The organism is Pseudomonas sp. YNh (assembly GCF_037993085.1).
GTDB lineage: Bacteria > Pseudomonadota > Gammaproteobacteria > Pseudomonadales > Pseudomonadaceae > Aquipseudomonas > Aquipseudomonas putida.
The window spans coordinates 1-57,671 of record NZ_JBBMRJ010000028.1; the positions used below are offsets into that span (position 1 = coordinate 1).

The 57,671-nt window shown below is 63.0% G+C and carries 49 protein-coding genes and 4 pseudogenes (1 of these 53 running past the window's edge); 35 read left to right on the top strand and 18 right to left on the bottom strand.

What is annotated here, in order from left to right; all coding sequences use genetic code 11:
• The 4 genes from WF331_RS22965 to WF331_RS22980 all read left to right on the top strand — a co-directional run.
• Positions 1–949 (top strand): RHS repeat-associated core domain-containing protein (locus WF331_RS22965; RefSeq protein ID WP_340623322.1); only part of this gene is annotated, 949 nt, incomplete at its 5' end.
• 411 nt (positions 950–1,360) lie between these two features.
• Positions 1,361–2,059 carry a colicin E3/pyocin S6 family cytotoxin gene (locus WF331_RS22970; RefSeq protein WP_340623323.1) on the top strand — a complete coding sequence of 233 codons (699 nt, stop codon included), beginning with the start codon at positions 1,361–1,363 and terminating at the stop codon, positions 2,057–2,059.
• Positions 2,056–2,304: a DUF7683 domain-containing protein gene (locus WF331_RS22975; RefSeq protein WP_284397972.1), complete on the top strand. Its 249-nt coding sequence runs from the start codon at positions 2,056–2,058 to the stop codon at positions 2,302–2,304. Before WF331_RS22970 ends, WF331_RS22975 begins: the two co-directional genes overlap by 4 nt.
• Positions 2,305–2,780: 476 nt before the next feature.
• The gene (locus WF331_RS22980) at positions 2,781–3,386 is read left to right on the top strand and encodes an START domain-containing protein (RefSeq protein ID WP_340623334.1); all 606 of its coding nucleotides are present in this window, start codon (positions 2,781–2,783) and stop codon (positions 3,384–3,386) included.
• A gap of 111 nt (positions 3,387–3,497) precedes the next feature.
• Here WF331_RS22980 and WF331_RS22985 read toward each other — a convergent pair whose 3' ends face one another.
• Positions 3,498–4,916, bottom strand: coding sequence for an amino acid permease (locus WF331_RS22985; protein ID WP_041167696.1), 1,419 nt, complete (start codon positions 4,914–4,916; stop codon positions 3,498–3,500).
• A gap of 343 nt (positions 4,917–5,259) precedes the next feature.
• A complete protein-coding gene (locus WF331_RS22990) occupies positions 5,260–5,682 on the bottom strand; it encodes an Lrp/AsnC family transcriptional regulator (protein WP_016499380.1) in 423 nt (140 codons plus the stop codon).
• A gap of 191 nt (positions 5,683–5,873) precedes the next feature.
• Here WF331_RS22990 and WF331_RS22995 point away from each other — a divergent pair, with 191 nt between their 5' ends.
• Both WF331_RS22995 and ctlX read left to right on the top strand, forming a co-directional pair.
• Positions 5,874–6,926, top strand: a complete 1,053-nt coding sequence (locus WF331_RS22995; RefSeq protein ID WP_016499379.1) for an ornithine cyclodeaminase — start codon at positions 5,874–5,876, stop codon at positions 6,924–6,926.
• Positions 6,927–6,997: 71 nt separating this feature from the next.
• Positions 6,998–7,906 (top strand): citrulline utilization hydrolase CtlX, encoded by a 909-nt coding sequence (ctlX, locus tag WF331_RS23000; RefSeq protein WP_016499378.1) that lies wholly within the window; start codon positions 6,998–7,000, stop codon positions 7,904–7,906.
• Positions 7,907–7,994: 88 nt separating this feature from the next.
• Here the strand turns inward: ctlX and WF331_RS23005 are convergent, their stop codons facing one another.
• Both WF331_RS23005 and ggt read right to left on the bottom strand, forming a co-directional pair.
• On the bottom strand, positions 7,995–8,876 hold the full coding sequence (locus tag WF331_RS23005) for a LysR substrate-binding domain-containing protein (protein WP_016487399.1): 882 nt from the start codon (positions 8,874–8,876) through the stop codon (positions 7,995–7,997).
• 44 nt (positions 8,877–8,920) lie between these two features.
• On the bottom strand, positions 8,921–10,711 hold the full coding sequence (gene ggt, locus WF331_RS23010) for a gamma-glutamyltransferase (protein ID WP_016499376.1): 1,791 nt from the start codon (positions 10,709–10,711) through the stop codon (positions 8,921–8,923).
• Positions 10,712–10,826: 115 nt separating this feature from the next.
• Between ggt and WF331_RS23015 the strand changes: the two genes are divergently transcribed.
• From WF331_RS23015 to WF331_RS23035, 4 genes and pseudogenes are all read left to right on the top strand, one after another.
• Complete coding sequence (locus WF331_RS23015; protein ID WP_340623324.1) at positions 10,827–11,477, top strand: ankyrin repeat domain-containing protein; 651 nt, start codon at positions 10,827–10,829, stop codon at positions 11,475–11,477.
• Positions 11,478–11,651: 174 nt separating this feature from the next.
• Positions 11,652–11,726: pseudogene (locus tag WF331_RS23020) on the top strand (ankyrin repeat domain-containing protein); the annotation flags it as partial.
• Positions 11,727–11,900: 174 nt separating this feature from the next.
• Positions 11,901–11,975, top strand: a pseudogene (locus WF331_RS23025) (ankyrin repeat domain-containing protein); the annotation flags it as partial.
• A gap of 423 nt (positions 11,976–12,398) precedes the next feature.
• Positions 12,399–12,473: pseudogene (locus tag WF331_RS23035) on the top strand (ankyrin repeat domain-containing protein); the annotation flags it as partial.
• Positions 12,474–12,613: 140 nt separating this feature from the next.
• On the opposite strand, the gene pobA reads toward WF331_RS23035, so the two are convergent.
• Entirely contained in the window at positions 12,614–13,801 is a 1,188-nt protein-coding gene (gene pobA, locus WF331_RS23040) for a 4-hydroxybenzoate 3-monooxygenase (RefSeq protein WP_016499374.1), read from the bottom strand.
• A gap of 172 nt (positions 13,802–13,973) precedes the next feature.
• Here pobA and WF331_RS23045 point away from each other — a divergent pair, with 172 nt between their 5' ends.
• The 3 genes from WF331_RS23045 (at position 13,974) to WF331_RS23055 (ending at position 16,361) form a co-directional block, all read left to right on the top strand.
• Positions 13,974–14,852 (top strand): helix-turn-helix domain-containing protein, encoded by an 879-nt coding sequence (locus WF331_RS23045; RefSeq protein ID WP_016499373.1) that lies wholly within the window; start codon positions 13,974–13,976, stop codon positions 14,850–14,852.
• A gap of 191 nt (positions 14,853–15,043) precedes the next feature.
• Entirely contained in the window at positions 15,044–15,442 is a 399-nt protein-coding gene (locus tag WF331_RS23050; RefSeq protein WP_016487404.1) for a MerR family transcriptional regulator, read from the top strand.
• 19 nt (positions 15,443–15,461) lie between these two features.
• Complete coding sequence (locus WF331_RS23055; protein WP_016499372.1) at positions 15,462–16,361, top strand: hydroxymethylglutaryl-CoA lyase; 900 nt, start codon at positions 15,462–15,464, stop codon at positions 16,359–16,361.
• 553 nt (positions 16,362–16,914) lie between these two features.
• Here the strand turns inward: WF331_RS23055 and WF331_RS23060 are convergent.
• Positions 16,915–17,430, bottom strand: coding sequence for an MgtC/SapB family protein (locus WF331_RS23060; protein ID WP_016499371.1), 516 nt, complete (start codon positions 17,428–17,430; stop codon positions 16,915–16,917).
• 252 nt (positions 17,431–17,682) lie between these two features.
• Here WF331_RS23060 and WF331_RS23065 point away from each other — a divergent pair, with 252 nt between their 5' ends.
• The 5 genes from WF331_RS23065 to WF331_RS23085 all read left to right on the top strand — a co-directional run bounded on the left by WF331_RS23065 (position 17,683) and on the right by WF331_RS23085 (position 24,747).
• Complete coding sequence (locus WF331_RS23065; protein WP_016499370.1) at positions 17,683–17,922, top strand: DUF3203 family protein; 240 nt, start codon at positions 17,683–17,685, stop codon at positions 17,920–17,922.
• Positions 17,923–18,043: 121 nt separating this feature from the next.
• On the top strand, positions 18,044–19,447 hold the full coding sequence (gene ccoG, locus WF331_RS23070; protein ID WP_016499369.1) for a cytochrome c oxidase accessory protein CcoG: 1,404 nt from the start codon (positions 18,044–18,046) through the stop codon (positions 19,445–19,447).
• 50 nt (positions 19,448–19,497) lie between these two features.
• Positions 19,498–20,907 (top strand): GntR family transcriptional regulator MpaR, encoded by a 1,410-nt coding sequence (mapR, locus tag WF331_RS23075; protein ID WP_016499368.1) that lies wholly within the window; start codon positions 19,498–19,500, stop codon positions 20,905–20,907.
• Positions 20,908–20,964: 57 nt separating this feature from the next.
• Complete coding sequence (locus WF331_RS23080; protein ID WP_340623325.1) at positions 20,965–22,617, top strand: PAS domain-containing sensor histidine kinase; 1,653 nt, start codon at positions 20,965–20,967, stop codon at positions 22,615–22,617.
• Positions 22,618–22,680: 63 nt separating this feature from the next.
• On the top strand, positions 22,681–24,747 hold the full coding sequence (locus tag WF331_RS23085; RefSeq protein WP_284397960.1) for a hybrid sensor histidine kinase/response regulator: 2,067 nt from the start codon (positions 22,681–22,683) through the stop codon (positions 24,745–24,747).
• Positions 24,748–24,756: 9 nt separating this feature from the next.
• Here WF331_RS23085 and WF331_RS23090 read toward each other — a convergent pair whose 3' ends face one another.
• The 6 genes from WF331_RS23090 to WF331_RS23115 all read right to left on the bottom strand — a co-directional run bounded on the left by WF331_RS23090 (position 24,757) and on the right by WF331_RS23115 (position 31,058).
• Entirely contained in the window at positions 24,757–25,503 is a 747-nt protein-coding gene (locus tag WF331_RS23090; protein WP_016499365.1) for an SDR family oxidoreductase, read from the bottom strand.
• Positions 25,504–25,607: 104 nt separating this feature from the next.
• A complete protein-coding gene (locus tag WF331_RS23095; RefSeq protein WP_016499364.1) occupies positions 25,608–27,143 on the bottom strand; it encodes a DHA2 family efflux MFS transporter permease subunit in 1,536 nt (511 codons plus the stop codon).
• On the bottom strand, positions 27,140–28,333 hold the full coding sequence (locus WF331_RS23100) for an HlyD family secretion protein (protein WP_016499363.1): 1,194 nt from the start codon (positions 28,331–28,333) through the stop codon (positions 27,140–27,142). The genes WF331_RS23095 and WF331_RS23100 overlap by 4 nt, the downstream gene beginning before the upstream one ends.
• 30 nt (positions 28,334–28,363) lie before the next feature.
• Positions 28,364–28,837, bottom strand: coding sequence for a MarR family winged helix-turn-helix transcriptional regulator (locus WF331_RS23105; RefSeq protein WP_016499362.1), 474 nt, complete (start codon positions 28,835–28,837; stop codon positions 28,364–28,366).
• 173 nt (positions 28,838–29,010) lie between these two features.
• Positions 29,011–29,643, bottom strand: a complete 633-nt coding sequence (locus tag WF331_RS23110) for a response regulator transcription factor (RefSeq protein ID WP_041168009.1) — start codon at positions 29,641–29,643, stop codon at positions 29,011–29,013.
• Between the two features lie 8 nt (positions 29,644–29,651).
• A complete protein-coding gene (locus WF331_RS23115) occupies positions 29,652–31,058 on the bottom strand; it encodes a sensor histidine kinase (RefSeq protein ID WP_340623326.1) in 1,407 nt (468 codons plus the stop codon).
• 194 nt (positions 31,059–31,252) lie between these two features.
• On the opposite strand from WF331_RS23115, the gene WF331_RS23120 reads away from it, so the two are divergent.
• The 3 genes from WF331_RS23120 to WF331_RS23130 all read left to right on the top strand — a co-directional run bounded on the left by WF331_RS23120 (position 31,253) and on the right by WF331_RS23130 (position 36,158).
• Positions 31,253–32,875 (top strand): acyl-CoA synthetase, encoded by a 1,623-nt coding sequence (locus WF331_RS23120; RefSeq protein WP_016499359.1) that lies wholly within the window; start codon positions 31,253–31,255, stop codon positions 32,873–32,875.
• A gap of 137 nt (positions 32,876–33,012) precedes the next feature.
• Complete coding sequence (locus WF331_RS23125; RefSeq protein WP_284360916.1) at positions 33,013–34,782, top strand: acyl-CoA dehydrogenase C-terminal domain-containing protein; 1,770 nt, start codon at positions 33,013–33,015, stop codon at positions 34,780–34,782.
• A 368-nt stretch (positions 34,783–35,150) separates the two neighbouring features.
• Entirely contained in the window at positions 35,151–36,158 is a 1,008-nt protein-coding gene (locus WF331_RS23130; RefSeq protein WP_174370070.1) for a FecR family protein, read from the top strand.
• An 11-nt stretch (positions 36,159–36,169) separates the two neighbouring features.
• On the opposite strand, the gene WF331_RS23135 is transcribed toward WF331_RS23130, so the two are convergent.
• A complete protein-coding gene (locus tag WF331_RS23135) occupies positions 36,170–37,489 on the bottom strand; it encodes a Na+/H+ antiporter family protein (RefSeq protein ID WP_156859414.1) in 1,320 nt (439 codons plus the stop codon).
• Positions 37,490–38,030: 541 nt separating this feature from the next.
• Here WF331_RS23135 and WF331_RS29385 point away from each other — a divergent pair.
• The 8 genes and pseudogenes from WF331_RS29385 to WF331_RS23170 form a co-directional block, all read left to right on the top strand.
• Positions 38,031–38,996 (top strand): annotated as a pseudogene (locus tag WF331_RS29385) (PDC sensor domain-containing protein); the annotation flags it as partial.
• A gap of 102 nt (positions 38,997–39,098) precedes the next feature.
• Positions 39,099–39,854: a methyl-accepting chemotaxis protein gene (locus WF331_RS29390; RefSeq protein WP_370453613.1), complete on the top strand. Its 756-nt coding sequence runs from the start codon at positions 39,099–39,101 to the stop codon at positions 39,852–39,854.
• Between the two features lie 97 nt (positions 39,855–39,951).
• Positions 39,952–40,968: an ABC transporter substrate-binding protein gene (locus WF331_RS23145; RefSeq protein ID WP_174370069.1), complete on the top strand. Its 1,017-nt coding sequence runs from the start codon at positions 39,952–39,954 to the stop codon at positions 40,966–40,968.
• Positions 40,965–41,813: an ABC transporter permease gene (locus WF331_RS23150; protein ID WP_016499352.1), complete on the top strand. Its 849-nt coding sequence runs from the start codon at positions 40,965–40,967 to the stop codon at positions 41,811–41,813. The genes WF331_RS23145 and WF331_RS23150 overlap by 4 nt, the downstream gene beginning before the upstream one ends.
• A 158-nt stretch (positions 41,814–41,971) precedes the next feature.
• Entirely contained in the window at positions 41,972–42,835 is an 864-nt protein-coding gene (locus WF331_RS23155) for a LysR family transcriptional regulator (RefSeq protein WP_340623328.1), read from the top strand.
• Positions 42,836–42,988: 153 nt separating this feature from the next.
• Positions 42,989–43,906 carry an AEC family transporter gene (locus WF331_RS23160; RefSeq protein ID WP_016499350.1) on the top strand — a complete coding sequence of 306 codons (918 nt, stop codon included), beginning with the start codon at positions 42,989–42,991 and terminating at the stop codon, positions 43,904–43,906.
• 33 nt (positions 43,907–43,939) lie between these two features.
• Positions 43,940–44,551, top strand: a complete 612-nt coding sequence (locus WF331_RS23165; RefSeq protein ID WP_016499349.1) for a cell wall hydrolase — start codon at positions 43,940–43,942, stop codon at positions 44,549–44,551.
• A 206-nt stretch (positions 44,552–44,757) separates the two neighbouring features.
• Positions 44,758–45,609 (top strand): CAP domain-containing protein, encoded by an 852-nt coding sequence (locus WF331_RS23170; RefSeq protein ID WP_016499348.1) that lies wholly within the window; start codon positions 44,758–44,760, stop codon positions 45,607–45,609.
• 13 nt (positions 45,610–45,622) lie between these two features.
• Here WF331_RS23170 and WF331_RS23175 read toward each other — a convergent pair whose 3' ends face one another.
• Positions 45,623–46,597 carry a GlxA family transcriptional regulator gene (locus tag WF331_RS23175; RefSeq protein WP_049272821.1) on the bottom strand — a complete coding sequence of 325 codons (975 nt, stop codon included), beginning with the start codon at positions 46,595–46,597 and terminating at the stop codon, positions 45,623–45,625.
• Between the two features lie 103 nt (positions 46,598–46,700).
• Between WF331_RS23175 and WF331_RS23180 the strand changes: the two genes are divergently transcribed.
• Entirely contained in the window at positions 46,701–47,312 is a 612-nt protein-coding gene (locus tag WF331_RS23180; protein WP_284360892.1) for a LysE family translocator, read from the top strand.
• A gap of 43 nt (positions 47,313–47,355) precedes the next feature.
• On the opposite strand, the gene WF331_RS23185 is transcribed toward WF331_RS23180, so the two are convergent.
• Positions 47,356–48,555, bottom strand: coding sequence for an MFS transporter (locus WF331_RS23185; protein WP_340623329.1), 1,200 nt, complete (start codon positions 48,553–48,555; stop codon positions 47,356–47,358).
• A gap of 105 nt (positions 48,556–48,660) precedes the next feature.
• The gene (locus tag WF331_RS23190; protein WP_340623330.1) at positions 48,661–49,566 is read right to left on the bottom strand and encodes a LysR family transcriptional regulator; all 906 of its coding nucleotides are present in this window, start codon (positions 49,564–49,566) and stop codon (positions 48,661–48,663) included.
• 116 nt (positions 49,567–49,682) lie between these two features.
• On the opposite strand from WF331_RS23190, the gene WF331_RS23195 reads away from it, so the two are divergent.
• From WF331_RS23195 to WF331_RS23205, 3 genes are all read left to right on the top strand, one after another.
• A complete protein-coding gene (locus WF331_RS23195; protein ID WP_016499343.1) occupies positions 49,683–50,033 on the top strand; it encodes a hypothetical protein in 351 nt (116 codons plus the stop codon).
• Positions 50,034–50,252: 219 nt separating this feature from the next.
• Positions 50,253–52,670 carry a glucose/quinate/shikimate family membrane-bound PQQ-dependent dehydrogenase gene (locus WF331_RS23200; RefSeq protein WP_016499342.1) on the top strand — a complete coding sequence of 806 codons (2,418 nt, stop codon included), beginning with the start codon at positions 50,253–50,255 and terminating at the stop codon, positions 52,668–52,670.
• 109 nt (positions 52,671–52,779) lie between these two features.
• Entirely contained in the window at positions 52,780–54,048 is a 1,269-nt protein-coding gene (locus WF331_RS23205) for a carbohydrate porin (RefSeq protein ID WP_340623331.1), read from the top strand.
• Between the two features lie 66 nt (positions 54,049–54,114).
• Here WF331_RS23205 and argE read toward each other — a convergent pair whose 3' ends face one another.
• Together argE and WF331_RS23215 are read right to left on the bottom strand one after the other, a co-directional pair.
• On the bottom strand, positions 54,115–55,281 hold the full coding sequence (argE, locus tag WF331_RS23210; protein ID WP_284360882.1) for an acetylornithine deacetylase: 1,167 nt from the start codon (positions 55,279–55,281) through the stop codon (positions 54,115–54,117).
• Positions 55,274–55,951, bottom strand: a complete 678-nt coding sequence (locus tag WF331_RS23215; RefSeq protein ID WP_016499339.1) for a DUF1028 domain-containing protein — start codon at positions 55,949–55,951, stop codon at positions 55,274–55,276. The genes argE and WF331_RS23215 overlap by 8 nt, the downstream gene beginning before the upstream one ends.
• Before the next feature lie 317 nt (positions 55,952–56,268).
• Between WF331_RS23215 and WF331_RS23220 the strand changes: the two genes are divergently transcribed.
• On the top strand, positions 56,269–57,588 hold the full coding sequence (locus tag WF331_RS23220; protein WP_016499338.1) for a flavin-containing monooxygenase: 1,320 nt from the start codon (positions 56,269–56,271) through the stop codon (positions 57,586–57,588).
• Positions 57,588–57,671: the beginning of a RidA family protein gene (locus tag WF331_RS23225; protein ID WP_016499337.1), read on the top strand. 333 nt of this gene lie beyond the right edge of the window; the window shows 84 of its 417 coding nt (coding positions 1–84); its start codon is at positions 57,588–57,590; its stop codon lies off the right edge, out of view. Before WF331_RS23220 ends, WF331_RS23225 begins: the two co-directional genes overlap by 1 nt.

A 57,671-nucleotide genomic window follows, 5' to 3' on the forward strand; every position in this document is an offset into this window, starting at 1 on the left:
CTTTACCTGGTATGTGTGGGAAGGCGACACGCTGGCGTTCGAATGCCGGGACCGCGAGCGCCATGGGCGCAGCACGCACTATGTGTTCGAACCCGGCACCTTTGTGCCGGTGGCGCAGGCGGTGTCCAACCATGTGGTCGAGTTGATACCGCAGCCGGTGTATGTCTTCCCGTATGACATCGACAAGGATCCGGTGTGGCAGCACAAGCCGACACCCAAGCCGTTTGATGCGTTGGCCTGGTACCAGTGTGACCACCTGGGCACGCCCATGGAATTGACCGGCGAGGATGGCGAGATTGCCTGGCGCGGGACGTACAAGGCCTGGGGGTTGGCGGAGGAGACACGGAGCGACAAGGCGAAGTGGGGAGATATCCGGAATCCGCTACGCTTTCAGGGGCAGTATTGGGATGTTGAGACGGGGTTGCATTACAACCGATATCGTTACTATGACCCACAGATCGGACGGTTTATAGGAAAGGACCCGATTGGTTTCATAGGTGGGTTCAACAGTTATACTTATGCTTCGAACCCAATAGAATGGACTGACCCATATGGTCTAGCCGGAAACAGGGCAAATCGGCGAGCAGGAGCTATACTTCAAGATATTGATAGCAAAGGGGGTGGTCATGCTAACTCTCGACATGGCGCAGGTACCACGCTAGCTCAGCAAAAACACCGGGCCCTCACAGGAGTACCACCTGATTGCCCATGCATCAAAAATCCAAAGCCGACCGACTCAACGCGATTTTTAAATAATATCGACCAACTGGATGCAATCCAACGCGGCAATGCTCAAATAAACTCCAACGGCACTAACAGCGCAATGCTAAACATGAATCGTACAATTGGCGAAGGCTACCGTGCAGGCGGGGGCGCTCGCATTGAGACCTCAACTGCGATCATCGTTCGCAAAAACAACAACATTTTAACAGCCTACCCAAAGCTATAATGAAAACCGCAAACATAAACTACATCCATTTCTTATACTACCCCTTAATATCAATGACAGATGCAGAACTCAGCGAATTTGAAATAAACAACAAAGAACATAGATCCGAGCTCTTTCGCCTCATGAAAGAAACCTCTAATGGATTCGGCCCAAAAACAATGGAAAACATATCTAACTGCCTTGAGCATATAATATACACACAAAGCTATGAAAAGCATTGGCGCGACCTTGTACCGCACGAAATCCCCTTAGACGACGTGAAAAACAAAGATGAATTCATAAATCAACTCTTTCTCGCCCTCTTCCAGCGTACGCCATCACCAACCGATATTGACAACATATGCATCTCCCGGTTAGTCCCACTTCAAGGCTTGAACATTAAAGATTAAAAATTTGCCGATGGCGCAGGCGGTGTCCAACCAGGTGGTCGAGTTGATACCGCAGCCGGTGGTCTTCCCGTACGACATCGACAAGGATCCGGTATGGCAACACAAGCCGACACCCAAGCCGTTTGATGCGTTGGCGTGGTACCAGTGTGACCACCTGGGCACGCCGATGGAATTGACCGGCGAGGATGGCGAGATTGCTTGGCGCGGGACGTACAAGGCGTGGGGGTTGCCGGAGGAGACAGGGAGCGACAAGGCGAAGTGGGCGGATATCCGGAATCCGCTACGCTTTCAGGGGCAGTATTGGGACGTTGAGACGGGGTTGCACTATAACCGACATAGGTATTATGACTCCTTTACTGGCCGCTACGTCGGTAAAGACCCTATTGGCTTTGAGGGAGGTCTCACCCCCTATAAATACTGCCCCGCACCAACTCATTGGGTGGATCCGCTAGGACTAACCCAAAAATACATTCCCGCACCCAGTAGGCTTCCAGGATTTCCCGATGCAGTGCGAGCGAAGCCAACAATAGCGGTTCACGGTGGTGGGGGATTAAGGAAACGTTGGCACCTTCCTGATGGCTGCATATGCGAATGGGATTCACAACATGGTGAAATTGAAAAATATGATCGCAGAGGAAGACATCTTGGGGCATTTGACCCAGAGACAGGGGAACAGATACCAACCAAAAACCCTAAATCAGACCGGAGAGTTGAACCATGAATCCAAACGTAAAATATTCAATATCTGTATTTGACAAGCATAGTGAAAAATACATTGGAGAGCTTAACTTTATCAACCCCATCGAAATAGGCGAACTTCGCTTGCTACTAAAGATAGCCAACGATTCAGAGCAGCTTTATGATGACTACCCTATAGACTCCCTAGCAGCGGCTAAAATCGAAAAACTAACCGACAGCTCGCTTGATTTAAATAAATTGAGCACTTCCTCTCATGCGAAAGAATAGATTGATATTTAAGATTGACGACAAAAGGTCAGAACATGCAAAGTGAACGAGCGCGGGCTGATTTAGAGTGAAAATGCCAATCCCTTATTGGTTCGACCACGGATTGCAAGCAAGGCCATTTCACCTGGGACCTCCACAACCGCTTGCGCCGTTACGAAGATGACCGCCTGACCGTCAGCTTTGCCTACGACGCGCTGGGTCGTCGCCTGTACAAGAAATCCCACGCCAAGTACCGCGACCGGCGGCAAGCCGGCCCGGTATGGAACGAGAACCAGCGGCGCGAACTGGATGAACAGCTGGGGTGTGGCTTTACCTGGTATGTGTGGGAAGGCGACACGCTGGCGTTCGAATGCCGGGACCGCGAGCGCCACGGGCGCAGCACGCACTATGTGTTCGAACCCGGCACCTTTGTGCCGGTGGCGCAGGGGGTCGTTGTTACTCATACTGAAAAACCCATCCCCCACGCGGTACCGGCCATGAACCGCTGCCTGCTGCTCACTGCCCTGCTGCTGTGTGCCCCTGCCCCTGCCCCGGCCGCCGATGACTGGAACCTGGCCTACGACCGCGAAGGCATCCGCGTGTACCTCAGTGGCGCGGCTGACTCGTCCTACCAGCAATTTCGTGGTGTGAGCACCATGAAAGCCAGCGTGCGCACCCTCACCGACCTGCAAGAGAACCTGCGGGTAGCCTGCAAATGGCTATACGCCTGTGACCAGATGCGTTTGCTGGAAGTAGATGGCGCCAATACCTGGGTGTACCTGACCACCAACCTGCCGTGGCCGACGATGCCGCGGGACATTGTGCTGAAAGTGACCAGCGAACGCCTGGATGACGGCACCCTGCTGCGGCGCCTGAGTGCCGAGCCCGACAGGATCCCCGAGGTGGACGGCCTGATCCGGGTGCAGCATCTGAGCGGTGAATGGCGGATGAAACCACTGGGCGAGCGCGAGACGGAGGTGACCTACCAGTTGCAGGCCGACCCTGCCGGCGATGTGCCCGGCTGGCTGGCCAACAGGTTCGTGGTGGATGCACCGGTGGTGACGTTGCGGACGTTGCGGGCGGTTGCTGAACGCCAGCCTTGAGGTGTCTCGCCGGCAAGCCAGCGCCCACAGGTACAGCGCGAATCTTGCGACTCGCGCAGTCCAGGTGGGAGCTGGCTTGCCAACGATGGGCTGCACAGCAGTCCCATGGTGCTATGTAGCAGTCGCTGTCTGCGGTTGCGCAGAGGCCTTGGTCCTGCGTCGATAGGCGAGCAACAGGCCCGCATACCACAACGGCATCACGTACAACGCCGTGCGGGTGTCCGGCTCCAGGGCCAGCAGGCACAGCACGAAAATCAGGAACAGCTGCGCCAGCGCGGCGGTGACCTTGCCGCCGGGCAGCTTGAACCTGGACTGCTCATGCGCCTGCGGATTCTGTCGGCGGTAGGCGAAATAGGACAGCAGGATCAGCGACCAGGTAACGATGATCATCACCGCGGAAATGGTCGACACCAGGGTGAACACGGTCATCACTTCCGGGATCACGAACAGCAGCGTCAGCGCAATCGCCATGCACACCCCGGAAAACACCAGCGCCCGCACCGGCGTACCCGAGCCGGACAGACGCCCGAACGCCGTCGGCGCCTGTTGTTGGTGCGACAGGCCGTAGAGCATGCGCGAGCCCGAGTAGACGCCACTGTTGGCCGACGAGGCCGCAGAGGTCAGCACCACGAAGTTGATGATGCCAGCAGCAGCGGGCAACCCGCCAAGCAGGAACAATTCAACGAACGGGCTGCGGTTGGCCGGCACATTGGCCCAGGACACCACACTGATGATGCACACCAGCGAACAGATGTAGAAAAGCAGGATACGTACGGGGATGGTATTGATTGCCTTCGGCAGGGTCTTCTCGGGGTCTTTGGCCTCGGCCGCTGCGGTGCCGATAAGCTCGGTGCCGACGAAGGAGAAGATAGCGATCTGGAACCCGGCGAGGAAGCCAAGGATGCCATGCGGCATGACCACGCCAGGCGCCACAAGGTGGCTGAACGACGCCGTCACCCCGCCCGGCGAGGTATAGGAGGTGGCGACCATCACCAGGCCGGTTACCACCAGCAGCACGATGGCGACGATCTTGATCAGGCCGAACCAGAACTCCACTTCACCAAAGGCCTTCACCGCCAGCATGTTCAGGCCCAGCAACAGGAACATGGTGCCGAAAGCCGGTAGCCAGGTAGGCACATCGGGGTACCAGTACTGCACGAACCCTGCGACCACCACCACGTCGCCCACCGCCGCCACCACCCAGCTGAGCCAGTACGACCAGCTGAGAATGTAACCGGCCCGTGGCCCCAGGTAGTTGTGCACCAGGTCGGCGAACGATTCCATCTGCAGGTTGGCCAGCAGCATCTCGCCCATGGCGCGCATGATGCAGAACACAAAAAAACCGATGATGGCGTAGACGAGGATGATTGAAGTGCCAGACAGCGCAATGATCTTGCCCGAGCCCATGAACAAACCGGTACCAATGGCGCCACTGATCGAAATAAGCTGTATGTGTCGGTTTTCCAGCCGTCGCTTGAGCACTCGGCCCTCTTGCGGAGCTGCGCTTTGCGCATTGCACGTTTGATGCATAGTCGACCTCTTATTCTTTTTTGGTAAAACTTCAGCGCCCCGCGCCGCACCATTTAATTGGCACCAAGGTGCAAGTTCACTGTCATTGAAAATGATAAAAGCGCAGGTAATAACGAAAACGGACACTCACGCCCGACGCAACTTCGCTGCGGGCTTTTTTATTATTTGAAACGCACCTTGGGTGGTGCGCCTTGTACCGTTGCACGAAAACAGTTTCATTCTGCCAGTGGCCCGGGCCAAGCGGAACGCTACAGAATGCGCACAGCCCAAGGGATTTTTTGCACTGTGGAAAGCCTGGGTGACAGTTTGCGCAATGCGCCTGTCAAAAGGCCTGACCCAGCGGTCACATCTTGTAGGTGGAGAGCAGGATGCTGGTCTCGGTATTCTCGATGTGCGGGATGGAGCGAATGGTGTTAAGCGCCCGGTCGAACGCTTCAAGGGTGTCTGCGCGCAGCTCTGCCATCAGGTCCCAGCGGCCATTGGTGGTATGAATGGCCACCACGTTGGGGTGCCCACGCAGCGCGTGCTTGACCTCTGCGGCGTGGTGGCCGCTGATGCCGATGCTGGTGATCGCCCGCACGCCCTGGTCCAGCGCATCGGAGCGCAAGCGTACCGTGTAGCCGATGATCACGCCCTGCTCTTCGAGGCGGGTGATGCGGTTTTGCACCGTTGCCCTGGCCACCTTGAGTTTTTTTGCCAAGGTCAGCACGGGGGTACGTGCATTGTCCCGCAACAGCGCAATCAGTTCCCGATCGATAGTGTCCATATGCCTGCCAAATAATCAGATTGCTACTTTGGGGTGGCAGATTGTCTAGAAAGTTGGCGAAACTGGCAACCTGCATTCTTCCTGTTGACGCAACCTTTCATCAAAATGTTCGAGCCGGCGACACTTCGATAATCCTAAGCGCTCACCCTGCAATATCCAGAGGGCAGCGCACAATAACAAGGTGCAAGAGCATGACGTATTTCATTGATGTTCCAACCATGTCGGACTTGGTGCACGACATTGGCGTAGCGCCGTTCATAGGCGAGCTGGCTGCGGCCATTCGTGAAGACTTCAAACGCTGGCAGGAGTTTGATAAATCCGCACGGGTTGCCAGCCATTCGGAAGTGGGTGTGATCGAACTGATGCCGGTCGCCGACAACAGCCGCTACGCCTTCAAATACGTCAACGGCCACCCGGCCAACACCGCGCGTGACCTGCATACCGTGATGGCCTTCGGCGTATTGGCCGATGTCGAAACCGGCTACCCGGTGTTGCTGTCCGAACTGACCATTGCCACCGCCCTGCGCACTGCGGCTACCTCGCTGATGGCAGCCCAGGCACTGGCCCGACCGAACTCGCGCAAGATGGCGCTGATCGGCAACGGCGCGCAAAGCGAATTCCAGGCGCTGGCCTTCCACAAGCACCTGGGCATCGAAGAAATCATCGCCTACGACACCGACCCGCTGGCCACCGCCAAGCTGATTGCCAACCTCAAGGAATACAGCGGCCTCACCATTCGCCGGGCCGGCTCGGTGGCCGAGGCGGTGAAAGGCGTGGACATCATCACCACGGTCACTGCCGACAAGGCCTACGCCACCATCATCACCCCTGACATGCTCGAACCCGGCATGCACCTGAATGCCGTGGGGGGAGACTGCCCGGGCAAGACCGAACTGCACGCCGATGTGCTGCGCAACGCCCGGGTGTTCGTCGAGTACGAGCCGCAAACCCGTATCGAAGGGGACATCCAGCAGCTGCCCGCTGACTTCCCGGTGGTTGACCTGTGGCGTGTGCTGCGCGGCGAGACCGAGGGGCGCCAGAGCGACAGCCAGGTCACCGTATTCGACTCGGTGGGCTTCGCCCTGGAAGACTACACCGTACTACGTTACGTACTACAGCAGGCCGAAAAGCGCGGCATGGGCACGAAGATCGACCTGGTGCCATGGGTGGAAGACGACCCGAAAGACCTGTTCAGCCACACCCGCGGCCGCGCTGCCAAAAGCCGCATCCGACGCGTTGCCTAACCCCGCTTCCTACCCGGTACTTCCAGATGGCATTCCCGACGCGTTCGATTCAAGCACCTGCAGCAGTGGTCATGGTCAGGCCACATGCGTTCACCCCCAACCCGGAAACCGCAGCCGACAACTCATTCCAGCGCAGCAACCCCAGCCTCGCCGCACAGGCGCTCGCCGAGGTTGCCCGTGATGAAGTCACCCAGGCCGTCGGCCGCCTCGAGGCCGAAGGCGTACGCGTACACCTGTTCGACGATTTTGGCGAGCACAACACCCCGGACTCGGTGTTCCCCAACAACTGGTTCTCGACCCACCCCGGTGGGCATATCGCGATCTACTCGATGTACTCGCGCAACCGCCGCCGCGAGCGGCGCGCCGATGTGATCGAGATGCTCAAGAATGAGTACCGCGTGCAGGATGTAATCGATTATTCAGGGCTGGAGCAGGACGAGCTGTTCCTCGAAGGGACCGGCGCCATGGTATTCGACCACCTGTCGCGGGTGGCTTACACCGCACGCTCCAACCGTGCCGACCCGATTGCCCTGGAGCGCTTCAGCACGCACTTCAACTTCGAGCCGATGGTATTCGACACTGCCGACGAGCAAGGCACGCCGATCTACCACACCAACGTACTGATGTGCGTGGCGACCGAGTTTGCACTGGTGGGTTTTGGCACGTTCACCAACAAGGCGCGGGCCGAGGAAGTGCGCATGCGGCTGATCGAATCGGGCCGCGATGTGATTGACTTGAGCAACCAGCAGATCGGCCAGTTTGCCGGTAATGCCATCGAACTGTCCGGGCGTGACGGGCGTATTCTGGCGCTGTCACGCAAGGCCTTCGACAGCCTGACCAGCGAGCAACGCCGGCGCATCGAGCGCTCGGCGCGGCTGGTGCCACTGGACGTGCCGACCATTGAGATGGCCGGCGGCTCGGTGCGCTGCATGATTGCCGGCATTCACCTGTCGCCACGCCTGGCGGCGGCTTGCGCCTGACCCATCCACCCTCGGCCGACTCGATCTCCTGTGGGAGCGGCCCTGCCGGGGCGCCCCCACAAAGACCGCGTCAGTTCGTAAGGCCGTGTCAGATCCCGCCGCCCGCCAGCAGTTGCGTCATGACCTCGGCCAACGCCTTGACCATCACATCCGCTGTCGGCCGGTGGACGATGACGATTTCATAGCTGTCGACCTCCGGTAGCCCCTGCCCTGCCCCCAGCACCCGGTGCTCACCCGTGGCTGCCCTTGGTGGCAGCAGGCTGATGCCCATGCCATCGGCAACTGCCGCCTGGATACCGCTGAGGCTGGAACTGGTGAAACTGATGCGCCAGCGCCGGCCCATGCTTTCGATAGCGTTGATCATGTCCTCGCGGTACAAGCCGCGCGGCGGGAAGGTAACCAGCGGGATCGGGTCCAGCTCGAAGGCGGGGGTGCGCGCACTGTCGATCCATTGCAGGCGCTCGGGCCAGCAAGCCACGCCCTCCCGGGTGTTGCGCCGCTGCTTGAGCAGCACCAAGTCGAGTTCACCGTTGTCGTAGGCTTGGCTGAGGTCGCGGCACAGGCCGCTGGTCACTTCCAGTTTCACTTGCGGGTGCAGCCGGCTGAAGGCCGACAGCGCATTGGTGGTGCGCCCGCCAACGAAGTCCTCGGGCACGCCCAGGCGTACGGTGGTGCCGACCATCGCCCCGGCCAGGGCTTCGAGCATCTGGTCATTCAGCGCCAGCATGTGCCGCGCGTAGCCGAGCAAGGTCTGCCCGGCGTCGGTTGGTAGCACATCGCGGTTACCCCGCACCAACAGGCGATGGCCGACCATGTCTTCCAGGCGGCGCACCTTCTGGCTGATGGTCGATTGGGTCGAGTGCAGGCGCGCCGCCGCCGTGGTGAAGCTACCGCAATCGGCCACCACCACAATGGCGCGTAGCAGGTCGAGGTCGAACAGGGCTCTATTCGATTTCACGCTGATAGACATCTTGGTATTCAACTGCGGAATGGCAAGACTGCGTTCTATCACGGCTAGTCGCCAAGGGCCACACCTTCCCGCCGAGGGTCGGCGCCACCGGACCAGCCATCGCCGCTGCGCTGGATGATCTGCATGCCGCTGGTCATGGTCATCGGCGTGACCTCATGGCCCCAGGCTGCCAATTGGCGGATCAGCGATTGGCTGGCCAGCCCGGCTTCCACTTCAGTGCCGGCATTGCGGCTGCCGAAGTTGGGCAGGCCGGCCGCCTGCTGCGGGTCGAGCTGCCAATCCAGCAAGCCGATCAGCGCCTTGTTCACGTAGCCAATGATCTGCGAGCCCCCTGGCGAACCAAGGCTGGCCACAAGCTCGCCAGAGGCCCGCGAAAACACCAGCGTCGGCGCCATCGCTGACAGTGGCCGCTTGCCCGGCTGCACCCGATTGGCCACGGGCTTGCCGTGTTCCCGGGGGATGAACGAGAAGTCCGTCAGATGATTGTTGAGCAGGAAGCCCTTGACCATCAGGTGCGAACCGAACGCGGCCTCCACCGAGGTGGTCATGGCCAGTGCCTGACCATTGTCATCCACTGCGCTGAGGTGCGAAGTGGAAACGCGCAAAGGCGAGCGATCGGGTGCCAGGGCCAGGTCGGCGCCTTGCGGCTGGCCAGGGCGAGCGCGCTTCATGCTGTGCTCGCCGATCTGCGCTGCTCGGCGGGCCAGGTAGGCGGGGTCGGTCAGGGCCTTGACCGGGACCGGCACGTAATCACTGTCGGCCAGGTACTGAGCGCGGTCGGCGTAGGCCAGGCGCTCGGCCTCGGCGATCAGGTGCACGGCCAGCGGCGGTGCCTCCAGGCCTGCCGGGGACGCGCTCGCCAACGGCCGCAGCGCCGCCAGGTCGCGTTGTGGCGTGGCGCGCTGCACGGCTTCAAGCATGCCCAGCGTCTGCAACACCGTCACCCCACCCGACGAGGGCGGCGGCATGCCGCAGACGCGCCAGGCCTTGTAGGTGCCGCACACCGGCTCGCGCTCTTTGGCGGTGTACTGCTCAAGGTCCTGCAACGACAGGTAACCGGCATTGGTATGGCTGCGCACCTTGGCCACGATGGCCCCGGCGATTTCACCGGTGTAGAACGCCTGGGGCCCGTGCGCGGCAATCTGCTCGAACGTTTGCGCAAGTTCAGGGTTGCGCAACCTCGTGCCCACCGGCAGCGGCTTGCCGTTTTTATCCAGGAAGTAGCGCGCCATGGCCGGTGACCGGGCGATATACGGGTCGCCCGCCACCAGGGTGTGGAGGCGTTCGGAAACGGGGAAACCGTTACGTGCCAACGCGATGGCCGGGGCAAAGAGTTGCTGCCAAGGCAGCTTGCCGTGCTGCTCGTGAGCCAGTTTCAGCGCGCGCAGTACCCCCGGCACACCCACTGAGCGCCCGCCGATCTGCGCCGACCTGAACGGCATCGGTGAACCATTGGCTTGCAAGAACAGTTGCTCCGTTACCTGCGCCGGGGCTGCCTCGCGGCCGTCGAAAGCCTGAACACGTTTGCCGTCCCAGTAGAGGATAAAAGCCCCACCACCGATGCCGCTGGATTGCGGCTCTACCAAGGTCAGCACCATTTGCATGGCGATGGCCGCGTCGATGGCGCTGCCACCGTCACGCAGCATCGCCCGCCCCGCTTCGGTGGCCAGCGGGTTGGCAGCGGCGGCCATATGCCGGCTGGCGTGCACCGGCTGCAGGCCAGTGCGGTAGCCGGAGGCCAGTTCGGGTGGCGCGGGCAACACTTGCTCGGCACAGGCCCACCCACTCGCGATCGCCAGGCACAGCGCGCTCATCAGCGATGTGGAGAACTTCATCGTTTTGCTTCCTGCTTTGTCTATTCAGCAGACCACTGTCGGTCATGCGCAAACTTAACTTCAAGACTTTGTGCGATTTTTCTAGGATGCAGGCAGGTCAATCAGGAGCCACTCCATGCGTAGATCACTCACAACCATGCTGTTCGCCCTGCTCACCAGCCTTGCCGCCCACGCCGAGAACACCACCATGGACAACCGCCTGCACAACGCCGCCCGCCAGGACGACGTGCGCACCCTGCAACAGTTGCTGACAGAAGGTGCCCGGCTGGAAAGCCGTGATGAGCAGGGGCGCACTGCCCTGCTGGTGGCCACCCACGGCAACCAGGTGGCGGCGGCGCAAGCACTGATCCAGGCCGGTGCCGACGTGAACGCCAAAGACAATATCGATGACAGCCCTTATCTGTATGCCGGCGCCCGAGGCCTGAACGATATCCTGCGGCTGACCCTGAGCCACGGTGCCAACCTCAAGAGCACCAACCGCTACGGGGGGACTGCGTTGATCCCTGCGGCCGAGCGCGGCCATGTCGAGACGGTGCAGATGCTGATCGATGCCGGGGTGGACGTGAACCACCTGAACCGCCTGCACTGGACCGCGCTTATGGAGGCAGTGATCCTGGGGGATGGCGGACCGCGGCATGTGGAGATTGTGCGCCGGCTGCTGGCGGCGGGGGCGGACCGGCACATTGCCGACAAGGATGGGGTCACCGCGCTGGAGCATGCGCGTCAGCGAGGGTACCGGGAGACGGAGGCGTTGCTGGCCCAGTAGGCAAGGTTTGCATGGCACGGGCTACGCCCGTGATCGCCGGCAAGCCAGCTCCCACGTTGACCGCATCGTATTCAAGTCATGTGCAGTACCTGTGGGAGCTGGCTTGCCGGCGATGGGGCCAGCACAGGCAGCAAAGACCCTAAGACTACTTCTTCGTACGGCAGCCCCACATACAAGGATGGGGTCACCGCGCTGGAGCATGCGCGTCAGCGAGGGTACCGGGAGATGGAGGCGTTGCTGGCCCAGTAGGCAAGGTTTGCATGGCACGGGCTACGCCCGTGATCGCCGGCAAGCCAGCTCCCACGTTGACCGCATCGTATTCAAGTCATGTGCAGTACCTGTGGGAGCTGGCTTGCCGGCGATGGGGCCAGCACAGGCAGCAAAGACCCTAAGACTACTTCTTCGTACGGCAGCCCCACATACAAGGATGGGGTCACCGCGCTGGAGCATGCGCGTCAGCGAGGGTACCGGGGGATGGAGGCGCTGCTGGCCCAGTAGGCAAGGTTTGCATGGCACGGGCTTCGCCCGTGATCGCCGGCAAGCCAGCTCCCACATTGGCCGCATCGCATCCAAGTCATGTGCAGTACCTGTGAGAGCAGGCTTGCCGGCGATGGGGCCAGGACAGGCAGCACAGAACCTCAGACTACTTCTTCGTACGGCAGCCCCACATACAAGGATGGGGTCACCGCGCTGGAGCATGCGCGTCAGCGAGGGTACCGGGGGATGGAGGCGCTGCTGGCCCAGTAGGCAAGGTTTGCATGGCACGGGCTTCGCCCGTGATCGCCGGCAAGCCAGCTCCCACATTGGCCGCATCGCATCCAAGTCATGTGCAGTACCTGTGAGAGCAGGCTTGCCGGCGATGGGGCCAGGACAGGCAGCACAGAACCTCAGACTACTTCTTCGTACGGCAGCCCCACATACAAGGATGGGGTCACCGCGCTGGAGCATGCGCGTCAGCGAGGGTACCGGGAGATGGAGGCGTTGCTGGCCCAGTAGGCAAGGTTTGCATGGCACGGGCTACGCCCGTGATCGCCGGCAAGCCAGCTCCCACGTTGACCGCATCGTATTCAAGTCATGTGCAGTACCTGTGGGAGCTGGCTTGCCGGCGATGGGGCCAGCACAGGCAGCACAGAACCTCAGACTACTTCTTCGTACGGCAGCCCCACATAGTTCTCGGCAATGTTCAGCAAGCCCGCCGGGGAGTTCAGGAAGTACTCGCGGTCAGCCTCCTGCATCTTCTGGTCCCAAGCATCCTTGTGGCTGCCGAAGTCATGCAGCAGCTGGGTCATGAACCAGCTGAAACGCTCGCCTTTCCATACCCGGCGCAGGGCCAGCGGCGAATACTGCTCAAGCAGGTCGGTACGACCTTCGCGGTATACCTTGACCAAAATGCGGTAGAGGTAGTTGACGTCCGAGGCTGCCAGGTTCAGGCCTTTGGCACCGGTGGGTGGGACGATGTGCGCGGCGTCACCTACCAGGAACAGGTGGCCATACTGCATGGGTTCGACTACCAGGCTGCGCAGCGGCGCGATGCTTTTTTCCAGCGCTGGGCCAGTCACCAGATCAGCTGCTACGTCGGCGGGCAAACGGGCTTTGAGTTCGTCCCAGAAACGCTCGTCAGACCACGCCTCGACACGGTCCTGCAAAGGTACCTGCAGGTAGTAGCGGCTGCGTGTCTGCGAACGTTGGCTGCACAACGCGAAGCCACGTTCGTGGTGCGCATAGATCAGCTCGTGATTGACCGGCGGTGTGTCCGACAGCAGGCCCAGCCAGCCAAATGGATAAACCCGCTCGTACTGTTTCAGCACGCCCTCAGGGATGCTCTGTCGCGAAACGCCATGGAAGCCGTCACAGCCAGCGATATAGTCGCAGTCCACCCGGTGCACCCGGCCATCTTTTTCGAAGGTCAGATATGGCTTCTCGCCCTTAAGCTCATGCGGCTGGACATTGCTGGCGGCATAGATGATCGGTGCACCTGTGGCTTCACGGGCCTGCATCAGGTCACGGGTGACTTCGGTCTGGCCGTACACCATCACCGTCTTGCCACCTGTCAGGGCTTTGAGATCCAGGCGTTGACGGCGCCCGCCAACCAGCAACTCGACACCTTCGTGCACCAGGCCTTCACGGTCCATGCGCTCGGCCACACCGGCTTCGCGCAGCAGATCGACCGTGCCTTGCTCCAGCACACCAGCGCGGATGCGGCCAAGTACATACTCGGGCGTCTGGCGCTCTACGATGACGTTATCGATACCGGCCTTGTGCAGCAGTTGGCCCAGCAGCAGGCCAGACGGGCCTGCGCCAATAATTGCAACCTGAGTTTTCATTGTTGTTGTCTCTGTTCGGACGATGCCGGCCCTGGACTGGCAGTGGGGCGGCATCTGCTGTTAGGGTTTGCCCTTGCATTTTTACTGGCAAAAAATGCCCATTAAGTGTGCTATTCCATGAATAACCTGCACTTTTACAAAAATCGTTCGATTAACGGACAGGCTTGCCCGCATGAAATCCACCCTCCCCGGCGTCCCGTTGTTCAAGCTGTATGGTGAAAACACGGCCTGGCCCGGCACCGACCTGTTGCACTGCGAGTCCATCCCGGCACGTAGCCGTTTGCACCACTGGGAAATCAAGCCGCATCAGCATGCCGAACTGTTCCAGCTCCTTTACGTACAGCGCGGCCAGGCCCAGGTTGAGGTCGAAGGCGTGCGCAGTGCCATCGGCGAGGCGGCGATCCAGGTGGTGCCGCCGATGACCGTGCATGGCTTTCGCTTCAGTGCCGATATCCAGGGGTATGTGCTGACCTTTGGCACCGCACTGGTGGCGAACCTGGAACAGCGCCTGGGCGCGCCCCTGACGGTGCTTGCGAAACCGGCGTGTTACCCGCTGGGCCAGGACCGCGTGCACCTGCGCAGCCTGATCAGCACCTTGCAGCAGGAATACCAGGGCAATGCCCCCGCGCGGGCGGCCATGCTCGAAGCGCTGGTCACCGCGCTGATGGTGTGGATCAGCCGCCGCCAGCAGCTGGGTCAAGCGCCGCGAAATCGGGATGAGCGTGACCGCCAGTTGTTGGGGCAGTACCTGCGACTGGTCGAAGCGCATTACCGCGAGCACCTGTCGATGGAGGACTTCGCCGCGCGACTGAATATTCCGAGCCTGCAACTGAACCAGTTGTGCCGGGCGCTGAGTGGGCAGACTGCGCTGCAGGTGCTGCACCAGCGTTTGTTGCTGGAGGCGCGTCGCAACCTGGTTTACACGCGGATGAGCATCGGGCAGCTGTCGGACAGCCTGGGGTTCACCGACCCGACGTACTTTGCCCGCTGGTTCAAGCGCTTGAGTGGGCAGACGCCCAATGGCTATCGTCGGTCGGTGCAGCCGGAATGAAATGTGGTTACCTGCATCGGCCTCTTCGCGGGCCTGCCCGCTCCCACAGGGATTGCGTCAGGCCCGCAAGCGTCGCACTTCTGTGGGAGCGGGCAGGCCCGCGAAGAAGGCAACACGCATCTTCAGCCCCTGCTTGACGTATACGTCAACCTGCAGTCAGGATAACCGCATACCCCACGCCGAGCCCCAGCATGAGCACCCAGACCTACAGCATCTCCGACCTGTCCCGCGAGCTGGACATCACCACCCGTGCCATCCGTTTCTATGAGGAGCAGGGCCTGCTGAGCCCCGAACGCCGAGGCCTGGAACGTATCTACACGGCGCGCGACAAGGTCAGCCTGAAGCTCATCCTGCGCGGCAAGCGCATCGGCTTTTCGCTGGCCGAGTGCCGCGAGCTTATCGAGCTGTACGACCCCACCAGCGGCAACCTCAAACAGCTCAACAGCATGCTGGCGAAAATCGCCGAACGGCGCGCCCAGCTGGAACAGCAGATGCTTGACATCCACCAGATGCAACTGGAACTGGACACCGCCCAGGAGCGCTGTGAACAAGCCCTGGCCGCCACCCTGAACAACAAAGACAACCGCTGAACGCCACAGGAAACCCGCCATGTCCTTGCCCAAAGAAGTCCGTCTGGTCGAAGTAGGCCCCCGCGACGGTTTGCAGAACGAAGCCCAGCCCATCAGCGTTGCCGACAAGGTGCGCCTGGTGGACGACCTTACCGCAGCGGGCCTGGCCTATATCGAGGTGGGCAGCTTCGTCTCGCCCAAGTGGGTGCCACAGATGGCCGGTTCCGCCGAGGTGTTCGCCGGTATCCAGCAGCGCCCCGGTGTGACGTATGCGGCGCTGGCGCCAAACCTGCGCGGCTTCGAGGACGCCCTGGCTGCAGGGGTGAAGGAAGTGGCGGTGTTCGCAGCGGCCTCTGAAGCGTTCTCCCAGCGCAACATCAACTGCTCGATCAGCGACAGCCTCAAGCGCTTCGAACCGATCATGGAGGCCGCGCGCAGCCATGGTGTGCGCGTGCGCGGCTATGTGTCGTGCGTACTCGGCTGCCCCTATGAAGGCAAGGTCAGCGCCGAACAGGTGGCCCCGGTGGCCCGCGCCCTGCATGACATGGGCTGTTACGAGGTGTCGCTGGGCGACACCATTGGCACAGGTACCGCCGGCGATACCCGGCGCCTCTTCGAGGTGGTTTCCGCCCTGGTACCGCGCGGGCAACTGGCCGGGCACTTCCATGATACCTATGGCCAGGCATTGGCCAACGTCTATGCCAGCCTCCTCGAAGGTATCAATGTGTTTGACAGCTCGGTGGCAGGGCTGGGTGGCTGCCCTTATGCCAAAGGCGCTACCGGCAACATCGCCACGGAAGATGTGGTGTACCTGCTGCAGGGGCTGGGCATTGCTACCGGTATCGACCTGGACAGGCTGATCGCCGCCGGCCAACGCATCAGCGATGTGCTCGGCCGCAGCAATGGGTCGCGGGTAGCGCGGGCGCGCAATGCGCAGTAACGCGCAGGAAGTCACACGGGTGTCACATACATGTGGGTGAAGTGTTACCGGCCCCACGTTCCACAGCAAAAAATCGGGTAACAGGGAAACAAATCGACAAAATTTCAGGCCTGGCGATTTCGACGAAATCGCCAGGTGCTTGATTTTAAAGGACTTTAAAAAGTTGGCACGCACCCTGCTATATCTTTGGTACAAGAACAAAAAAAATGTGACACCCAATAAAAACAACAGGTAACGGCTCTGACATAACAAGAACAACACGGCAGAGGCGTAGCAAGCAGATCTTTTTGGAGTCGACACGCTTTTCAGGGGTACGCCCCGCGGTCTGGCACAGAACAATAAAACTACCTCAAGGTAGCTACAGCCAGGTTCGGATCAATGATGAAAGCAGGTCAGCGCTCAAAAAAATACGTTTGCTCTTGACCCCGCATGGGGGTCGCTCGCACCACCAAGGCAGGCTGACAAAAACAACAAAAAGCCGGTCTCAATAATAAAAAAAGAGCAAGCAGCAACGCTTTGGGGGGAGCTTCGGCTCCCCTTAGTGCTTCCTGCCTTAGTGCTTCCTGCCCTCCTCCTCCTGCTTCTCCTCGTTCTGTCCTTCGACCTTCTCCACCAGCAACGGCATCGTGCCCAGTACCAGCAGGGCCAGTACCGTGCTGATCAACGCCGTTGCTTCGCGGCCCATGCCGGCAGCCGTACCGATGGCAGCGGTCATCCATAGCCCTGCGGCGGTAGTCAGGCCTTTCACATGGCTGGTGTCCTGGCCGTTTCCCTTGAGGATGGTGCCTGCACCCAGAAAGCCGATACCGGCGACGATGCCCTGGATCACCCGGCTTAGCGCCTGCTCATCAGCCCCGGCCATGCTGGGTGCCAGCACGAACAGCGCGGCGCCCAGCGAGACCAGCATGTGGGTGCGTACCCCGGCGGATTTACCCTTGTGTTCGCGCTCGAAGCCCAGCACCGCGCCAAGTATGGCTGCCATCAGCAGGCGCACGAGAATGCGAGTGACCTCGCGCTCATCGGTGACATCGGCGAATTCGGCCTGGATAGCTTGCCAGATAACGTCCATTACAGTTGTCCCCATGCTGAGCATTGTGTGGCCAGGTCCGGCCTTTTCGCGGGCATGCCCGCTCCCACAAGTAATGCACAGTTCTTGATACGTGTGGTGACCTGTGGGAGCGGGCGTGCCCGCAAAGCGGCCGGCCAGCCCTATGCAAGGGTTGACCTCTGTACACAGGGCAAAGTGCCGCTCAGCCTGTTGATGCAGCAACCAGCCCCTCACTGTGGTCCACCCTGTAACCACCAGCAGGAGCACGTCACCATGCCCATTGAAATCGACGAAGCCACCCAACGCTGCACCTTGATCGGCGAAGACCTGCGCATCGAGGGTGATGGCCCCGATATCGAAATCATCACCGACGAACAACTGCGCATGTCTGTGGCCTTGCTCGCAGGCCAACGCGTGCCCATCACCGAATCCGAGGCCGATGCACTGACCGTGGCGGGTGCGGTGGATAGCCGCAGGCATCTGAAGACCAGCGTGCCAGGCTCGGTGATCTAAGGCCTGGCGGGGCCGAGCGGTTAATCTGATACGGTTTTTATCGCAAAATCTGAGCCTGTGCTGATAACAGCCTCAGGGCCATAGTGCTCATGCCTGATCGAGGCCTGATGAGCACCGAACCATGAATAACAGAATCCCTTTTACAGAGATCGCCGCCGCCCCAGCCAGCCAACAACCGCGACGCATCGACAGTGGCATTCACACCCGCAGCTTTACCGGGCTGTACCGTAGCCTGCGCATCGGCTTTGCCGGGGCCCTGTTCGTGCTGTTTTTTGGCACTGCCTGGCTGAACTGGAATGGCCGCCAAGCCGTGCTGTGGGACTTGGGTGAAAGCAAATTCCACATCTTTGGCGCCACCTTCTGGCCACAGGATTTCATCCTGCTGTCGGCGCTGCTGATCATCTGCGCATTCGGCCTGTTCGCCATTACCGTGTACGCCGGCCGCGTGTGGTGCGGCTACAGCTGCCCACAAAGCACCTGGACCTGGCTGTTCATGTGGTGCGAAAAGGTAATGGAAGGTGACCGCAACCAGCGCATCAAGCTTGCCGCCGCGCCGTGGAGCCTGAACAAACTGGCGCGCCGCACCCTGAAACACAGCCTGTGGCTGGCCATCGGTGTAGTCACCGGGCTGACCTTCGTCGGCTACTTCACCCCAATCCGCCCACTGGCCGCAGAACTGTTCACGTTGCAATTGGGCGGCGTGGCGCTGTTCTGGGTGCTGTTTTTCACCGCTGCCACCTACATAAACGCAGGCCTGCTGCGCGAAGCGGTGTGCCTGCACATGTGCCCGTATGCGCGCTTCCAGGCGGTGATGTTCGACAAGGACACCCTGGCGGTTGCCTATGACCCGCGCCGTGGTGAAGCCCGCGGCCCGCGCAAGAAAGGCAGTGACGTTGGCGCACAAGGCCTCGGCGACTGCATCGACTGCACGCTATGCGTGCAAGTGTGCCCTACCGGCATCGATATCCGCGATGGTTTGCAAATGGCCTGCATCGGATGCGCGGCGTGCATCGACGCCTGCGACGGGGTGATGGACAAGATGGGTTACGCCCGCGGGTTGATCGGTTACAAGTCCGAACACAGTTTGCAGGGCGGCACCACCCACTGGCTGCGCCCGCGCCTGCTGGGCTACGTCGCTGCACTCGGGGTGATGATCGCAGCACTGGTGGTGGCCTTGCAGATGCGCCCGATGGTTTCGCTGGATGTGATCAAGGACCGCGGCCTGTTCCGGGAAAACGCCCACGGCCAGATCGAGAACATCTACCTGCTCAAGGTCATCAACAAGACCGAGCGCACTCAGCACTATGCGCTGCGCCTGCTGGACGCTGACGGTTTCACCTTGCAGGGCACCACCGCATTGGTGATCCCGGCTGGCGAAATGAGCGAACTGCCGGTATCGGTGGCGATGCTGGCCGAGCGCCCGGCCAGCAGCTCGCAAACGCTGAGCTTCGAAATCAGCGAGCGCGACGACCCTGCCATCCGCAGCGTGGCCCAAAGCCGCTTCGTCGCACCGATGAACCGCTGATCCCTTACACTGACTCCACCTTGCCTGCCAGGCTTCGACAGAAGGCCAGAATGAAACGCTACGAACGCTTCGCCGACGACATTGCCGAACTGATCCGCTCCGGGGTCCTGGGCCCCGGCCAACGCGTGCCTTCGGTACGCTACGCCAGCCAGACCCACGGGGTCAGCCCGTCCACCGTGTTCCAGGCCTACTACCTGCTGGAGCGGCGCGGGCTGATCCGTGCCCGGCCGCGCTCGGGTTATTTCGTCAACGCCCACGCCCCGCGCCAGTTCAGCGAGCCGCAGGCATTGCAGCCGGTCAGTGAGTCGACGGACGTGGACGTCAGCGGCCTGGTGTTCTCGATCCTCGACTCGATCAAGGACCCCAACACCATACCGTTCGGCTCAGCCTTCCCCAGCCCCGAACTGTTTCCGCTGCAGCGCCTGTCGCGCTCGCTGGCCAGCGCCAGCCGCAGCATGGACCCGCGCATGGTGGTGACCGACCTGTCGCCCGGCAACCCGCAGCTGCGCCGGCAGATTGCCCTGCGCTACATGGTTGGTGGGCTGATGCTGCCGATGGAAGAGCTGTTGATCACCAACGGTGCACTGGAAGCCTTGAACCTGTGCCTGCAGGCAGTTACCCAACCGGGCGACCTGGTGGCCATCGAAGCCCCCGCCTTCTATGCCTGCCTGCAAGTGCTGGAGCGGCTGAAGCTCAAGGCTGTGGAAATCCCCGTGCACCCGCGCGAAGGCATGGACCTGGGGGTACTGGCACAGACGCTGGAAAAGCACCCGGTAAAGGCCGTGTGGTGCATGACCAACTTCCAGAACCCGGTAGGCGCCAGCATGCCGGAGGCGAAAAAACAGGCGCTGGTGGAACTGCTGGCGCGTCACCAGGTGCCGTTGATCGAAGACGACGTGTACGCCGAGCTGTACTACTCGCAGCAGGCACCCAAACCGGCCAAGGCCTTCGACACCCAAGGCCTGGTCATGCACTGCGGCTCGTTCGCCAAAAGCCTGGCACCCGGTTACCGCATCGGCTGGGTGGCGGCCGGGCGTTTTGCGCAGAAGATCGAGCGGCTGAAACTGATGACTTCGCTGTGTGCCTCGATGCCGGCCCAGGCAGCGATAGCCGACTACCTGCAACACGGTGGCTATGACCGCCACCTGCGCAAGCTACGCTACGCCCTTGAAGGCCAACAGGCCAACATGCTGGCCGCCATCGCCCGCCACTTCCCGGCGCAGACACGGGTCAGCCAGCCCTCGGGTGGCTACTTCCTGTGGCTGGAACTGCCCGAGCAGATGGATGCCCTCAAGCTGTTCCACATGGCCCTGGCCCAGGGCATCAGCATCGCCCCGGGGCCGATCTTTTCGCCCACCCGCCGCTTCGGCAACTGCATCCGCCTCAACTACGGCAGCCCCTGGCATGACGGTGCTGAACGGGCCATGGAGACACTCGGGCGAATCATTCGCTCGTTCTGATCGCTCCAAGCCTGAAGGGCGACTATAGTTGCCCGATCCTTTCATAGGGCTTGGGTCATGCAGCCAGATTCGCTTCCATCGATTACCCAACTGCAGGCGCGTGTCGCAGAACTGGAAGCATGCCTGGCAGAACGCGAAGACAGCGCCCATGCACACAACAAGCTGCTCGGTGAACTGCTCGACAACAGCCTGGCCAACGTGTTTGCCGCCGACCGCAAGATGCGTCTGGTGGCCATCAACCGAACGGCTCGCGAAACCTTCCAGCGCCACCGCGGCTTCTTGCCGCAGATTGGCGATTACGTACCGCAGTTCCTGACCAATCAGCCCGATGTCATGAACCGGTTGGCCCCGGTTTGGCCGCGTGTGCTGGCCGGCGAAGCGTTCGTCGATACCGTCACCTTCGGTCCGCCTGATGCGCCGCGCCATTACGAAATCCGCTACCACCCGTTGCGCGATGCTCAGCAGCGGATCCAGGGCGGATACATGTTTGCCTATGACATCACCGAGCGCATCGCCGAACAGCAACGCCTGCGCCAGGCCGAGGAGGCTCTGCGCCAGTCGCAGAAAATGGAAGCGATCGGTCAGTTGACCGGCGGCATTGCCCACGACTTCAACAACCTGCTGGGCAGCCTGCTCGGCGCAGTGGAAATGGCCGAACGGCGCCTGGACCAACAACGCCATGCCGACACCGCCCGCATGCTCGAACTCTGCCGCAGCACTGCCTTGCGCGCTGCGGCGCTGGTAAAGCGCCTGCTGGCCTTCTCGCGCCAGCAGACGCTGGTGCCGCAACCGGTTGATGTGCAATGCCTGGTAGCGGGCATGCAGGACCTGATCGTCAGCTCTATTGGCCAGCACATTGACTTTCACGACCAGACTTTGCCCGGGCAATGGTCAATCCACGTCGATCCGCAGCAGCTGGAAAATGCTCTGCTGAACCTGTGCATCAATGCCCGTGATGCCATGCCCCTGGGCGGTACGCTCAGCATCGCTTGTGCAAACAGCGACCTCACCGTGGCTGAGGCCGGTCACTTGGACCTGCCTGCGGGGCGCTACTTGCACATTCGCGTTGCCGATACCGGCATGGGTATGTCCAGCACGGTACGCCAGCGCGCCCTGGAGCCTTTCTTCACCACCAAGCCACTCGGCCAAGGTACCGGCTTGGGGTTGTCCATGGTCTATGGGTTTGTCCGACAGTCCGGCGGGCAGTTGCAGATCGAAAGCGTGCCCGGGGAAGGCACCTGCGTTCATCTGTACTTCCCCCTGGAGGCAAGCATTGCTGCCTGCAGCCAGCCTGTGCCACTCACCACCGGCGTCGAGCTTTCTGCCCCCCGCGTGCAGCGAATCATGCTGGTGGAAGACCAGCCAGCCATGCGCCTGGTGCTTGTCGAAGTACTGACTGACCTGGGCCATGAAGTACAGGCTTTCGACCGTGGCCGCCCCGCGCTTGAGGCTATGCATGCGGGCGTACCACCGGACTTGCTGATCACGGATGTCGGCCTGCCCGGGGGAATCGACGGATATCAGCTGGCAGAAGCGTTTCAAACGCTTGTGGCCAAAGCGCCTGTTCTGCTGATTACGGGCTATGACACTGCCGACATCCCGATCAGTAGCCGCCCGGACAGTCGCACCGAGGTGCTGTGCAAACCGTTCAACCTGCAGAGCCTTGGCCAGCGAATTGACCGTCTGCTGGGAATTGCCGCACAACGTTGACCGCCTATCCGCCTGCGGGTGAACACGTTAAAGTCTGCGCATCCTTTTTCGTCGGACGTCGGCATGCCATCCCGCGACCTGCTCACACTGCGTCAACAAGTCGAAGCCCTGCAACGGCGCAATGCGCTGTTGGAAGCACAGCTCGCCAGCTATCAAGACCAGGATCAGGACTTTTACCGGTCGTTGTTCGACACCATGGACGAAGGCTTTTGCATCATCGAGTTCTTTGACGGCCCACATGGCCCGCTGAGTGACTATGTGCATGTGCTGGCCAATGCCGCCTATGCCAAGCACGCCGGCATCCCCGACGTGGCCGGGCAGAAACTGCGCGAAATGGTGCCTGATGAGGCCGATGACTGGGTGGCCCGCTATGGCGCTGTGCTTCGCACAGGCGAACCGCTGCACTTCGAGCAGGAGCTGGTCGCCACCGGCCATGTGCTCTCGGTGACCACGTTTCGCGTAGAGCCTGCAGAGAAACGCCAGGTAGCCGTGCTGTTCAAGGATGTCACCGAACGCCGGCGTGCAGAGCAGGCCCTGCAGCGCCTCAACGAAGAGCTGGAACAACGGGTGAATGCCGCACTGGCGGAGCGACGCTTGTTTGCCGAATTGGTCGATCACAGCGTGGTCAATGTGCATGTGGTGGACAAGGGCCTGCGCTGGCTGGCTGTGAACCGCCAGGCCAAGCATGACTTCCACCTGCTGTACGGAAGGACCCCGGAAATCGGCGACTACCTGCCCGGGCTGTTCGAAGACGGAGGCGCTGGCCAGACACCTATTCTGCCAATGTGGCAGCGTGCCCTGGCTGGCGAGCAGTTCATCGAAATTGGCACCTTCGGCAAGCCTCCCATGCTGCGCCATTACGAATTGCGCTTCAACGCCTTGCGCGACCCAAAAGGCGAGATACAAGGCGCGTTTCTGTTTGCTTATGACATCAGTGAACGGGTGCAAGAGCAGGAACGCCTGGCCAAGGCCGAAGAAGCACTGCGCCAGGCACAGAAGATGGAGGCCGTAGGCCAGCTCAGTGGCGGCATTGCCCACGACTTCAATAATCTGCTGGGCGGCATCCTTGGTGCCCAGGAACTGATGCGTCAACGCCTGGACCAGTCACGTTTCGACGCCCTGGAACCCTTGCTGGAGCTGTCCAGCGGCTCGGCGCAGCGGGCCTCTTCCCTGGTGCACCGGCTGCTGGCGTTCTCTCGCCAGCAGACCCTGCAACCCTGCTCCACACAAGTGGCCACGCTGGTTGCCGGCATGGAGGACCTTCTGCGACGCACCATCGGCCCTGCCATTAGCCTGAGCAGCCGCTTCGCCAGCCAGCTGTGGCCGACCTTCATCGACCCGCCTCAACTGGAAAGCGCCCTGCTCAACATCTGCATCAACGCCCGCGATGCCATGCCTGCGGGTGGTGTGATCGAGATCATTGGCGATAACCTGGTGCTTGACGACGAGCAGGCCCTGGCAGGGGGGCTGGCAGGCGGCGAGTATGTGCGACTGAGTATCGTCGACAACGGCAAGGGCATGTCGGCTGAAGTGGCCGAGCGCGCAGTCGACCCGTTCTTCACCACCAAACCGATGGGCCAGGGAACCGGGCTGGGTCTGTCCATGACTTACGGCTTCGTGCGTCAGTCGGGCGGGCAATTACGCGTGCTGTCGGTGCTTGGCGAAGGCACCCGCATCGAGCTGCTGCTACCCCGCCACGACGAGCAACCCAAAGCCCCTGCCGGCAAACCGCAGCGCACGCCTTTGCAAAGAAGCAGCGCGGCTGCGAAGCGCATTCTGTTGATCGAAGACCAGACCGCCTTGCGCCTGGTGGTGGGCGAAGTGCTGGAAGAGCTGGGCTATCGGGTAGACGCCTTCGAGAATGGCCCGACCGCCCTCGCCCACCTGCAAAGCGGCGAACGGCCAGACCTGCTGCTGAGCGATATCGGGCTGCCGGGTGGCCTAAATGGCCGCCAGGTGGCCGAGCGCTGCCGTGTGCGCTACCCAGACCTCAAGGTGCTGTTCATCACCGGTTACGATGAGAGCGCGGCGCTCAGCGACGGCCAGCTGTTGCAGGGTACCTCGGTGCTGACCAAGCCGTTCGAGCTGGAAGCACTCGCCGAGCGTGTACGCGAGCTGCTGGGGGATTGACGGGCGCGCTCAGCGCCCGCCGCTCAGGTCGATGAAACTGCCGGTGGAATAGGACGCTTTGTCCGAGAGCAGCCAGAGAATGGCTTCGGCTACTTCCTCGGGGCGCCCGCCGCGCCCCATGGGCAAACCGGGCTCAAGCTTGCTGACCCGGTCGGGGTCGCCGGACAAGGCATGGAACCCTGTGTGGATGTAGCCTGGGCGAACGCCATTGACCCGCACGCCCTCGCCTGCCACTTCTTTTGCCAGGCCGATGGTGAAGGTGTCGAGCGCGCCCTTGGAGGCGGCATAGTCGACATATTCGTTGGGCGAGCCCAGGCGCGCAGCCATCGATGACACGTTGACAATGGCCCCGCCGTGCCCACCATGCCGATGCGCCATGCGCAACAAGGCGTGCTTGGCGCAGAGCATGGGGCCGACGACGTTGGTTTTCATGATCTTCAGCAGGCGGAACTCGGACATTTCCTCGACGCGACTCTGCTGGCCGATGGTGCCGGCGTTGTTGACCAGTGCGGTGACCGGGCCGAGCTCTTCGTCGACGCGCTGAAACAGGTGGATGATCTCATCCTCGACGCTGACGTCGGCGCGCACGGCGATAGCCTCGGCGCCCAGGGCGCGGACCTGGCCGAGGAGGGTTTCGGCGGCCTGGTCGTCGGCGTGGTAGTTGATGCAGACGCGGTAGCCCTGGCGGGCCGCCAACAGCGCCGTGGCGGCACCGATACCGCGGCTGCCGCCGGTGATGACGATGACGTTCTCCATGATTATGCCAATCGCTTGGGAAAGGGAGGGTCGACAATAGGCGAAAAGGCTACAGATGGGAATGACCGAGGTCAGCTCACACAACCGTGACCGTGTGTTTTAGCTCAATGCCCCGCCGATGCCGGCCCGGCCTTGGCAGTGAACGGTGGCTTGGCGAACCACACCAGCAGGATCAACCCTGCAAACACCCAGGTCATCAGGGTGAAGTAGTCCACTGTTGACATCATGTAAGCCTGCCCGTTGAGTATCTGCTCCAGCTGCGCATAACTCTGCGGGCTGGCCCCACCCAACTGCTCAAGCGTATGCCGCGTCGCCGGGTCGAACTGGCTGATGTTTTCGCTCAGATAAGCATGATGCTGGTCCGCCCGGCGAATCCAGATCCACGTCGTCAACGACGCCGCAAAACTCCCGCCCAAGGTACGCAGGAAGGTCGCAAGCCCCGAACCGTCGGCAATCTGGTGCGGCGGCAGGTCGGACAGCAGGATGCTCAAGGTCGGCATGAAGAACAACGCCACACCAATGCCCATGAACAGCTGCACCAAGGCCACATGCTGGAAGTCCACCTCGCTGGTGAACCCGGCACGCATGTAGCAACTGGTGCCGATCGCCAGGAACGCCAGCCCCGCCAGCACACGCAAATCGAAGCGGTGCGCGTACTTGCCCACGAACGGCGACATGATCACCGGCAGCAAGCCGATCGGCGCCACCGCCAAGCCCGCCCAGGTGGCGGTGTAGCCCATCTGCGTCTGCAACCATTGCGGCAGGATGAGGTTGATACCGAAGAACCCCGCATAACCGCCGACCAGCACGATGGTGCCGACGCGGAAGTTGCGGTGCACGAACAGGCGCAGGTTGACCACCGGGTGGCGGTCGGTCAGTTCCCAAATCACGAACACCGCCAGGAACACCACCGAAATCAGGCTACCGATAATGATGAACGACGACTCGAACCAGTCCAGGTCGTTGCCTTTGTCGAGCACGACCTGCAACGCCCCGACACCGACAATCAGCGTCAGCAAGCCGATGTAGTCCATCGGCTGGCGGCTGGTGATCACAGGCCGGGCACGCATCTGCTGGCGCACCACAGCGGCGGCAAACAGGCCAATGGGCACGTTGATGAAGAAGATCCACGGCCAGCTGTAACTGTCGGTGATCCAGCCCCCCAGGATCGGCCCGGCAATGGGCGCCACCACCGTGACCATCGCCAGCAGCGCCAGGGCCATCCCCCGCTTGGCCGGGGGGTAGACGGCAATCAGCAAGGTCTGGGTCATCGGGTACAACGGCCCGGCGACCACGCCCTGCAATATGCGGAAACCGACCAGCTCGGGCATCGACTGGGCGATACCGCACAGGAACGACGCCAGCACGAACAACAACGTGGCCCAGATGAACAGTTTCACTTCGCCAAACCGCCGGCTGAGCCAGCCAGTCAACGGCAAGGCGATGGCATTGCTCACCGCGAACGAGGTAATGACCCAGGTGCCCTGCTCGTAACTCACCCCCAGGTTGCCGGAAATGGTCGGCAATGCCACGTTGGCGATGGTGGTGTCGAGCACCTGCATGAACGTCGCCAGCGACAGCCCGATGGTGGTCAGCAGCAGGCTCGGCGGCGTGAACTGGGCAGCGGCGTTGTTGCTCATCGCTGGGCCGTCTTGCCGGTTGCGCTGTTGTCGTGGATCAACCGGGCGATCAGGTTGTCGGCCTCGACCAACTGACGGTCATACACCTGGGTGGTGTAGCTGGCCTGCTGTGGGGGCTGCTGGGCCAGGGCCGGGCCGCTTTGGTCATGCAGGTCGACTTCTACTACGGTGGACAGGCCAATGCGCAGTGGGTGGTCCTTGAGCTGATCGGGGCTCAGGTGAATACGCACGGGGACGCGCTGGACAATCTTGATCCAGTTGCCGGTGGCGTTCTGTGCCGGCAACAGGGCGAAGGCACTGCCGGTACCGGCGCCAAGGCTGTCGACCGTGCCGCTGTACTTGACCTCGCTGCCGTAGAGGTCGGCGCTGATCTGCACCGGCTGGCCGATGCGCATCTCACGCAGCTGGGTTTCCTTGAAGTTGGCGTCGATCCACACCTGGTCCAGCGGGATCACCGCCATGGTCGCGGTGCCTGGCTGCAGGCGCTGGCCCAGTTGCACAGTACGCTTGGCAACGTAACCGGTAACCGGTGCCACCAGGGTAGTGCGAGCGTGGTCGAGGTAAGCCTGGCGCAGGTCGGCGGCGGCGGCCATTACCTCGGGGTGCGAGGAAACCACGGTGTCGTCGACCAGCGCGCTGCTGGTGCTGAGCTGCTGACGTGCGCTGTTGACAGCGGCCTGGGCGACACTCAGGTCATCGCGGGCGTGGGACAGCTCTTCTGCAGCAATCGCCCCGCTATCGGCCAGCACCTTGCGCCGGTTGAAGTCCTGCTGGGCTTTGCGCAGTTCGGCCTGGCGGGTTTCCAGCTGGGCCTTGAGCGAGTCGACATTGCTGTACAGCCCGCGCACCTGACGCACGCTGCGTGCCAGCTTGGCTTCGGCAGACTGCAGGGCCACCTCGCTGTCGGCCGGGTCGAATTGCAGCAACACCTGGCCGGCATGGACCAGGTCGCCGTCATCGGCACCGATGCTGGTGACGGTGCCGGTGACTAGCGGGGTGATCTCCACCACGTTGCCGTTGACGTAGGCATCGTCGGTGCTTTCGTGCCAGCGCCCCACCAGGCTGTACCAGGCCCAGGTGCATGCACCGGCAAGTACCAGCAACAGCAGCAGGCCAAGCAGCCAGGCCTTGCGCTTGCGCGACGGCTCGGGCGCGGCGGAGGGAGTCGGGGTATCTGCGGGAGTAGCCATGACAATACCTTGGATAATTCGTGACAGGGTTCAACGGTCGCCAAAGCGGCGGATCGTCAACGGGTCGCCAGCACCGAGCAGGACCTTGGCCAGCAGGCCTTCCAGGGCCTTGAGCTCATCGGGCGCCAGCACGCCGCACAACTCGTTCATGGCGGCAGCGCCAATTTCCGGGAGGCGGTCGGCCAGGCGCTGGCCATCGGCGGTGAGCGCCAGGCGCACCAGGCGGCGGTCGTCGGCGCAGCGGTTGCGCACAATCAGCTCCTTCTGCTCTAGCCGGTCCAGCATGCGGGTCATCGAACCGCTGTCCAGGCCCAGGTAGCGGCACAGCTCGGCCGGGGTATCCACCTGGTACTGGGTGACGATGATCAGCACCTTGAACTGCGCGGCGGTGACGCCCTCTGATTCGAGGTGCCAGTCGAGAATGCGGTCCTTCAGGATCGCCGCACGGCCAAGCAGCATGCCGATGGCGCAGGTCTGAAAGTTTTCGGGGGAGAAGTGGGCCATCGGAGGCTGCTCGGGCAATTGTGTGAAAATATTACTGCCTAGGCAGTGAATGTCAAAGCTTTGATTAGCTAGCTATGGAAAATTTCATGCTTTGTGCCTTAAGTACGGCCCTTGTAGGAGCGGCCTTGTGCTGCGATGGGGCGCGAAGCGGCCCCAGTTTTGTGCCAGGGCGGTTATTGCGCCCGCAGGCCCAGCGCCTCAACCGCCCCGCAGGCAATCGCCATGCCCACCAGCTCTGCCAGGCTGCCCGCCTGCAGCCGCTTCATCACCCGGCCGCGGTAAAGGTCGACGGTCTTCACACTGATGCCCAGTTGCTCAGCAATCTCGCGGTTGCTCAACCCTTGGGCCAACGGCACGAAAACGTCGCGCTCACGCGGCGTCAGGCCATCGATGCGCACTTGCACCAAGGCCAGCGCCTGGTCGCCCTGCCGCGCCCGCCCGGCGTGCTCCAGCGCCGCCTGCACGCTGTCGAGCAGCAACTGGTCGTTGTAGGGCTTTTCGATGAAATCACAGGCGCCAGCCTTGAATGCCCGCACCACGATCGGCACATCGGCATGGCCGCTGACGAAGATCACCGGCAGCGCCAGGCCACGCTCGCGCATCGCCTGCTGGACGGCCAACCCTCCCAGCCCCGGCATACGCACATCCAGCAGCACACAGGCGGGCCCATCGTCGACGCAGGCATCGAGAAACGCTTGCCCGCTGGCGAACGGCAAGGCTTGCAGGCCCACCGACTGTAACAGCCAGACTGTCGAGTCGCGCATACCCTGGTCGTCATCAACCACATACACTTTTGCTTGCACCACCGCCCCCTTTACGCCCTGCTGACTGCCAGCCGGCAGCACAGTACCAAACCGCCGTTATCACCCGCGCGCGCCCACAGGCTGCCGCCAAAGCCTTCGATCAGGCTGCGGCTCATGCTTAAACCCAGGCCCAGGCCGTCGGCCTTGCTGGTGGTGAACGGCGTGAAGATTTCATCCAGGCGCTCTGGCGCTACACCCGGGCCCTGGTCGGCCACCTCGACTACCACACCATCGCCGTCCCGCGCGGCGCCGAGCAGGATACGTGACGGCTGGTCGCCGTGCAGCTCACGGTTGGCATCGATGGCATTGCGCAACAGGTTAAGCAGCACCTGTTCCAGCAATACCCGGTCGGCATACACCGAAGGCAGCTGCGCACTCACGCGCAGCTCGACCAGCACCTGGTCGCGCGCGGCCTCCCAGGCGCACAGCCGCATGGCTTCGCCGGCCACTTCGGCCACGTCCAGCGCCTGCAGGCGCCGTGGCCCTTTGCGCAGGAAGGCGCGCAGGCGGCGGATCACTTCAGCGGCGTGGGTGGCCTGCTCGCGGATACGCAGCAGGCCCTGCCCTACCCGCTCGCAGGCCTGCGGATCACCCTCCAGGCCCTGCAGGTAACGCTGGCTGGCGTTGGCGTAGTTGACCACCGCCGCCAGTGGCTGGTTGATCTCGTGGGCAATGCCTGAAGCCAGCTCGCCGAGGGTGGCCAACCGTGCACTGTGCGCCAGGCTCTCCTGGGCTTCGATGCGCAAGGTGATGTCGCGGGACACGCTGACCACCTCCACCACCGAGCCGGTGTAGGTTTCACGGATGGCCCGGCTGGCAATTTCAAACCAGCGATAGCCGCCACAGGCCTGGCGCACCCGGCAGGTCATGGTGTGATAGCCATCCTGGTCCAGGGCAGCGGCCGCCTGGCGCAGCACCTGGCGGCGCTCACGCGGGTGCAGCAGGGTGTGCACGGCTATGCCACGCAATTGCTCGGGCCACAGGCCGAGCAGGCGAAACGCTGCAGGCGAGGCATCCAGGAAACGGCCATCCGGGCTGTGCCGGGAGATCAGGTCGGTGGTGTTTTCAATGATCAGCCGGTACAGGCGCCGGGCGCGGCTGGCCTCGCGTGCACCACGGCGCTCTTCGCTGGCGTCGCGACAGCGGCCGAGCACTTGCTGGCCCTGGTCATCCGGAATGAAAGACCACAGCACGGTGCGCTCCCCCACTTGCACCTCGACGTCGGCAATCGCCCGGTGCTGGCGCAAGCACGCACGCACCAGGGCGGCACAGTTGGCCGGCAGCCAGCTGGTCAGCGCCGGGCCTTCGTCAATCCACGCTTGCAGCGCCGCGTTGAGTGCCAGTGGCTTGGCGTCGGCTGCCAGCATAAGGCTGGGTTGTGGGTCTTTGGCAAGCAAGGGGTAAGCAGTCTGGTCCACGGTAGGCGGCTCGTTGTTATAGTAGTTTTACTATATTGCTATAGTCGATATTCCTACTACCATAGCGACTCGCGTAAAACTGCGACAGAGGGAGCGGCCCACCGTCCGCCTCCCTGCACCCTGAACAGAGCTAACAATCAGCCATCGGGGGCCAAGCGCACAAGCAGCGCCTGCCTCCCTTACAGGATTACCGCATGTCGATCTATGCCCAGGGCCTGATGCCCGCTGCCGTCAACCATGTCGCCCTCACCCCGCTAAGTTTCATCGAACGCACCGCCGCCGTGTACGGCAACTACCCGGCGGTGATCCACGGTGCCATCCGCCGCAACTGGCAAGAAACCTACCAACGCTGCAGACGCCTGGCCAGCGCCCTTGCAGGCCGTGGCATAGGGCGTGGCGACACGGTGGCGGTGATGCTGCCCAACACCCCGGCGATGCTCGAAGCGCACTTCGGTGTGCCCATGACCGGCGCCGTGCTCAACACCCTGAACGTGCGCCTGGACGCCGAGGCCATCGCCTTCATGCTGCAGCATGGTGAAGCCAAGGTGCTGATTACCGACCGCGAGTTCCATGCGGTGATCGAGGCCGCCCTGGCGTTGCTCGAACACCCGCCCCTGGTGGTGGATGTGGATGACCCGGAGTACGGCGAAGGCCGTGCGGTCAGCGCGCTGGACTATGAAGCCCTGCTCGCCGAAGGCGACCCGGAATTTGCCTGGGAATGGCCGGATGACGAGTGGCAGGCCATTTCGCTCAACTACACCTCCGGCACCACCGGCAACCCCAAGGGCGTGGTCTACCACCACCGCGGCGCCTACCTTAACGCGCTGGGCAACCAGATGACCTGGGCCATGGGCCACCGCCCGGTGTACCTGTGGACCTTGCCCATGTTCCACTGCAACGGCTGGTGCTACCCCTGGACCATCACCGCCCTGGCCGGCACGCACGTGTTCCTGCGCCGGGTCGACCCGCAGAAGATCCTGAACCTGATCCGCGAACACCGGGTCACCCACCTGTGCGGCGCCCCGATTGTGCTCAACGCCCTGGTCAACATGCCCGAGGCCGCCAAAGCCGCCATCGAGCACCCGGTACAGGCCATGGTCGCCGGCGCAGCACCACCGGCCAAGGTCATTGGCGCCGTGGAAGAGATGGGCATCCACGTCACCCACACCTACGGCCTGACCGAAGTCTATGGCCCGGTGACCGTGTGTGCCTGGCATGACGAGTGGAACGAACTGTCGCTGGAAGAGCGTGCGCGAATCAAGTCACGTCAGGGCGTGCGCTACCCGACCCTGGACGGGTTGATGGTGGCCGACCCGCAGACACTCGAGCCGGTGGCACGCGATGGCAACACGCTGGGCGAGATCTTCATGCGCGGCAACACCGTGATGAAGGGCTACCTGAAAAACCCCGAAGCCACCGCCGAAGCGTTCCGTGGCGGCTGGTTCCACACCGGTGACCTGGCCGTGTGGCATGCCGACGGCTATGTCGAGATCAAGGACCGCCTCAAGGACATCATCATTTCCGGTGGCGAGAACATCTCCACCATTGAAGTCGAGGACGCCCTGTACAAACACCCGGCAGTGCTTGAAGCCGCCGTGGTGGCGCGCCCGGATGAAAAGTGGGGAGAAACCCCGTGCGCGTTCATTGCCCTGAAGCCAGGCCGGGAGGACACCCGCGAAGCCGACATCACCGGCTGGTGCCGCGAGCACCTGGCCGGTTTCAAGGTGCCGAAGACCGTGGTGTTTGGCGAGTTGCCCAAGACCTCCACCGGCAAGATCCAGAAGTACGTCCTGCGCGACCGGGCCAAAGCCCTCTGAAGCCGTAACGGCCTCATCGCCGGCAAGCCAGCTCCCACAGGGACCCAGCAAGCCTCAAGCCCTGTGAAGTACCTGTGGGAGCTGGCTTGCCGGCGATGAGGCCCGCCCAGCCACTCTCACTCTTCCAAGAGCACACGATGACAACCTATACCGCCCCCCTGCGCGACATGCGCTTCGTCCTGCATGACGTGTTCAACGCCCCGGCCCTGTGGGCCCGCCTGCCCGCCATGGCCGAGCGCATCGATGCCGACACCGCCGACGCGATCCTGGAAGAAGCAGCCAAAGTCACTGGCCAGCTGATCGCCCCGCTCAGCCGTAACGGCGACGAGCAAGGTGTGCGCTTCGACGCCGGCCAGGTCACCACGCCAGACGGTTTTCGCGAAGCCTGGCAGACCTACCGCGAAGGCGGCTGGGTCGGCCTGGGCGGCAACCCGGCATTTGGCGGCATGGGCATGCCGAAAATGCTAGGGGTGCTGTTCGAAGAAATGCTCTACGCCGCCGACTGCAGCTTCAGCCTGTATTCGGCGTTGAGCGCCGGCAGTTGCCTGGCAATCGATGCCCACGCCAGCGAAACGCTCAAGGCAACTTACTTGCCGCCTCTGTACGAAGGCCGCTGGGCCGGCACCATGTGCCTGACCGAGCCTCACGCCGGCACCGACCTGGGGCTGATCCGCAGCCGCGCCGCCCCCCAGGCCGACGGCAGCTATCGCATCAGCGGCAGCAAGATTTTCATCACCGGCGGCGAGCAGGACCTGACCGAGAACATCATCCACCTGGTGCTGGCAAAGCTGCCGGATGCGCCCGCCGGCGCCAAAGGCATCTCGCTGTTCCTTGTGCCGAAATACCGGGTCGAGGCCGATGGCCGACTGGGCGCGCGCAATGCCGCCCACTGCGGCTCGATCGAGCACAAGATGGGCATCAAGGCTTCGGCCACCTGCGTGATGAACTTCGACGATGCCGAGGGTTACCTGGTGGGCGAGCCGAACAAGGGCCTGGCGGCCATGTTCACCATGATGAACTACGAGCGCCTGTCCATCGGCATCCAGGGCATCGGTTGTGCCGAAGCGTCCTACCAGAGCGCCGCCCGGTACGCCAACGAGCGCCTGCAAAGCCGCGCCGCCACTGGCCCACAGGCGCAGGACAAGGCTGCCGACCCGATCATCCACCACGGTGATGTACGGCGCATGCTGCTGACCATGCGCACCCTCACCGAAGGTGGCCGGGCGTTTGCCGCCTATGTCGGCCAGCAACTGGACCTGGCGCGTTACGCCGAAGACGCCGGTGAACGTGAGCACGCCCAGCGCCTGGTGGCACTTCTGACCCCGGTGGCCAAGGCCTTCTTCACCGACAACGGCCTGGAAAGCTGCGTGCTCGGCCAGCAGGTATACGGTGGCCATGGTTACATCCGCGAATGGGGGCAGGAGCAGCGGGTGCGCGATGTGCGCATTGCGCAAATCTATGAAGGTACCAACGGTATCCAGGCGCTCGACCTGCTGGGGCGCAAGGTACTGGGGGACGGTGGCCAGGCACTGGCCAGCTTCGCCGCCGAAGTACGTGCTTTCAGTGTGGATGCACCGCTGCACCGCGAGGCCTTGCAGGCGAGCCTGGCGCGGCTGGAGGCTACCAGCGCCTGGCTGCGGGCACGGGCAGGCGAGGATGCCAACCTGGTCAGTGCGGTGGCGGTGGAGTACCTGCAGCTGTTCGGGCTGACGGCGTATGCCTACATGTGGGCGCGGATGGCGGCAGTGGCCTTGGCCAGGCGTGAGGAAGATGACGCGTTTCATGGGGCCAAGCTTGCATGTGCGGCGTTCTTCTTCCAGCGTGTGCTGCCGCGTGGTCTGGGACTGGAAGCCAGCATCAGGGCGGGCAGCGGCAGCCTTTATGGGCTGGAGGCGGCGCAGTTCTGAACTGCCTGCGCATTATCTGTGGGAGCGGGCATGCCCGCGAAGCAGACCACGCGGTGCATGGCACGGGCTTCGCCCGTGTTCGCGGGGCAAGCCCGCTCCCACAGTGATCGCGCAAGCATTGTGATTTCGTACAAGCCAGCTGCCCCACAAGAGGTACGCGATTACAAGTGGGAGCAGCCTTGTGTCGCGATGGGCTGCAAGGCAGCGCCAGGGATTTCAGCCTCGATTGCCGCCCGCGAAGGGTTCTCAAACGCTGAAAAACCGTTGCAAATCTGACGAAAAACAGTCACAACTGATAGTCATTCGCCATTACGTCGGTTCTCGGGAGCCCTCCAGCAAGGGTAGAATACGCAAAATCCGGAGCCGCAATGAATCACGACCGCCTCAACACCAGCCCTGACGATGCAATCACCGACGCCGCCGCGCACTGGTGCATGCGCCTGCACGCCGATGATTGCACGGCGTCCGAGCGCGAGGCGTTTGCCCGCTGGCTGGCGGCGGACCCGCGGCATGCCGAGGAGTACCAGGCAATGCTGGAGATCTGGCAAACGGCCGACCTGTTGCCACGCAACGCCACCGTCGTCGACTTCAACCCACCCACCCGTCAACCTGCCCGCCCTCGCAACTGGCGCCCGCTGGCATCTGCTGCCGCCATCGCCCTGGCCGTGCTGCCGCTGGCCGGCTGGCTGGGCTGGGAACAAGGCTGGCTGCCCAACCACTACCAGCATTTCGAAGCCGGCGACCGCATGCAGACCGTGGAGTTGAGCGACGGCAGCACCGTACAGCTCAACCTCCACACAGAGCTGACCTACCTCAACTACAAGGACCAGCGCCAGGTCACGCTCAAGCGCGGCGAGGCGTTCTTCAAGGTGCAGCACGACAGCAGCCACCCGTTCATCGTGCATGCAGGCCGTGGCCAGACCCGCGTCACTGGCACGCAATTCAACGTGTGGAAATACCAGGACCAGGTCAAGGTCACTCTGGTGGAAGGCTCGGTGCTGGTGTCCAGCGACGGCACCAGCGGTGGCTATCGTCTGGGCCCTGGGATGCAGGCCAGTTATCACAAGGGCGACTTCGAGCCGCAGCTTGAACAGAGCGACGACTACGGCAACAGCCTGGCTTGGCGCAGCGGCAAGCTGGTGCTCGACAACCTGAGCCTGGAGCAGGCGCTGCCGGTGATCAACCGCTACCTCGACGCGCCGCTCCAGCTGGCAGATGCCAGCACCGGCCGCATTCGCATCAGTGGTATCTACAACACCCGTGAGGTCGCGCGCCTGGTCAACAACCTGCCCAAGGTGCTGCCGATCTACCTCACCCGCAGCAAGGACGGCAGCACCGTGCTCAACCGCATCTCGCCGCCGCCCGACAAGGGCTGACCCCTCGCCCCTTACAGCGTCATCGCCGCCACCCACCCAAACGCCAGCAATGGCAGGTTGTAGTGGATGAAGGTCGGTACCACGGTGTCCCAGATATGGTGGTGCTGGCCATCCACGTTCAGGCCCGAGGTCGGCCCCAAAGTCGAGTCCGAGGCCGGCGAGCCTGCGTCCCCCAAGGCACCGGCAGTACCGACGATGCAAACGGTGGCCAGCGGGTCGAAGCCCAGCTGCACGCACAGTGGCACAAAGATCGCGGCCAGGATCGGCACGGTGGAGAACGACGAGCCGATGCCCATGGTCACCAGCAAGCCCACCAGCAGCATCAGCAAGGCACCGATGCCCTTGCTGTGCTCGATCCACTGGGCCGAGGCTTCCACCAGGCTCTTCACCTCACCGGTTGCCTTCATCACGTCGGCAAAGCCCGAGGCGGCAATCATGATGAAGCCGATCATGGCCATCATCTTCATGCCCTCGGTGAAGAGGCCGTCGGTGTCCTTCCACTTGACGATGCCGGACAGCGAGAAAATCAGGAAGCCGACCATGGCACCGATGATCATCGAGTCCAGCAACAACTGGACGATGAACGCTGCGGCAATTGCAAGCCCCGCCACCAGCAGCGTCAGCGGGTTGTACTGCACGCTCACCTGCTCCACCTGCTCGATGCGCGCCAGGTCGTAGTCACGCTTCTTGCGGTAGCTGATGAACACTGCCAGCAGCAGGCCGACCAACATCCCCGCAGCTGGTATGGCCATGGCGTGGGTGACGTTGACACCGCTCACGTCGACACCGGCACGGGCAACGTTGGCCAGCAGGATTTCGTTGAGGAAAATGTTGCCGAAGCCCACCGGCAGGAACATGTACGGGGTGATCAGGCCGAAGGTGATCACGCAGGCGATCAGGCGGCGGTCGATGCGCAGGCGGGTCAATACATACAGCAACGGCGGGACCAGAAGCGGAATGAAGGCAATGTGGATGGGCAGGATGTTCTGCGACGACACCGCCACCACCAACATCAGGCCGATCATCAGCCATTTGACCTTGCCGCCATTGGCATGGCCCTGGCGATCGATCATGGCCAGTGCACGGTCAGCCAAGGCATGAGCCAGGCCGGACTTGGCAATGGCCACCGCAAAAGCGCCCAGTAGCGCATAGGACAAGGCAACCGTGGCGCCACCGCCCAGGCCACCGTTGAACGCCTTGAGCGTGCCTTCGATGCCCAGGCCGCCCACCAGCCCACCGACCAGGGCACCGATGATCAGGGCGATGACCACATGCACGCGGGACAGGCTGAGTATCAGCATGATGCCGACCGCGGCGATCACTGCATTCATGGTTGGCTTACCTCATTACGGCAGAAAAAAGCGCGCACTCTGAAGCAGTGGGCGGCAGATGTCAAAAGCGCCATGTTGCGGCGGATTTCACAGAAGGCCGGATTTAAATTGAATGTTTGAATAAAGAAAAAAATGAAAGGGCCGATAAGCTGTTGGGCTCCCCGCCCAACCCAGCCCCAAAGCCATAACCCTTAGTGCCCAAAAAAAGGGATCCGCCCCCATGCCTTTGCGCCAACTTTCCATCCAGTGGAAGATCACCCTGCTCGCCGGCCTTTGCCTGGCTGGCATCGTCACCTTGCTTGTCGGCCTCTCGTTGTACCGGATGGACCATAGCTCGGACCTGGTCAAGGCCAGCAGCATGCAGATGCTGACCGAGGCGGCGCAATCACGCATCGAGTCGCAGGGTGAAGTGCAAGCGCTGAACATCCGTCGCCAGTTCATGGACGCCTACCAGTACGGCGCCGGCTTCGCCCGCCAGGTGCTGTTCCTGCGCGAACAGGCAGAAAAGCGCTACCTCGACGCGTTTGACCTGCGCGAAGACATGACCCGCCAGGTGCGTACCGCACTGCAGGCCAACCCCGACCTGCTCGGCCTGTCGCTGGTGTTCGAGCCCAACGCGCTGGACACCAAGGACAGCCTGTTCGCCGGCAAGGCAGAGCTGGGCAGCAACGAAACCGGGCGCTTTGCCCTGTACTGGTCGCAGCCGCGCGCCGGCCAGCTGACCGCCATGGCGCTGCCTGAACACGACATGGCCAACACCGAGATCGGCCCCAGCGGCCAGCCGGCCAACACCTGGTGGGTGTGCCCGCGTACGACCGGCAAGATGTGTGTGGTAGAGCCCTATTTCTATGACATCGATGGCCAGCAGGTGCTGATGACCAGCATCGTCTTCCCGCTGGCGGTCAACGGCAAGATCATTGCCACCCTCTCCATCGACATTAACCTCAACAGCCTGCAGGCCCTGAGCCAAGAGGCCAGCCGCAGCCTGTACGAGGGCCGCACCACGGTCGGTATCCTCAGCCCGGTCGGCCTGCTGGCCGGCTACAGCGCCGATGCCAGCAAGCTGGCCCAGCGCTTCGACCAAGTGGACTCGGCCAAGGGCGCCGAGCTGGTACGCAAGCTGGCCGATGGCAAGATGACCATCCTGCACGACCAGCAGCGTCTGAAGGTGCTGGCCGCGTTCCGGCCGATCCCCGACGCGCAACCCTGGGGCGTGCTGCTGGATGTGCCGGAAAATGCCCTGACCGGGCCTGCCGAAACACTGAAGCAGGAACTGGACGCGCTGAACACCAGTGGTACCCTGCTGGAGCTGGGCCTGGGCCTGGCGGCAGCCATTGCCGGCCTGCTGATGGTGTGGCTGATGGCCCGCGGCGTTACCCGGCCAATCCTCGGCGTGGCCGCCATGCTCAAGGACATTGCCAGCGGCGAAGGCGACCTGACCCGCCGCCTGACCTACCAGAAGCAGGACGAGCTGGGTGAACTGGCCGGCTGGTTCAACCGCTTCCTCGACAAGTTGCAGCCGACCATCGCCGAGGTGAAACGCTCGGTGCAGGCTGCACGAGGCACCGCCGACCAGTCCTCGGCAATTGCCACGCAAACCAGCGCCGGCATGGAGCAGCAATACCGCCAGGTCGACCAGGTGGCCACGGCCTCGCACGAAATGAGCGCTACGGCCCAGGACGTGGCGCGCAGTGCTTCGCAAGCCGCCCAGGCCGCCCGTGATGCCGACCAGGCCACCCGCGAAGGCCTGGCAGTCATCGACCGCACCACCCAAAGCATTGATGCCCTGGCCGCCGACATGAGCAACGCCATGGCCGAAGTCGAAGGCCTGGCGCAGAACAGCGAAAAGATCGGTTCGGTGCTGGAAGTGATCCGCTCGATTGCCGAACAGACCAACCTGCTGGCGCTCAACGCCGCCATCGAGGCAGCCCGCGCGGGTGAAGCCGGCCGTGGCTTTGCAGTGGTTGCCGATGAAGTACGCAACCTGGCCCGACGCACCCAGGAGTCGGTAGAAGAAACCCGCCAGGTGATCGAGGCCTTGCAGGACGGCACCCGCGAAGTGGTCGGTGCCATGGACAACAGCCACCGTCAGGCCCAGGGCGGTGTCGAACAGGTTGGCCAGGCCGTGACTGCGTTGCAGCGTATCGGCCAGGCGGTGACGGTGATCACCGACATGAACCTGCAGATCGCCTCGGCCGCCGAAGAGCAAAGCGCGGTGGCCGAAGAGATCAACAGCAACGTGGCAACTATCCGCGATGTCACCGAATCGCTGTCGGGGCAGGCCAACGAGTCGGCGCGAGTCAGCCAGTCCCTGAACAGCCTGGCCAACCAGCAGCAGGCGCTGATGGACCAGTTCCGCGTCTGAGGCAAACGGGGCCGCCCCGCGCGGCCCCGAGCCCCGCCAACAGCTCGTCGTCTACACTTGCCCCCACCCCCAAGGCGCGGCAAACGACGAGGTCTGGATGAACAAGTTTTCAACGCTGCTGGCTGGCTTGATGCTGGCCTTAGGCCTGGCCAACACCCACAACGCTGTATCGGCAGAGCAACGCCCACCGATCCATTTCGGTGCCATCGGCTGGGAAAGCGGTGCCCTCACCACCGAAATCCTGCGGCTGATCGTGGAGCGCGGGTATGGCTACACCACCGATACCTTCCCCGGCAGTACCGTCAGCATGGAAGTGGCCCTGGCCAGCAACGACCTCCAGGTGATCGCCGAAGAGTGGGCCGGACGCAGCCCTGCCTGGGTCAAGGCCGAGCAGGCAGGCCAGGTATTCGCACTGGGCGACACGGTCAAGCATGCAGAAGAAGGTTGGTGGGTACCCGCGTACGTGATCGAAGGCGACGCTGCTCGCAAGTTGAAGCCTTTGGCGCCCGAACTGCGCAGCGTCGACGACCTCAAGCGCTACCCGCAGGTATTTCGCGACCCCGAGTCACCCGACAAGGGCCGTTTTCTGAACAGCCCCAGCGGCTGGACATCGGAAACGGTCAACAGCCAGAAACTCAAAGCGTATGGCCTGGATGAGCTGTATACCAACTTCCGCAGTGGCTCCGGTGCAGCGATGGATGCGGAAATCGGCTCGGCCATCCGCCGTGGCCAGCCGGTGCTGTTCTATTACTGGAACCCGACCCCGTTGATGGGGCGATACAAACTCATCCGCCTGCAAGAGCCAGCGTTCGATGCTGAGGCGTGGGCCACGCTGACCGATCCCGGGAACCCCAGCCCGAAGGGCAGTCGCTCACTCCCCGCGAAGTTGTCGATTGGTGTTTCGAAGGCCTTCCGTGATGGCTACCCGGACCTGGTCGCGGTGTTCGAGCAGGTCGACCTGCCGATCGATCGGCTCAACAAGGCGCTGGCCGTCATGAGCGAAAAGCGCACGCCACCGCGCGAGGCCGCCCTCACCTTCCTGCGTGACAACCCAGAGGTGTGGAAAGCCTGGCTGCCTGCCGAGGTTGCCACCAAGGTTGAGGGCAGCCTGTGAGCAACGGCTTTCCCCAAGCCCTGCAGTTTTCTTTCGCTGACAGCGTAAACAGGCTGGTCGACTGGCTGGTGCTGAATTACGGCGATCAGTTGCGCGCGGTTTCTGACCAGCTGCTGCAACTGCTGGTCGGCCTGGAGAACCTGCTGCGCCTGCTGCCCTGGTGGTTGCTGTTGCTACTGGTTGGCCTGCTTGCCTGGCACGCCAGCCGCAGCCTGCTGCGCAGCGCGGTGCTGGTAGCGCTGCTGGCCTTGATCGGGATGCTCGGGCTGTGGGACAAGCTGCTGCAAACCTTGGCCTTGGTGCTGGTGAGTACCGGCCTGTGCGTGCTGGTGGGCGTGCCGCTGGGCATACTACTGGCTTCCCGGCCACTGGCGAGGCGGCTGCTGTTACCGGTACTGGATGTGATGCAGACGCTGCCGGCCTTCGTTTACCTGATCCCGGTGCTGATGCTGTTTGGCCTGGGCAAGGTACCCGCCGTGTTCGCCACGCTGATCTACGCCCTGCCGCCACTGGTACGGTTGACCGAACTGGGCCTGAGCCAGATCGACCCTTCGTTGCTGCAGGCCGCACACGGCCTGGGGGCAACCCGCTGGCAGCGGCTGCGGCGCATTGCCCTGCCGCTGGCGCTGCCAAGCATCATGGCCGGGCTCAACCAGTCGGTAATGATGGCCTTGTCGATGGTGGTGGTGGCATCGATGATCGGTGCCCGCGGGTTGGGTGAGGATGTGCTGGCGGGGATCCAGACCTTGAATGTCGGCCAAGGGGTGGAGGCCGGGCTGGCGATCGTCGCCCTGGCCATGGTGATCGACCGGATCAGCCAGGCGTATGGGCGTATTGAGCGCTGAACAATGTGGCCTGTACCGGCCCTATCGCCGGCAAGCCAGCTTTCACAGGGTCACCACAATGGCCGCTGCCGGTGGAGTACCTGTGGGAGCTGGCTTGCCGGCGATAGGGCCGGGCCTGACAATACCGCCCTGTCAGCTTGTAACCGGACCTCCTCCGCATGTCTATCAAAGCCTTGCGCACCCTGGTAACCATCGCCCGCCACGGCACCTTTGCGCGTGCCGCCGACCTGCTCAGCCTCACCCCTTCGGCGGTGAGCCTGCACATCAAGACCCTTGAAGACGAGTTGCAGGCCCCCCTGTTCGACCGCAGCCGCAGGCAGGTGGTGCTGACCGAAGCAGGCCAGTTGGCGGTGGCCCGCGCCGAGAGCATCCTGGCTGCCTACGACGAACTGGCCGACGCTGTGGCCAGCGGCCCGAGCCTGCGCGGCCGCCTGCGCCTGGGGGCGATCCATACCGTGCTGGCGCGGCGCTTGCCCAAGGCGCTGGTATGGATCAAGGCCAACCACCCACAGTTGCACATCAGCGTGGCCTCGGGCATGTCGGCGGAGCTGGCACGCCGCGTGGAGGACGGTGAGCTGGACGCAGCAATCACCACTGAGCCGGTCAGCCCATACCCACAAAGCCTGGATTTCACACCGCTGTTCGAGGACCGCTTCTGGGCCATCGCCAGCCCAGAACTGGCCGGGTACAGCGTACCGCAGCTGCTCGCCAGTCAACCGTTCCTGCGCTTCGACAAGCGTGCCTGGGCCGGGCGGCAGATCGAGCAGGAACTGCGCCGCCAGCATTTGCAAGTGAGCGAACAGATGGAACTGGACAGCCAGGAAGCGTTGGCAAGCATGGCCGTCATGGGCCTGGGTGTCGCGATCATCCCCATGGCAGACGACGACCTGAAACGCCTGCCGCCGGCCATCTGCCTGCCGTTTGGCCAACCGCAACTGACCCGCCGTGTGGTGTTGCTGGAGCATGAGAAAAGCCAACGGCGGCATTTGAGCGCGGTGTTGAAGACTGCGCTTGAGGCGTAGTTGCAATTAGTGACTGTCCTGGCGGGATCTCTGTGGGAGCGCGTAATGCCTGAACCATGCATTTTTTCTCAACAGTCAGTGCAGAAAACAACGTTTTTACAGATCAGTCCTCAGCAGTAGTCTGTGCGCGTACCCGACCACGGAACGTCGACCATGCTTCACTTGCTGCTGACCACCCTGCTACCGATCATCCTGCTGATTACCCTGGGTACTTTCCTGCGCCTGCGCGGCTTTCTGGCCGAGAGTTTCTGGCCCGGCGCCGAGCGCCTGAGCTACTACGTACTGCTACCTTCGCTGTTCCTGCACGGCCTGGCCACGGCCAACCTCGATGGCGTACCGGTGATGGGCATGGTCGGCGTGCTGATGCTCTCCACCCTGGCCGGCGCCGTGCTGCTGGTGCTGTACCAGGGCGCAATCAACCACGATGGCGCTGACTTCACCTCGGTCTTCCAGGGCGGTATCCGCTTCAACAACTACATCGGCGCTACCCTGGCCGCCGGCCTCTACGGCAGCGCCGGGATTGCCCTTGCTGCAGTGGCCAATGCCGCCATCGTGCCCTTGGTCAACCTGCTCTGCGTGCTGGTGTTCGCGCGTTTCAGCGCCCGCCACAGCTCACCGGCCACGGTGCTGCGGGCAATCTTCGCCAACCCGTTGATCGTCGGCTGTGCCGGCGGCCTGCTGCTGCGGGTAACGGGGCTGGGCTTGCCGCCGGGCATCGAACCCACGGTCAAGGCGCTGGGCCAGGCCGCCCTGCCAATGGGCCTGCTATGTGTGGGCGCAGCGCTAGGTGGGGCCAGCCTGGGCCAGCAGGTGCGGCCGCTGATGGCGGCGTCAGCATTCAAGTTCCTGATCATGCCCTTGACCACCTGGGGCCTGTGCCGCGTGCTGGGCCTGAGTGGCCAGGCAGCCGTGGTGGCGGTGCTGTTCCAGGCCCTGCCCACTGCGTCGTCCTCCTATGTAATGGCCAGGCAAATGGGTGGCAACGCCCCGCTGATGGCCACCATCATTGCGCTGCAGACCGTAGCGGCCGCCGCCACCCTGCCTTTGGTGTTAATGCTTACGCTTGGCTAGACTGGCAATCAGCCCCCACTCGGATGCCTCGCCATGCGCCCTGTCTGGATAGTGATCGGCTTGACCTCGGCCCTCCTCGCAGGCCCCTTGCACGCAGCCGACACGGCCAAGGCCGCAGTGGCCGAAGACAAGGCCGAAGTACTGGAAAAAAAGGTGGTCAACGACGCCCCGCCGCCAAAAAAAACAGAAAAACTGACCTCAAGCGAAACGCAAGCAGTCGACCCGGCCGGCCAGGCGCCCCTGGACGACAGCATCACCTGCCTGGCCCGCACCATCTACTGGGAAGCCAAGGGCGCCGATGCCGAAGACATGTCGGCGGTGGCCAGCGTGGTGCTCAACCGCCTTGGGCATGATGGTTTCCCCGACACCATCTGCGGCGTGGTCAAGCAGGGCGTCGAGACCAAGGCCTGCCAGTTTTCCTGGTGGTGCGACGGGCGCCCGGACCAGGTCGAGGAAGCGAAACGCTACGATGTGGCCAAGGAGATTGCCCGCAAGGCGCTCAACCAGCAATTGAAAGACCCCACCGGCGGCGCGCTGTACTTCCACGATCGCACGGTCCACCCCGACTGGGCCAAGGCCTACCGCAAGACTGCGCAGACCACGCACTTCCTGTTCTACAAGCCGCACCCGGCGTTGGCCCGTTGATACCGAAACAGCTGAAACCGCCAGCTCGATACGAATGATTAGCAACTCATCGCACTTTTCCAGCGACCAGTGGTCTACTCCCTCTTTTGCCGCCAGCAACGATTGCCGGCGTTTTCATTGCTTTGCACCCGCTAGGGCCAAAAGCCCCCAGCTTGTGTAGGATGAGCAGCGCATACCACGACGCTGCCAGTCATAGGGAGATCCACATGCGCGTCCTGTCATCCGTTGCCGCCTTGTCGCTGGGCCTGGTCGTCTCGACCGGAGCACTGGCTGTCACCGGCGAAGAGGCGCAGCTGATCGATTCGATCAATGTCTACCGCAGCAAGGCCCAGCCCTGCGGTGGCGAAGCGTCGCTGGAGCTGCCACCGCTCAACAGCGACACCCGCCTGGCACTGTCGCCAGAGGGCACCCGTGACTTGCAGCAGGCCATGACCCGCGCTGCCTACCCTATGGTCAACGTGCAGGCCATCAGCCTGTCGGGGCCACGCGATGCGCGCGCGGCCATGCATGCCATCGAGGAAAGCTTCTGCCAAGTGGTGCTAGACCCGCAGTTCGTCGATATCGGCGTCAGCCAGGAGGGCCGCGACTGGCGCATCGTGCTGGCCCGGCCGCTGCTCAGCGGCCGCCTGGGCGACTGGCAAGCCGAGGGGCAAAAGGTATTGCAAGAGATCAACGCTGCCCGCAAGGTGCCGCGCCAATGCGGCGGCCAGCCGTACGCCGCAGCCCCCGCCCTGAGCTGGAGCACGGTACTGGCCGGGGCCGCCGCCAACCACACGCGGGCCATGGCCAACCAGAACTTCTTCGACCACATCGACAAGGATGGCCGCACCCCCGGCGACCGGGCGGAGCTGGCTGGCTACCTGTACCAGCAAGTCGGTGAAAACATCGCCGCCGGGCGTGACACCGCGCACAAGGTGGTTGATGGCTGGCTGGAGAGCCCGGGGCATTGCGCCACGTTGATGAACCCGGATTTCCGTGAGCTGGGTGCCGCCTATGCCGTGGACCCGAAGAGTGACGCAGGGATTTACTGGACGGGGTTATTCGGGACGCCGCAGTAACTTTGCAGCGGCTTCAGGTTGGGGGGTTGCCTGCCCGCAACTCAAGGGCTGAACAACCAAACCGCCGCCGCACACATTTACCCAGGTAGCTGGCATCGCCCAGCCCCACCTCATCGGCAATCTGCGCCAGGCTGTGGCTTGAGTTGAGCAAGCGCCAGCGGGCCTGCTGCAAGCGCATTTCCAGCCACCAGGCCTTGGCGCTCATGCCGTGGCTGGCGTGGAACTGCCGGTCCAGCTGGCGCCGGCTGATGCCCAGTTCAGCGGCCAGTTGCTCGACCGCCAGCGGGGTGCCCAGGTGGTGACGCATCAGGGCCTGTGCCCGCTGCACCTGGCGCCCCTGGCCGGCGCCCAGTTCCAGCGAACGCAAGGCATGGCGGCTGTCGCGGGTTTCGTCCACCAGCATGTCGGCGAGCCCTTTGAGCGCCCGGCTCCGCCCACAGGCTTGTGACAGCAGCGCCACCGCCAGGTCGATGGCCGCCGTGCCGCCAGCACAGGTGATACGGTTTGCGTCGATGCAATACAGTTGATCGCGCAGCACCTGCAACTGTGGGAACGCGGCGCGAAACTCGGCCTCGTGACGCCAGTGCACGACCACCTTGTGCCCCCGTAACAACCCGCACGCGGCCAACAGGAATGCGCCATTGTCGACCCCCACCAGCTTGACCCCGGCTTTGCCGGCCTGCCTGAGCAAGGTTTGGTAGCGCGGCGCCAACGCAGCTGTAGCCATGGCATTGCGGCCGCCGAACACCACCAGGTAGTCGAAACTGGCCAGTTCCAGCTGGCCGGCCACCGCCTCGACCTGCACCACTGCACCGCTGCTCGACGGTACCGGGTCGAGCGTGAGCCCGGCCACAATCCAGCTGCAATACCGCTGCTGGCTGTAGTCTTCGTCGTCGGCGCTGAAACGCAATTTGTCGAGAAAGCCGCCGAATGGCAGCAGGGCGAAATCCGGTAACGGCAAGATCAGCAGGCGGATATCAGGCAACATGGCATTGCGTCCAGAAACGACTATTCAATGTCCAGATCATACCCTTGCTGACTGGGCACCGCGCCCTAGACTGGCACCCTTCAAATCAACAAGGCGTTGCACCATGGCACTCGACACCTGGCTTATCTACCTGCTGGCCAGCATCGGCCTGTCGCTGACACCAGGCCCCAACAGCCTGCTGGCCCTGACCCACGGCGCCCTGTATGGCGCCCGTCGTACGTTGTTCACCATTGTTGGCGGCGTGTTTGGCTTCAGCGCGCTTATCGGCCTGACCATGTTTGGCCTCAGCGCGTTGCTGCAAACCTCGGCTTCGGTGTTGAGCGTGCTCAAGTGGGTAGGCGGCGCTTACCTGATCTGGCTGGGTATCCAGCTGTGGCGCAGCCCGGGCCTGCATCTGGAATTGACCGAGCGCAGTGCACGGCTCGGCAATGCGGGTTTGTTCCGCCAAGGCTTGTTGTCGGCCATGGCCAACCCCAAAGTGCTGCTGTTCTATGGTGCCTTCCTGCCGCAATTCATCGACCCGCAACGCGGGCTGATGCTGCAGTTCGTAGTGATGGCGGCGACCTTTGCCAGTGTGGAGTTTCTGGTCGAGTATGTGCTGGCCCGCCTGGCGTTTCGCATCCGGCCGTGGCTGGCCAAGGGTGGCAAAGGTTTCAATCGCTGCTGCGGCAGCCTGTTTGCCTTGATTGGCGTGGCGCTGCCGCTTGGCCGATAGCACCTGGACAGATATGCACGGTCTTTGCAGGAGCGCATACCGGTCAGGATCGGGAAGCTTTGGCCATAAAAGCGATCAACGCCAGGCCAGGCAACCCTGCCCCCACCAGCGCCACACCTTGCCAGCCAAACTGGCTGAACAGCGCACTGGCCACTGCCGACCCCAGCGCCCCACCCAGGAAGGTGCTGGTCATGTACACCGCGTTCAGCCGCCCGCGGCTGGCCGGGTCCAGTGCATACACTTCGCGCTGGCCGATGACCATGTTCATCTGCACCGCAAAGTCCAGCAGCACGCCGGTCAGGCCCAGGCCGATCACGCTGTAGCCCGGCGTCGTCAAGCCCAGCAACAAGGCCGCCGGGGCCAGCAGCAGCGCCAGCAGCGAGCCGGCCCGTGCATGCCCGGCATCTGCCAGGCGGCCAGCCAAGGGCGCGGCAACGGCGCCCACCGCGCCCACCAGGGCGAACACGGCGATCTGGCTTTGCGACAGGCCGTGCTCACCCGCCAGCGCCATGGGCACCGCCGTCCAGTAAAGGCTGAACGCTGCGAACATCAGCGCCTGGTACAACGAGCGCTGGCGCAGCAGCGGATAGCGGCGCAACAGTGTGAGCAACGACAGCATCAACCCGGCATAGCTGGCCTTGTGTTCAGGCCGCCGCTGCGGCAGGGTCAGCGCCAGTAGCAGGATGATCGCCAGCATCACCCCGGCAGCGCCAATGAACACTGCGCGCCAGCCGAAGTGGTCGGCCACCAGGCTGGACAACGGCCGCGCCAGCAGGATCCCAAGCAGCAACCCGCCCATGATGTTACCCACCACCCGGCCACGCTGCTGCTCCGGCGCCAGGTGCGCCGCGAGCGGAATGAGCATCTGCACCGCCACCGAACTGAACCCGATCAATAGCGCATAGCCCAGGAACAACTGGCCCTGGCCGCTGCTGCTGGTCCCTGCCAGCAGCAGGCTGACACACGCCAGCACTGCGGTTGCGACCATCAAGCGGCGGTTCTCCAGCAGGTCAGCCAGCGGCACCAGCAACAGCAGGCCCAGGGCATAACCCAGCTGGGTGAGTGAAACGATCAGGCTGGCATGCTCGGTGGACAGCCCCAGGTCCGGGGCGATCAAACCGACGATGGGCTGGGCGTAGTAGATGTTGGCCACGATCGCGCCGCAGCAGAACGCCAGCAGCACGACCAGTGCCCGGCTCAGGCCGATTGCTGCAGGTTGCGCGGCGGCAAGGGAGGGATTCATGCGAGGTTCCTCGACAAGGGGTGGAATATGCCGGCTACCTTAACCAGGCGCGTCAATGCCGGGAATCCAACCCTGGCGCAACGCGCCTTTGCGCACAGCGCAACGCTAGCCGTGCCGGCCTAACAAACCTTCGCAAAAATCGATAAACGCATTCACCCGCCGCGAACCACGGTGGTTGGGCAGGTACAGGGCGTTGATGCTGTCATTGGCCATGCCAGGGCTGGCTCGCCAATCTGGGAACACCCGCAGCAGGCGCCCGGCCAGCACATCCTCGCGCACCAGCCAGTCGGCCAGCAGCGCGATGCCAGTGCCCGCCAGTGCGGCTTCGCGCAACATGTCGGCATTGGCACTGCGCAGCGGCCCGCTTCCGTTCAACTCCAGGCTTTCCTGGCCAAGCACCAGTCGCCAGGGGCGCGCTTTCTGCCCGTAGCGAAAACGCAGGCAGGCGTGCTCCAGCAACTGCCGGGGGTGCTGCAACGTATCTCGCCCGGCCAGGTAAGCCGGGCTGGCCACCAGCCAACGCTCGAAGCAGCCGAGCTGGCGACACACCAATTCGTCATTGGCCGACGGGTCGCCCAGGCGAATCGACAGGTCATAGCGCCCGTCCAGCAGGTCATCCAGGCGGTCGCTGAGGTCGATGTCCAGCTCCAGCGCCGGGTGCCGTGCCAGAAGCGGCCCCAGATGCGGGGCGATGACCCGCCTGCCGAACTCCACCGGCAGGCACAGGCGCAACACGCCGACAGGCTCCTCGCCACGGTCGGCAACACTGGCATCGGCCTCATCCAGCGCCTCGAAAATGCCCCGCGCACGCTCATAGTAACGGGCGCCGGCTTCGGTCAGGCTGACCTGGCGAGTCGAGCGGTTGAGCAACGTGGTGCCCAGCGCCGTTTCCAGCGCATCAACCAGGCGCGTTACCGACGAAGTGGCCAGCCCAAGCCTGCGCGCAGCGGCAGAAAAGCCCTGAGCATCGACAGTGGCCACGAACATCTTCATCGCCTGGAGTTTGTCCATTTGCTGCCCGTCATCCAAATCTCGGAAAGGTCTTACAAACAGCCGGGCGGGTCAAGAAGCGCGCTGCAGGGTATTTGCGTCCATAGTGGCAACACACCTTCAAAGCGAGGCTTTCCATGACACCGAATAACCTGCTGACTGCCCTGCCTCCCTGCGACCCCACCAGTGCCGAACGTGTCGACGAGCTGCTCAGCCGCCCTGGCGTGCGTGTGGAACGTATTGTCTCCAGCGGCCAGGCCAGCCCGCCCGGTTTCTGGTACGACCAGGCCGAAGGCGAGTGGATCGTGCTGCTCAGCGGTGCTGCGGGCCTGCGTTTCGAGCACGAGCACCACACCCGCTTGCTGGCGCCGGGCGATTGCCTGGACATCCCGCCCCACTCCCGCCACCGCGTGGAGTGGACCGCCCCCGGCACAGCCACCATCTGGCTGGCAGTGTTCTACACCAGCTCCACCCCGTGGCCAGCGTGATACCTGGCCATTTTTTACCCGACCAAAGTATGAATGCATATTACACAACGCGCATGAACACCCCATTTAATGCATTTTTAAACGCCTGATCTACACTTTTAGCCACACCATCGCACGATCAGCCCTGCGACAATCAGCCTCATAAAATTATGTACCAACTTGTTAATTAGCAAGCTAAGGGCTTAGACTGCGCGCATTCCACCTGCTGAGATCCCTGGCATGAACGAAACACCGCGCGCTTCTGGCGCCACAAACATCATCCTGATCGGCCTGGGCGTGATCATCGCCCTGCTCGGCCTCCTCCTGGCTGCTGGCGGCATCAAGCTGGCCGGCCTGGGCGGTTCCTTGTACTTCCTGATCGGCGGCCTGGCCATGGCCATCGCCGGTGTCCTCATCGCCCGCCGCAAGAAGGCCGGCGCATGGCTGTACGCAGCGTTCCTGATCGGTACCGCGATCTGGGCGCTGATCGACACCGGCCTGGTGTTCTGGCCACTGTTCTCGCGCCTGTTCATGTTTGCTGCGATCGGCATGGTCGTGGCGCTGGTCTACCCGCTGCTGGCCCGCGCCAACGGCGCCAGTGCCGGCCGTGGTGCCTACGGTGTTGCCGGGGTGATGGCCATTGCACTGGTGATCGCCGCCGGCAACATGTTCGTCGCCCACCCAAGCGTCGCCCCTACCGGCAAAGGCCCGGGCATGACCCCGGTCGAGGCTGGCAAAGAGCAGAAGGACTGGGCCCACTACGGCAACACCGAAGGTGGCAGCCGCTTCGCCGCGCTGGACCAGATCAACCGCGACAACGTCAACAAGCTGAAAGTCGCCTGGACCTATCACACCGGTGACGTGGCCATCAGCGACGGCAATGGTGCCGAGGACCAGCTGACCCCGTTGCAGATCGGCAACAAGGTGTTCATCTGCACCCCGCACAACAACCTGATCGCCCTCGATGCCGATACCGGCAAAGAGCTGTGGAAAAACGAAATCAACGCCCAGTCCAAGGTCTGGCAGCGTTGCCGTGGCATGGCCTATTTCGACGCCACTGCAGCCATCGCCCAGCCGACCCAGCCGAACAGCTCGCCGGTCGCCGGCGGTAGCGTGCCGGCCGGTGCCAACTGCCAGCGTCGTCTGCTGACCAACACCATCGATGGCCGCCTGATTGCCGTCGACGCCGACAACGGCGAGTTCTGCCAGGGCTTCGGCAACAACGGCCAGGTCAACCTGATGACCGGCCTGGGCAATGTGCCGGACTCCTATTACCAGCTCTCCTCCGCACCACTGATGGCCGGTACCACCGTGGTGGTCGGCGGCCGTGTCGCCGACAACGTCCAGACCGACATGCCAGGCGGCGTGATCCGTGGTTTCGACGTGGTCACCGGTGAAATGCGCTGGGCCTTCGACCCGGGCAACCCGGAAGACCGCCAGGCACCGCAGGGCGACAGCACCTACGTGCGCAGCACCCCGAACAGCTGGGCACCGATGTCCTACGACCCGGCAATGAACACCGTGTTCCTGCCGATGGGTTCGTCGTCCACCGACATCTACGGTGTAGAGCGCAGCAAGCTGGACCACACCTACGGCGCTTCGGTGCTGGCCCTGGACGCCACCACCGGCAACCAGAAGTGGGTGTTCCAGACCGTGCACAACGACCTGTGGGACTTCGACCTGCCGATGCAGCCGAGCCTGATCGACTTTACCAAGGACGACGGCCAGTCGGTTCCTGCGGTGGTGATCGGCACCAAGGCCGGGCAGATCTACGTGCTCGACCGCGCCACCGGCAAGCCGCTGACCCAGGTCGACGAAGTACCGGTCAAGCCAAGCAACATCCCGAACGAGCCGTACTCCCCAACCCAGCCGAAGTCGGTGGGCATGCCGCAAATCGGCGCGCAAACCCTGACCGAGTCGGACATGTGGGGCGCCACCCCGTATGACCAGCTGCTGTGCCGCATCGACTTCAAGAAAATGCGCTACGACGGCCTGTACACCGCGCCGGGCACCGACCTGTCGCTGAGCTTCCCGGGTTCGCTGGGCGGCATGAACTGGGGCAGCATTTCCACCGACCCGGTTCATGGTTTCATCTTCGTCAACGACATGCGCCTGGGCCTGTGGATCCAGATGATTCCGTCGCAGAACAAAGGTGGTGCATCTTCCGGCGGCGAAGCGCTGAACACCGGCATGGGCGCAGTACCGCTCAAGGGCACGCCGTATGCGGTGAACAAGAACCGCTTCCTGTCGGTAGCCGGCATCCCGTGCCAGGCACCACCGTTCGGCACCCTGACCGCCATCGACATGAAGACCCGCCAGGTGGCCTGGCAAGTACCGGTGGGCACCGTTGAAGACACCGGCCCGCTCGGTATCCGCATGCACCTGCCGATCAAGATCGGCCTGCCAACCCTGGGCGGCACCCTGTCGACCCAAGGCGGCCTGGTGTTCATCGCAGGCACCCAGGACTTCTACCTGCGCGCCTACGACAGCAGCAACGGTAACGAAATCTGGAAGGCTCGCCTGCCAGTGGGCAGCCAGGGCGGCCCGATGACCTATGTTTCGCCGAAGACCGGCAAGCAGTACGTGGTCGTCACTGCTGGCGGCGCCCGCCAGTCGACTGACCGCGGCGACTACGTGATTTCTTACGCCTTGCCGTAAGAGCGCGTCGCCCCCTTCGCGGGTGAACCCGCTCCCACAAGGTCAGCACTGGCCATGCGGGCGCGGGTTCATCCGTGAATGGCCCTGAATAACAACCCGAGACACAGCAATGCCATCCGCAATTCGCATTACCCCTACCCTGCTGCTGGCCCTGGCCAGCACCACTGCCCTGGCCGACGGCGACCTGATGACCCGCAGCACCCTCACCGGTGACTGGGGCGGCCTGCGTCACCAGCTTGAAGACGACGGCGTGAAGTTCACCGGCGACTACAGCGGCGAAACCGCCTACAACGCCCACGGCGGCCTGCACCGCTCGGCGCGCTATTCGCAGAACCTGAAGCTGGGCGTGCAGTTCGACCTGTCGAAACTGTACGACCTGGACAACGGCGGCAAGGTCCAGCTGACCATCAACGACCGCCGTGGTAACAGTGCCTCGGAAGACTTGGTAGGCAACCGCCTGCCGATCCAGGAAAACTTCGGTGGCCTGTACACCCGCCTGACCGAGCTGAGCTACGAGCGCACCCTGTTCACCCCGGCGCTCAACGTCAAGCTGGGCTACATGGCCATGGGTAACGACCTGGGCGGCCTGGACAGCGGCATCCTGTGCAACTTCATGAACGCCGGCTTCTGCGGCCACCCGCTGAACATGTCCGGTGGCAGCGGCTGGACCAACTACCCCAACGCTCACCTGGGCGTGCGGGTGAAGTACGACCTGTCGCCTGCCTGGCAATTGCGCGTGGCGGCGTTCAACGTCGACCCCGAGAGCAATGGCAACTCCAGCCGCGCCTGGCACCTGGGCCCCAAGCACACCACCGGCACCGTGGTACCGGTGGAGCTGGTGTACAAGCTGCAGGGTGAACTGCCCGGCGAGTACAAGCTGGGCTACTACTACGACAGCTCCGACGTGAAACGCATCGGCAGCGATGACGAAGTATCCGGCCGTGGCGGCCACTACCTGCTGATCGACCAGGCCGTGTGGAACGACCAAAGCTCGCCAGGCCGCAGCCTGCATGCCTTCGGCCAGTACTCGGCATCCAGCAAGGCCGCCTCGCCGTTCACCAAGTGGTATGTCGCCGGCGTGGTGCTGTACAAGCCGTTCGAAGGCCGCCCGAAAGATACGGTGGCGCTGGGTTACGGCCGTGCCGTGCCTAACCCGCGTAGCCGCGATGTGCTGGAAGACGCCGCCTTCAACGCTGGCCAGCAGTTCCCCGACATCGACAGCGCCGAGCAGTTGATCGAACTGAGCTATGGCTACCAGGCGACGCCATGGTTGAACCTGCGCCCGGATGTGCAGTACATCATCGAGCCGGGGGCGTTCTCGGGGAAGAAGATCGACAACGCGTTGGTGGTTGGCCTGCAGGTCAAAGCCAGCTTCTAACCTGAAGCAGACACCGATCCCTGCAGGAGCGACACAAGGTCGCTCCTGCATACGTTCTTTACCCTGTCAGACGGGAGCCTGCCGCAGGTAATCCACCAACCTCAGCAGCATGGCATCACACCCCCGTAACTGCTCGACACTGACGAATTCATCCGGCTTGTGCCCCTGGTCCATGCTGCCAGGCCCGCACACCACGGTCGGGATCCCTGCCTGGTCGAACAAGCCGCCTTCGGTACCAAACGCCACCGTGCCGAATTCATCCGTGCCACTGAGCAACGCCACCAGCCGCGCAGCCTCGCTGTCTGCCGATGTCGCCAGCCCTGGGTAGGCGCTCAACGGTTGTAGGCGAATCTCACTGGCCGCATTGACCTTGCGCATACGCGGCAGCAGCTCGGCCTCTGCATAAGTCTGCAACTGGTCGGCCACTGCCTGTGCCTCGAAACCTGGCAGCGCGCGCACTTCGAAATCGAACTCACACTCTGCCGGCACGATATTCAGTGCCCTGCCCCCTTTGATCACCCCGGTCTGCACCGTGGAGAACGGTGGGTCGAAGCGCACGTCGTGATGCACCGGCAATGCCAGCGCGTCACCGATGTCACCCAACTTGCCGATCAGCTTCGCCGCATACTCGATGGCATTCACCCCATACGGCGCATACGCCGAATGGCAGGCCGCACCCTGCACCTGGCAGCGCATCGCCAGCTTGCCTTTGTGCCCCAGCACCGGCTTCAGCTCGGTGGGTTCGCCAATCAGGCACAGGCGTGGCTTGCGCGGGCGCTGTTCGAGCGCGGCCAGCATCGACCGCACACCCAGGCAACCCACTTCCTCGTCGTAGGAAAATGCCAGGTGCACCGGCAGGTGCAACGGCTGGGCAAGGAACGCGGGCACCGCGGCCAGCACCGACGCGATAAAGCCTTTCATGTCGGCCGTGCCGCGGCCATACAGGCGCCCGTCACGTTCGCTCAGGGCAAACGGCTCGACGGTCCAGGCCTGGCCGTCCACCGGCACCACATCTGTGTGCCCCGACAGCACCACGCCGCCAACGCCTTGGGGGCCGATGGTGGCAAACAGGTTGGCTTTGGTGCCTTCGGGGTTATGGAACAGTTCACTTTCCACCCCCTGCTCTGCCAGGTAATCACGGATAAAGCCGATCAGCTCAAGGTTGGAGTCCCGGCTGACCGTTGCAAAGCCGACCAGCCGGGCCAGCAGCGCGCGGCTGGCAAAATCACTCATCGCCCGGCACCCCGTAGCTGGGGGCGGCCGTCGGGTTCAGGGCGCGGGTAACGTAATCCTGCATCTGCGGGCGGTACGCCTGCCACAGGCCATCGAGCACACCGATCGGGTCGGTATCGGCCCAGTCCACGCGCAGGTCCACCAATGGCCAGGTCAGCTCGCCAGCGATCTTCAACGCTGCCGAGTGCACCGGCCCGGCCTCGCCACCTGCGGCCATCGCCGCATGCATGGCAGCCAGCAAGCGGTCGGCCAGGTGCCCGCCGGCCTCTTCAAAGGCCAGGACCATCGCTTCGATCACCTGGGTCGAGGACAACAGGTTACCCGCCGCCGCGCATTGCTCACCGGCCACGGCATTGTGCGTGCCCAATGCCTCACGACCGGTGAACAGTGCCACCTGGCCTTGGCTGTCGATCACTGTGACCTGCCGGTACTCGCTCCAGCCATTGGCGCTCAGTACCCGGTCCAGCGCAGCCGCAGGCGGCAACTGGCCCTGCTCCAGGGCATCGAGAATCTGCGGGCCCAGTGCCGGCAAGGTGATGTTCTGGGTGGAAACAGCGCCAACACCCGCACGTACCCAAGGGCAGCGGGCCCCCACGGCGATGCTCGACGAACTGATGGCGATGCCGACCTGGCCGGTTTCCTGGCAGCGGCCAATGATGGAGAAGGTCATGGTAATGCTCCTGTTGTCCTGTGCGATGCAGGGCATTCTGGGCGCAACCTTCTAGCCCACGAAACCAACATTTTCCGAGGGGTTAGGCAGGAAAAAACTTTGCTGTGGCAGAGATCGCGCGCCGCCCCCCAATAAAGCCACGACATACACGGGATCAACACACCTACAAGCCATGCAATTCAAGGCCTTCGCCGTTTTATCGGCAAGCACCAGCTAAATACTATTTTCGCCATTTGTGCAGCATCCCTAGTCTGGCTCCAGGCAACGGCGGTCCTCCAAACCGACCTTACAAAAACCGCCTGAACAAGGGCTCGGACATGACACTGAACAACCTCGAAATCGACACGCTCGTCGTCGGCGCCGGCCAGGCCGGCGTGGCCATGAGCGAACACCTGAACAAGCTTGGCGTGCCGCACCTGGTGCTGGAGCGCAACCGCATCGCCGAGGCCTGGCGCACCGGCCGCTGGGACTCGCTGGTGGCCAACGGCCCGGTCTGGCACGACCGCTTCCCAGGCCTGGAATTCAACCTCGACGCCGACGCCTTCGCGGGCAAGGACCAAGTGGCCGACTACTTCGAGCAGTACGTACGCAAGTACAACCTGCCAGTGCGCACCGGCATCGAAGTGAAGCGCGTGGTGCGCAACAGCGACCGCCCTGGCTTCACCATCGAAACCAATGAAGGGGTGATCCGCGCCAACCGTGTGGTCGCTGCCACCGGCCCGTTCCAGAAGCCGGTGATCCCGGCCATCGCACCGAAAGACAGCAACCTGCACCAGATCCACTCCGCCGCCTACTTCAACCCCGGGCAGTTGCCTGAGGGCGCAGTGCTGGTGGTGGGCGCAGGCTCCTCCGGCGTGCAGATTGCCGAAGAACTGATGCGCGCAGGCCGCCAGGTGTACCTGTCGGTCGGTGCCCACGACCGCCCGCCACGGGCCTACCGCAACCGCGATTTCTGCTGGTGGCTGGGTGTGCTGGGTGAATGGGACGCAGAAATCGCCAAGCCCGGTCGCGAGCACGTCACCATCGCCGTCAGCGGCGCCCGTGGCGGCCACACCGTGGACTTCCGTGCCCTCGCCCATCAAGGCATGACCCTGGTCGGCCTTACCCAGTCGTTCGAGAACGGCGTGGCGCGTTTCCAGGACAACCTGGTCGAGAACATCAACCGCGGCGATGAAAACTACCTGGCCCTGCTGGATGCCGCCGATGCCTACATCGAAAGCAACGGCCTGGACCTGCCGGAAGAACCCGAAGCCCGCACTCGCCTGGCCGACCCGGCCTGCATGAGCAACCCGCTGCGCGAACTGGACCTGGCCAAGGCCGGCGTTACCAGCATCATCTGGGCCACCGGTTATGGAGTGGACTTCAGCTGGCTGCAGGTGGACACCTTCGATGCCAACGGCAAGCCCCAGCACCAGCGCGGCGTTGCCCGCGAACCTGGCGTGTACTTCCTTGGCCTGCCGTGGTTGTCGCGCCGGGGTTCGTCGTTCATCTGGGGCGTGTGGCACGACGCCAAGCACGTCGCCGGCCACATCGCCACGCAACGCACCTACCTGGCCTACCGCGACCGCGAACAGCGCGAGGCGGATGAGCAGCAAACCAACACGATCAGCAACGTCAGCACCCTCGGAGCCCACTGATGCCTACCCATACTCGCATCCGCATGTTCAACACCAAGGAAACCTACCCCAACCAGACCCTGGACAACGACCTGTGCCAGGCC

What these genes read in the sequence shown, in the direction of transcription:
- WF331_RS22975 (WP_284397972.1), top strand. Translation starts at nt 2,056, where the DNA reads ATGAATCCAAACGTAAAATATTCAATATCTGTATTTGACAAGCATAGT.
- WF331_RS22980 (WP_340623334.1), top strand. Translation starts at nt 2,781, where the DNA reads ATGAACCGCTGCCTGCTGCTCACTGCCCTGCTGCTGTGTGCCCCTGCC.
- WF331_RS22985 (WP_041167696.1), bottom strand. Translation starts at nt 4,916, where the DNA reads ATGCATCAAACGTGCAATGCGCAAAGCGCAGCTCCGCAAGAGGGCCGA.
- WF331_RS22990 (WP_016499380.1), bottom strand. Translation starts at nt 5,682, where the DNA reads ATGGACACTATCGATCGGGAACTGATTGCGCTGTTGCGGGACAATGCA.
- WF331_RS22995 (WP_016499379.1), top strand. Translation starts at nt 5,874, where the DNA reads ATGACGTATTTCATTGATGTTCCAACCATGTCGGACTTGGTGCACGAC.
- ctlX (WP_016499378.1), top strand. Translation starts at nt 6,998, where the DNA reads ATGGTCAGGCCACATGCGTTCACCCCCAACCCGGAAACCGCAGCCGAC.
- WF331_RS23005 (WP_016487399.1), bottom strand. Translation starts at nt 8,876, where the DNA reads ATGTCTATCAGCGTGAAATCGAATAGAGCCCTGTTCGACCTCGACCTG.
- ggt (WP_016499376.1), bottom strand. Translation starts at nt 10,711, where the DNA reads ATGAAGTTCTCCACATCGCTGATGAGCGCGCTGTGCCTGGCGATCGCG.
- WF331_RS23015 (WP_340623324.1), top strand. Translation starts at nt 10,827, where the DNA reads ATGCGTAGATCACTCACAACCATGCTGTTCGCCCTGCTCACCAGCCTT.
- pobA (WP_016499374.1), bottom strand. Translation starts at nt 13,801, where the DNA reads ATGAAAACTCAGGTTGCAATTATTGGCGCAGGCCCGTCTGGCCTGCTG.
- WF331_RS23045 (WP_016499373.1), top strand. Translation starts at nt 13,974, where the DNA reads ATGAAATCCACCCTCCCCGGCGTCCCGTTGTTCAAGCTGTATGGTGAA.
- WF331_RS23050 (WP_016487404.1), top strand. Translation starts at nt 15,044, where the DNA reads ATGAGCACCCAGACCTACAGCATCTCCGACCTGTCCCGCGAGCTGGAC.
- WF331_RS23055 (WP_016499372.1), top strand. Translation starts at nt 15,462, where the DNA reads ATGTCCTTGCCCAAAGAAGTCCGTCTGGTCGAAGTAGGCCCCCGCGAC.
- WF331_RS23060 (WP_016499371.1), bottom strand. Translation starts at nt 17,430, where the DNA reads ATGGACGTTATCTGGCAAGCTATCCAGGCCGAATTCGCCGATGTCACC.
- WF331_RS23065 (WP_016499370.1), top strand. Translation starts at nt 17,683, where the DNA reads ATGCCCATTGAAATCGACGAAGCCACCCAACGCTGCACCTTGATCGGC.
- ccoG (WP_016499369.1), top strand. Translation starts at nt 18,044, where the DNA reads ATGAATAACAGAATCCCTTTTACAGAGATCGCCGCCGCCCCAGCCAGC.
- mapR (WP_016499368.1), top strand. Translation starts at nt 19,498, where the DNA reads ATGAAACGCTACGAACGCTTCGCCGACGACATTGCCGAACTGATCCGC.
- WF331_RS23080 (WP_340623325.1), top strand. Translation starts at nt 20,965, where the DNA reads ATGCAGCCAGATTCGCTTCCATCGATTACCCAACTGCAGGCGCGTGTC.
- WF331_RS23085 (WP_284397960.1), top strand. Translation starts at nt 22,681, where the DNA reads ATGCCATCCCGCGACCTGCTCACACTGCGTCAACAAGTCGAAGCCCTG.
- WF331_RS23090 (WP_016499365.1), bottom strand. Translation starts at nt 25,503, where the DNA reads ATGGAGAACGTCATCGTCATCACCGGCGGCAGCCGCGGTATCGGTGCC.
- WF331_RS23095 (WP_016499364.1), bottom strand. Translation starts at nt 27,143, where the DNA reads ATGAGCAACAACGCCGCTGCCCAGTTCACGCCGCCGAGCCTGCTGCTG.
- WF331_RS23100 (WP_016499363.1), bottom strand. Translation starts at nt 28,333, where the DNA reads ATGGCTACTCCCGCAGATACCCCGACTCCCTCCGCCGCGCCCGAGCCG.
- WF331_RS23105 (WP_016499362.1), bottom strand. Translation starts at nt 28,837, where the DNA reads ATGGCCCACTTCTCCCCCGAAAACTTTCAGACCTGCGCCATCGGCATG.
- WF331_RS23120 (WP_016499359.1), top strand. Translation starts at nt 31,253, where the DNA reads ATGTCGATCTATGCCCAGGGCCTGATGCCCGCTGCCGTCAACCATGTC.
- WF331_RS23125 (WP_284360916.1), top strand. Translation starts at nt 33,013, where the DNA reads ATGACAACCTATACCGCCCCCCTGCGCGACATGCGCTTCGTCCTGCAT.
- WF331_RS23130 (WP_174370070.1), top strand. Translation starts at nt 35,151, where the DNA reads ATGAATCACGACCGCCTCAACACCAGCCCTGACGATGCAATCACCGAC.
- WF331_RS23135 (WP_156859414.1), bottom strand. Translation starts at nt 37,489, where the DNA reads ATGAATGCAGTGATCGCCGCGGTCGGCATCATGCTGATACTCAGCCTG.
- WF331_RS29390 (WP_370453613.1), top strand. Translation starts at nt 39,099, where the DNA reads ATGGAGCAGCAATACCGCCAGGTCGACCAGGTGGCCACGGCCTCGCAC.
- WF331_RS23145 (WP_174370069.1), top strand. Translation starts at nt 39,952, where the DNA reads ATGAACAAGTTTTCAACGCTGCTGGCTGGCTTGATGCTGGCCTTAGGC.
- WF331_RS23155 (WP_340623328.1), top strand. Translation starts at nt 41,972, where the DNA reads ATGTCTATCAAAGCCTTGCGCACCCTGGTAACCATCGCCCGCCACGGC.
- WF331_RS23160 (WP_016499350.1), top strand. Translation starts at nt 42,989, where the DNA reads ATGCTTCACTTGCTGCTGACCACCCTGCTACCGATCATCCTGCTGATT.
- WF331_RS23165 (WP_016499349.1), top strand. Translation starts at nt 43,940, where the DNA reads ATGCGCCCTGTCTGGATAGTGATCGGCTTGACCTCGGCCCTCCTCGCA.
- WF331_RS23170 (WP_016499348.1), top strand. Translation starts at nt 44,758, where the DNA reads ATGCGCGTCCTGTCATCCGTTGCCGCCTTGTCGCTGGGCCTGGTCGTC.
- WF331_RS23175 (WP_049272821.1), bottom strand. Translation starts at nt 46,597, where the DNA reads ATGTTGCCTGATATCCGCCTGCTGATCTTGCCGTTACCGGATTTCGCC.
- WF331_RS23180 (WP_284360892.1), top strand. Translation starts at nt 46,701, where the DNA reads ATGGCACTCGACACCTGGCTTATCTACCTGCTGGCCAGCATCGGCCTG.
- WF331_RS23185 (WP_340623329.1), bottom strand. Translation starts at nt 48,555, where the DNA reads ATGAATCCCTCCCTTGCCGCCGCGCAACCTGCAGCAATCGGCCTGAGC.
- WF331_RS23190 (WP_340623330.1), bottom strand. Translation starts at nt 49,566, where the DNA reads ATGGACAAACTCCAGGCGATGAAGATGTTCGTGGCCACTGTCGATGCT.
- WF331_RS23195 (WP_016499343.1), top strand. Translation starts at nt 49,683, where the DNA reads ATGACACCGAATAACCTGCTGACTGCCCTGCCTCCCTGCGACCCCACC.
- WF331_RS23200 (WP_016499342.1), top strand. Translation starts at nt 50,253, where the DNA reads ATGAACGAAACACCGCGCGCTTCTGGCGCCACAAACATCATCCTGATC.
- WF331_RS23205 (WP_340623331.1), top strand. Translation starts at nt 52,780, where the DNA reads ATGCCATCCGCAATTCGCATTACCCCTACCCTGCTGCTGGCCCTGGCC.
- argE (WP_284360882.1), bottom strand. Translation starts at nt 55,281, where the DNA reads ATGAGTGATTTTGCCAGCCGCGCGCTGCTGGCCCGGCTGGTCGGCTTT.
- WF331_RS23215 (WP_016499339.1), bottom strand. Translation starts at nt 55,951, where the DNA reads ATGACCTTCTCCATCATTGGCCGCTGCCAGGAAACCGGCCAGGTCGGC.
- WF331_RS23220 (WP_016499338.1), top strand. Translation starts at nt 56,269, where the DNA reads ATGACACTGAACAACCTCGAAATCGACACGCTCGTCGTCGGCGCCGGC.